Origin of the sequence: Colwellia sp. BRX8-9 (assembly GCF_014077245.1) — a bacterium.
In the GTDB taxonomy this organism is placed as follows: domain Bacteria; phylum Pseudomonadota; class Gammaproteobacteria; order Enterobacterales; family Alteromonadaceae; genus Colwellia_A.
This window is the reverse complement of sequence record NZ_JACGVN010000027.1, coordinates 1-51,819: the sequence shown is the minus strand read 5'-3', so window position 1 is coordinate 51,819 and position 51,819 is coordinate 1. Positions and strand designations below refer to the sequence as shown.

General features: G+C 36.9%; 45 protein-coding genes and 1 other RNA gene. 12 read left to right on the top strand and 34 right to left on the bottom strand.

The features are described 5' to 3' along the window. The 4 genes from H4J70_RS17810 to fabB all read right to left on the bottom strand — a co-directional run. The coding region (locus H4J70_RS17810; protein WP_182251591.1) for a FimV/HubP family polar landmark protein at window positions 1-1,101 on the bottom strand (1,101 nt) is incomplete at its 3' end. A 241-nt stretch (window positions 1,102-1,342) separates the two neighbouring features. Next, window positions 1,343-2,362: an aspartate-semialdehyde dehydrogenase gene (locus H4J70_RS17805; RefSeq protein ID WP_070374286.1), complete on the bottom strand. Its 1,020-nt coding sequence runs from the start codon at window positions 2,360-2,362 to the stop codon at window positions 1,343-1,345. A gap of 50 nt (window positions 2,363-2,412) precedes the next feature. Continuing rightward, window positions 2,413-3,546, bottom strand: coding sequence for a 4-phosphoerythronate dehydrogenase (locus H4J70_RS17800; RefSeq protein WP_182213998.1), 1,134 nt, complete (start codon window positions 3,544-3,546; stop codon window positions 2,413-2,415). Window positions 3,547-3,749: 203 nt separating this feature from the next. Beyond that, window positions 3,750-4,961 (bottom strand): beta-ketoacyl-ACP synthase I, encoded by a 1,212-nt coding sequence (gene fabB / locus H4J70_RS17795; RefSeq protein ID WP_070374288.1) that lies wholly within the window; start codon window positions 4,959-4,961, stop codon window positions 3,750-3,752. A 176-nt stretch (window positions 4,962-5,137) separates the two neighbouring features. On the opposite strand from fabB, the gene mnmC reads away from it, so the two are divergent. Next, window positions 5,138-6,430: an FAD-dependent 5-carboxymethylaminomethyl-2-thiouridine(34) oxidoreductase MnmC gene (mnmC, locus tag H4J70_RS17790; protein ID WP_310740374.1), complete on the top strand. Its 1,293-nt coding sequence runs from the start codon at window positions 5,138-5,140 to the stop codon at window positions 6,428-6,430. A 22-nt stretch (window positions 6,431-6,452) separates the two neighbouring features. Here the strand turns inward: mnmC and H4J70_RS17785 are convergent, their stop codons facing one another. The 3 genes from H4J70_RS17785 to H4J70_RS17775 all read right to left on the bottom strand — a co-directional run bounded on the left by H4J70_RS17785 (window position 6,453) and on the right by H4J70_RS17775 (window position 8,506). Then, the gene (locus tag H4J70_RS17785) at window positions 6,453-6,746 is read right to left on the bottom strand and encodes a YfcL family protein (protein ID WP_070374290.1); all 294 of its coding nucleotides are present in this window, start codon (window positions 6,744-6,746) and stop codon (window positions 6,453-6,455) included. Window positions 6,747-6,810: 64 nt separating this feature from the next. Beyond that, entirely contained in the window at window positions 6,811-7,947 is a 1,137-nt protein-coding gene (locus tag H4J70_RS17780; protein ID WP_182245028.1) for an ATP-NAD kinase family protein, read from the bottom strand. Continuing rightward, entirely contained in the window at window positions 7,940-8,506 is a 567-nt protein-coding gene (locus H4J70_RS17775) for an elongation factor P hydroxylase (RefSeq protein WP_182214005.1), read from the bottom strand. The genes H4J70_RS17780 and H4J70_RS17775 overlap by 8 nt, the downstream gene beginning before the upstream one ends. A gap of 315 nt (window positions 8,507-8,821) precedes the next feature. On the opposite strand from H4J70_RS17775, the gene H4J70_RS17770 reads away from it, so the two are divergent. Next, the gene (locus H4J70_RS17770) at window positions 8,822-9,526 is read left to right on the top strand and encodes a LuxR C-terminal-related transcriptional regulator (protein ID WP_182214007.1); all 705 of its coding nucleotides are present in this window, start codon (window positions 8,822-8,824) and stop codon (window positions 9,524-9,526) included. Between the two features lie 77 nt (window positions 9,527-9,603). Here the strand turns inward: H4J70_RS17770 and H4J70_RS17765 are convergent, their stop codons facing one another. The 4 genes from H4J70_RS17765 to H4J70_RS17750 are packed head-to-tail and all read right to left on the bottom strand — an operon-like array spanning window position 9,604 to window position 12,732. Next, a complete protein-coding gene (locus H4J70_RS17765; RefSeq protein WP_182214008.1) occupies window positions 9,604-10,389 on the bottom strand; it encodes a CsgG/HfaB family protein in 786 nt (261 codons plus the stop codon). Between the two features lie 3 nt (window positions 10,390-10,392). Further along, window positions 10,393-10,809 carry a curli assembly protein CsgF gene (locus H4J70_RS17760; RefSeq protein ID WP_182214011.1) on the bottom strand — a complete coding sequence of 139 codons (417 nt, stop codon included), beginning with the start codon at window positions 10,807-10,809 and terminating at the stop codon, window positions 10,393-10,395. Window positions 10,810-10,826: 17 nt separating this feature from the next. Then, window positions 10,827-11,231, bottom strand: coding sequence for a CsgE family curli-type amyloid fiber assembly protein (locus tag H4J70_RS17755; RefSeq protein WP_182251590.1), 405 nt, complete (start codon window positions 11,229-11,231; stop codon window positions 10,827-10,829). A 46-nt stretch (window positions 11,232-11,277) separates the two neighbouring features. Continuing rightward, complete coding sequence (locus tag H4J70_RS17750; protein ID WP_182251589.1) at window positions 11,278-12,732, bottom strand: curlin; 1,455 nt, start codon at window positions 12,730-12,732, stop codon at window positions 11,278-11,280. A 764-nt stretch (window positions 12,733-13,496) separates the two neighbouring features. On the opposite strand from H4J70_RS17750, the gene H4J70_RS17745 reads away from it, so the two are divergent. Beyond that, a complete protein-coding gene (locus H4J70_RS17745; protein WP_182251588.1) occupies window positions 13,497-15,992 on the top strand; it encodes a S8 family serine peptidase in 2,496 nt (831 codons plus the stop codon). A gap of 243 nt (window positions 15,993-16,235) precedes the next feature. On the opposite strand, the gene H4J70_RS17740 is transcribed toward H4J70_RS17745, so the two are convergent. Genes H4J70_RS17740 through H4J70_RS17715 form a run of 6 tightly spaced genes read right to left on the bottom strand, consistent with a single transcriptional unit; the run spans window position 16,236 to window position 22,025 of the window. Beyond that, on the bottom strand, window positions 16,236-16,568 hold the full coding sequence (locus H4J70_RS17740; RefSeq protein WP_070374293.1) for a Na+/H+ antiporter subunit G: 333 nt from the start codon (window positions 16,566-16,568) through the stop codon (window positions 16,236-16,238). 10 nt (window positions 16,569-16,578) lie between these two features. Continuing rightward, a complete protein-coding gene (locus H4J70_RS17735; RefSeq protein ID WP_182176009.1) occupies window positions 16,579-16,848 on the bottom strand; it encodes a K+/H+ antiporter subunit F in 270 nt (89 codons plus the stop codon). After that, window positions 16,842-17,378 (bottom strand): Na+/H+ antiporter subunit E, encoded by a 537-nt coding sequence (locus H4J70_RS17730; protein WP_070374295.1) that lies wholly within the window; start codon window positions 17,376-17,378, stop codon window positions 16,842-16,844. The genes H4J70_RS17735 and H4J70_RS17730 overlap by 7 nt, the downstream gene beginning before the upstream one ends. Next, window positions 17,378-18,895, bottom strand: a complete 1,518-nt coding sequence (locus H4J70_RS17725; protein ID WP_182214016.1) for a monovalent cation/H+ antiporter subunit D — start codon at window positions 18,893-18,895, stop codon at window positions 17,378-17,380. Before H4J70_RS17725 ends, H4J70_RS17730 begins: the two co-directional genes overlap by 1 nt. Next, window positions 18,892-19,236 carry a Na+/H+ antiporter subunit C gene (locus H4J70_RS17720; RefSeq protein ID WP_070374297.1) on the bottom strand — a complete coding sequence of 115 codons (345 nt, stop codon included), beginning with the start codon at window positions 19,234-19,236 and terminating at the stop codon, window positions 18,892-18,894. The genes H4J70_RS17725 and H4J70_RS17720 overlap by 4 nt, the downstream gene beginning before the upstream one ends. After that, window positions 19,236-22,025 carry a monovalent cation/H+ antiporter subunit A gene (locus H4J70_RS17715; RefSeq protein ID WP_182214018.1) on the bottom strand — a complete coding sequence of 930 codons (2,790 nt, stop codon included), beginning with the start codon at window positions 22,023-22,025 and terminating at the stop codon, window positions 19,236-19,238. The genes H4J70_RS17720 and H4J70_RS17715 overlap by 1 nt, the downstream gene beginning before the upstream one ends. A gap of 279 nt (window positions 22,026-22,304) precedes the next feature. On the opposite strand from H4J70_RS17715, the gene H4J70_RS17710 reads away from it, so the two are divergent. Next, on the top strand, window positions 22,305-22,778 hold the full coding sequence (locus tag H4J70_RS17710) for an Lrp/AsnC family transcriptional regulator (protein ID WP_070374299.1): 474 nt from the start codon (window positions 22,305-22,307) through the stop codon (window positions 22,776-22,778). Window positions 22,779-22,852: 74 nt separating this feature from the next. On the opposite strand, the gene H4J70_RS17705 is transcribed toward H4J70_RS17710, so the two are convergent. From H4J70_RS17705 to H4J70_RS17685, 5 genes are all read right to left on the bottom strand, one after another. Beyond that, window positions 22,853-23,521 (bottom strand): hypothetical protein, encoded by a 669-nt coding sequence (locus H4J70_RS17705; RefSeq protein ID WP_182230836.1) that lies wholly within the window; start codon window positions 23,519-23,521, stop codon window positions 22,853-22,855. Window positions 23,522-23,685: 164 nt separating this feature from the next. Continuing rightward, window positions 23,686-25,059, bottom strand: a complete 1,374-nt coding sequence (locus tag H4J70_RS17700; protein ID WP_182251587.1) for a DUF3300 domain-containing protein — start codon at window positions 25,057-25,059, stop codon at window positions 23,686-23,688. Between the two features lie 105 nt (window positions 25,060-25,164). Continuing rightward, a complete protein-coding gene (locus tag H4J70_RS17695; RefSeq protein ID WP_182251586.1) occupies window positions 25,165-26,502 on the bottom strand; it encodes an ATP-binding protein in 1,338 nt (445 codons plus the stop codon). 26 nt (window positions 26,503-26,528) lie between these two features. Continuing rightward, complete coding sequence (locus H4J70_RS17690) at window positions 26,529-27,203, bottom strand: response regulator transcription factor (protein ID WP_182251585.1); 675 nt, start codon at window positions 27,201-27,203, stop codon at window positions 26,529-26,531. Window positions 27,204-27,208: 5 nt separating this feature from the next. After that, window positions 27,209-27,496 (bottom strand): PepSY domain-containing protein, encoded by a 288-nt coding sequence (locus tag H4J70_RS17685; RefSeq protein ID WP_182214025.1) that lies wholly within the window; start codon window positions 27,494-27,496, stop codon window positions 27,209-27,211. A gap of 300 nt (window positions 27,497-27,796) precedes the next feature. Between H4J70_RS17685 and H4J70_RS17680 the strand changes: the two genes are divergently transcribed. Continuing rightward, window positions 27,797-28,645, top strand: a complete 849-nt coding sequence (locus H4J70_RS17680; RefSeq protein WP_182251584.1) for a choice-of-anchor H family protein — start codon at window positions 27,797-27,799, stop codon at window positions 28,643-28,645. 95 nt (window positions 28,646-28,740) lie between these two features. Here the strand turns inward: H4J70_RS17680 and dnaJ are convergent, their stop codons facing one another. From dnaJ to grpE, 3 genes are all read right to left on the bottom strand, one after another. Beyond that, window positions 28,741-29,877 carry a molecular chaperone DnaJ gene (dnaJ, locus tag H4J70_RS17675; protein WP_070374306.1) on the bottom strand — a complete coding sequence of 379 codons (1,137 nt, stop codon included), beginning with the start codon at window positions 29,875-29,877 and terminating at the stop codon, window positions 28,741-28,743. A 156-nt stretch (window positions 29,878-30,033) separates the two neighbouring features. Next, window positions 30,034-31,947, bottom strand: coding sequence for a molecular chaperone DnaK (gene dnaK, locus H4J70_RS17670; RefSeq protein ID WP_070374307.1), 1,914 nt, complete (start codon window positions 31,945-31,947; stop codon window positions 30,034-30,036). Window positions 31,948-32,228: 281 nt separating this feature from the next. Then, the gene (grpE, locus tag H4J70_RS17665; RefSeq protein WP_182175999.1) at window positions 32,229-32,882 is read right to left on the bottom strand and encodes a nucleotide exchange factor GrpE; all 654 of its coding nucleotides are present in this window, start codon (window positions 32,880-32,882) and stop codon (window positions 32,229-32,231) included. Between the two features lie 455 nt (window positions 32,883-33,337). Here grpE and nadK point away from each other — a divergent pair, with 455 nt between their 5' ends. From nadK to H4J70_RS17650, 3 genes are all read left to right on the top strand, one after another. Then, complete coding sequence (nadK, locus tag H4J70_RS17660) at window positions 33,338-34,219, top strand: NAD(+) kinase (protein WP_182251583.1); 882 nt, start codon at window positions 33,338-33,340, stop codon at window positions 34,217-34,219. A 109-nt stretch (window positions 34,220-34,328) separates the two neighbouring features. Further along, entirely contained in the window at window positions 34,329-36,017 is a 1,689-nt protein-coding gene (gene recN, locus H4J70_RS17655) for a DNA repair protein RecN (RefSeq protein WP_182251582.1), read from the top strand. A 134-nt stretch (window positions 36,018-36,151) separates the two neighbouring features. Then, the gene (locus tag H4J70_RS17650) at window positions 36,152-36,499 is read left to right on the top strand and encodes an outer membrane protein assembly factor BamE (protein ID WP_070374311.1); all 348 of its coding nucleotides are present in this window, start codon (window positions 36,152-36,154) and stop codon (window positions 36,497-36,499) included. A 68-nt stretch (window positions 36,500-36,567) separates the two neighbouring features. On the opposite strand, the gene H4J70_RS17645 is transcribed toward H4J70_RS17650, so the two are convergent. Together H4J70_RS17645 and H4J70_RS17640 are read right to left on the bottom strand one after the other, a co-directional pair. Further along, window positions 36,568-36,948, bottom strand: coding sequence for an RnfH family protein (locus H4J70_RS17645; RefSeq protein WP_182222292.1), 381 nt, complete (start codon window positions 36,946-36,948; stop codon window positions 36,568-36,570). Then, window positions 36,941-37,381: an SRPBCC family protein gene (locus H4J70_RS17640; protein WP_182251581.1), complete on the bottom strand. Its 441-nt coding sequence runs from the start codon at window positions 37,379-37,381 to the stop codon at window positions 36,941-36,943. Before H4J70_RS17640 ends, H4J70_RS17645 begins: the two co-directional genes overlap by 8 nt. A 150-nt stretch (window positions 37,382-37,531) precedes the next feature. On the opposite strand from H4J70_RS17640, the gene smpB reads away from it, so the two are divergent. From smpB to H4J70_RS17620, 4 genes are all read left to right on the top strand, one after another. Beyond that, window positions 37,532-38,014 (top strand): SsrA-binding protein SmpB, encoded by a 483-nt coding sequence (gene smpB / locus H4J70_RS17635; protein WP_070377008.1) that lies wholly within the window; start codon window positions 37,532-37,534, stop codon window positions 38,012-38,014. A gap of 94 nt (window positions 38,015-38,108) precedes the next feature. Next, window positions 38,109-38,458, top strand: a transfer-messenger RNA (tmRNA) gene (gene ssrA, locus H4J70_RS17630). Window positions 38,459-39,275: 817 nt separating this feature from the next. Continuing rightward, window positions 39,276-39,974 (top strand): hypothetical protein, encoded by a 699-nt coding sequence (locus H4J70_RS17625; protein ID WP_182251580.1) that lies wholly within the window; start codon window positions 39,276-39,278, stop codon window positions 39,972-39,974. Beyond that, window positions 39,971-41,986 carry a DNA phosphorothioation-associated putative methyltransferase gene (locus tag H4J70_RS17620; protein WP_182251579.1) on the top strand — a complete coding sequence of 672 codons (2,016 nt, stop codon included), beginning with the start codon at window positions 39,971-39,973 and terminating at the stop codon, window positions 41,984-41,986. Before H4J70_RS17625 ends, H4J70_RS17620 begins: the two co-directional genes overlap by 4 nt. An 88-nt stretch (window positions 41,987-42,074) precedes the next feature. Here the strand turns inward: H4J70_RS17620 and H4J70_RS17615 are convergent, their stop codons facing one another. The 7 genes from H4J70_RS17615 to H4J70_RS17585 all read right to left on the bottom strand — a co-directional run bounded on the left by H4J70_RS17615 (window position 42,075) and on the right by H4J70_RS17585 (window position 51,748). Beyond that, on the bottom strand, window positions 42,075-42,554 hold the full coding sequence (locus H4J70_RS17615; protein WP_182251578.1) for a hypothetical protein: 480 nt from the start codon (window positions 42,552-42,554) through the stop codon (window positions 42,075-42,077). Beyond that, window positions 42,554-44,671, bottom strand: coding sequence for an AAA family ATPase (locus H4J70_RS17610; protein WP_182251577.1), 2,118 nt, complete (start codon window positions 44,669-44,671; stop codon window positions 42,554-42,556). Before H4J70_RS17610 ends, H4J70_RS17615 begins: the two co-directional genes overlap by 1 nt. 3 nt (window positions 44,672-44,674) lie before the next feature. Continuing rightward, window positions 44,675-44,917, bottom strand: a complete 243-nt coding sequence (locus H4J70_RS17605) for a hypothetical protein (protein ID WP_182251576.1) — start codon at window positions 44,915-44,917, stop codon at window positions 44,675-44,677. Further along, window positions 44,914-47,151: a DEAD/DEAH box helicase family protein gene (locus tag H4J70_RS17600; RefSeq protein WP_182251575.1), complete on the bottom strand. Its 2,238-nt coding sequence runs from the start codon at window positions 47,149-47,151 to the stop codon at window positions 44,914-44,916. The genes H4J70_RS17605 and H4J70_RS17600 overlap by 4 nt, the downstream gene beginning before the upstream one ends. 163 nt (window positions 47,152-47,314) lie before the next feature. Beyond that, entirely contained in the window at window positions 47,315-48,226 is a 912-nt protein-coding gene (locus H4J70_RS17595; RefSeq protein WP_182251574.1) for a phospholipase D-like domain-containing protein, read from the bottom strand. A 95-nt stretch (window positions 48,227-48,321) separates the two neighbouring features. After that, on the bottom strand, window positions 48,322-50,133 hold the full coding sequence (locus H4J70_RS17590) for an ATP-binding protein (protein ID WP_182251573.1): 1,812 nt from the start codon (window positions 50,131-50,133) through the stop codon (window positions 48,322-48,324). Window positions 50,134-50,137: 4 nt separating this feature from the next. Next, window positions 50,138-51,748, bottom strand: coding sequence for a DEAD/DEAH box helicase (locus tag H4J70_RS17585; protein WP_182251572.1), 1,611 nt, complete (start codon window positions 51,746-51,748; stop codon window positions 50,138-50,140). Window positions 51,749-51,819 lie beyond the last annotated feature (71 nt).

The following is a 51,819-nucleotide window of genomic DNA, read 5'->3' as shown; positions in this document are numbered from 1 at the left end:
GTCAGCAAACAATGAATCATCTAAATTAAGTTCATCCTCACATAGGTCCATTGAAAGTTCATCATCAAGTGATAATTCATCATCAAGCGATAATTCATCATCAAGTGAAAGTTCGTTATCTAAAGCAGCAAGAGGTTCTTCAGCTGTGTCTGCTGGTTTGGCTTTTTCTTGAGCAACAGCTTTTGATTTTTTAGGCTTAGCTACAGCTTCAGTTTCTCCACCTTTTTGACGGCGCAAGAACCAAAATACAAGACTCAAGACAAAAAATGCTGGTAGCGTTGACATTAAGATCTGAAACCAAAGCTGCGAGGTTATGCCTTCATTTTCAAGTTCAGCTTTTTGCTTCTCTAATAATAACGCTTGCTCACTCGCTTCTGCCATTTTCAATAGTTCTTGCTGAAGTGACATGATCAGTGCTAATTGAGCGTTTTGTTTTTCATCTTCTATAGTTGAAGCTTCTTTAAAAACATTCAGCTGCTGATTCACCGTTGATATTTTTTCATCAACAACTGCATTTTCTTTAAGAATAGCCTGCAAGCCATCAATTGAATCTAAAACATCATTTTGGATAGTTTCTAAACGAACGGTTTGCTTAGAGTTTATTTCTTCAAGCTGTGCATTGATTTCTTTTTTAGTCGCGTCTAAATCTTCCTTTTTAATGGCAAGTTCAGCAGGAGGAACAATTTTTTTCTTAACAGTTTTAGCAACTTTCTTTTGCCATGTTTTATCATCAGAGGTTGACTTACTTTTTGCCGCAAGAGGATTTATGGCACGCATCTCACTAACAGACGGCAATTTTAAGTACTGGCCATTGTTAAGATGGTTTAAGTTATTTTCTTTAAATGCTTGCGGATTTTTTTGATATAACGCCTGCATTACTTGATAAACAGACAAAGTAGGGTCTGGACGAACTTTTAAAGCAATGTTCCACAGGGTATCTTTTGAGGTAATAGGCCCGTATTGATCGTACGGAAACATATCCGTCGCCTTGGGGCCCCGAATACGAATACCGCCTTCTTCAAAGGCGAACAAAGAAACACTATACGTGGTAATGCTTATAAATATTACCTGCCACAGGCACAGGCGTAATAATCGATGCATCAAGTTTTCCTAATTATTTTTATTTACTGCCAATTGTTTGGCACTTCAAGCCTAGAGAAAGTAAAGCAAATTTTATTCCAACCCTACACCTGCTGTTTATATCATAGCAAGTTAATACACATTTTTTTAGTAATAATGAAACAAAAAACTCGTCGTTAACTATAACGACGAGTTTTGATTTTTCTTTAATAAATCTTAAGGTTAACTCAACTTTAACGCTAACTCATTTATTAAAGGGATGTTATGAAAGGTAGTCTTTAACCAATAATTCAGCAATTTGTACACTGTTTGTTGCCGCACCTTTACGTACATTGTCAGCAACAACCCACATATTGATCCCACAACTATGACTAATATCTTCACGAATACGACCAACATAAGTGGCATCTTTTCCGCTTGCATCGCCTATCTGTGTTGGAAAGTCTTCGTCATTACGACAAACAACAATACCTTCAGCTTGCTCAAGCAAATCTTTAACTTCTTCTGCTGAAATCGGTGATCCCGTTTCAATATGTAAGGCTTCACCGTGACCAAAGAATACCGGCACACGAACCGCGGTTGGATTAACAAGAACGTTTTCATCGCCTAGAATTTTTTTCGTTTCCCAGACCATTTTCATTTCTTCTTTGGTATAACCATTATCCATAAAGACATCAATTTGCGGGATAACATTAAAAGCGATTTGACGAGGAAAATGTTTAGTCTCAACAGGTTTTCCGCTTAACAAGTCTGCAGTCTGCTTAGCTAATTCGTCCATTGCTGCTTTACCACCACCAGAAACTGATTGATAAGTAGAAACATTAATACGATTAATACCAACAGCATCATAGATAGGTTTTAGCGCGACCATCATTTGAATAGTTGAACAATTAGGGTTAGCAATAATATTACGGTTTCTATAATCAGCTAATGCACTTGGGTTAACTTCAGGAACGATTAGCGGAATATCTGCGTCGTATCTAAACTCAGAAGTATTGTCTATAACAATACACCCTGCTTCACCAGCAATAGGAGCAAACTTAGCTGAAATTGAGCCACCCGCAGAGAAAAAGCCAATTTGCGCTTGACTAAAATCAAAATGGTCAGCATCGAGTACTTCAATACTTTGACCATTAAAGTCAATAAATTCACCTGCTGAACGAGCACTCGCCAACGGGTATAATTTATTGATTGGAAAATCACGTTCTTCTAATATTTCAATGATGGTTTTACCCACCAAACCTGTAGCGCCTAATACGCAGACATCAAATTTCTGTGCCATGTCACTCTCTCTTTGCTTTGAAGATTAGTACTTTATATACGTTAAATAAGTTACTTTTTAAGAAAACCAAGATGATGTGGCACATCACTCTTGGCTTGATTTGTCATGCTTACTTTAACCGCAGAAAACTCCCTGCGAGCCGGATAAGTTTTCCGAATGTGGTCAAAGCCATGACTTAAAATTGTTTCTCTGAAAATTCCATCATCACGACGTACATCGTAAACCATTTTTACGAGCTGGTTTAGTAGTATTTGCTCGAACGGTTGATTAATTTCAACTTCGGTTATTGAGGCGCGTGGTAAAAAATCACTTAGGTGCTTTTCTATCGGTATATTCAGTTGTTGACATAATGCCTGATAGAGCATTTCTGTACCACGTGCTTTTCCTTCTAAGCTATAACCTGCAATGTGCGCAGAAGATATTTCAGTGTAGGCAATAAGTTCATGTAATATATTAGGTTCATTTTCCCAAACATCTAAAACAACTTTCAAACCATGCCCTTGTTTTTTAAGCGCCAGTAACGATTTATTATCGATAACTTCACCGCGACAGGCGTTAATAAGAATTTGCTTTTCGTGCAGTTGCTTTAAACGTTTTTCATTGAGTAAGTGAAAAGTTGGCTGTTCGCCATTTTCAATGATGGGAACATGCAGTGAAATGACATCACAAGCTAAAACATCATCAAGTGATGAGTAATGGCGTTGGTCTTTAGTATTATTTGTCTGTTTTGCGGCGAGTAGTGGATCGCAAATTAAATACTTAATACCCAGTGCCGATAATTTTTCACTTAAACGAGTACCGGTATTACCCCCACCAACAATACCTACGGTTAACGAGAACAAATCAATTAAGTAACGTTCGGCTAAGACAACCAAGGCACTGATCACATATTCTGCAACAGAAATAGCGTTACAGCCTGGCGCTGCGGTAAAAGTAATGCCCCGTTCAGTTAAATAGCTCTGATCAATATGGTCAACACCGATTGTTGCCGTACCAACAAACTGACAAGTTGAATTGCTTGCTAATAGCGCTTGGTTAACCTTAGTAATCGAGCGCACTAATAAAACATCCGCACTTTTGACCTGTTGAGCGGTTAACTCACGACCAACAAATGGGTGTAATTCACCTAGGTCGCCAAAGAACTCTTCAGCAAAAGGCATGTTTTCATCGTAAAAAATCTTCATGGTTTATAAACCTAAAGTCATTATTGATCTGATGAGGGTTATTGTATCTTAAATGCAAAAAAGCCACTATAAAGTGGCTTTTTAAATAACAAAATAATACTGAGTCTTTTAGATGTAACCAAACAGAAAAACGCGGTTAATTATATTCAAAGCGTATTTCTGATTTAGTTAAACACTAAATGACAAGGTATCGTTGTTTGTCATTATTTATATTTTTTCATCACTAAAGTAGCGTTAGTGCCACCAAAGCCAAAGCTGTTAGACATAATCAAATTAAGTTCAACATCACGTTTTTCAGTAACAATATCTAGGCCTTGCGCTTTTTCATCTAAGTTATCAACATTGATAGACGGAGCAACAAAACTGTTTTCCATCATCAGTAATGAATAAATAGCTTCATGAACACCCGCCGCGCCGAGTGCATGACCCGTCATTGCTTTGGTTGCACTAATTGCCGGTGAATCTTTACCAAACAATTCTTGAATTGCGCCAAGCTCTTTAACATCACCAACAGGTGTAGAAGTACCGTGAGTATTTAAATAATCAACTTTGCCTTCAACACCTTGCATGGCTTGTTGCATACAACGTACTGCGCCTTCACCACTTGGAGCGACCATATCGTAACCGTCAGAAGTTGCGCCATAGCCAACAATTTCAGCATAGATATGTGCACCACGAGCCAAAGCGTGTTCAAGTTCTTCAACAACAACCATACCGCCGCCGCCTGAAATAACGAAACCGTCACGGTCAGCGTCATAAGTACGTGAAGCAAGTTCTGGCGTATCATTACGACCCGCAGATAAAGCGCCCATACCGTCAAACATCATCGCTAGAGACCAATGAACTTCTTCACCACCGCCAGCAAAAACAATGTCTTGCTTGCCCAGTTGAATAAGTTCCATGGCGTTACCAATACAGTGTGCACTCGTTGCACACGCAGAGCTGATTGAATAGTTAACACCTTTAATTTTAAAAGGTGTTGCTAAACAAGCTGAAACGGTACTGCCCATAGTTTTAGGCACAGCATAAGGGCCAACACGGCGAATACCGCGATTACGGAGTGTATCCGTGGTAATAACAATATTTTCTGAAGACGCGCCGCCTGAGCCAGCAACAATACCGGTACGAACATTTGATACTTGGTCTTCAGTTAGTTTGGCATCATTAATGGCTTGTTCCATAGCGATGTAAGCATAACCTGCTGCATCACCCATAAAACGAAATGCTTTGCGATCAATATGATCTTTAGGCTCAATCGTGGGCTTACCCCAAACATGACTTTTTAAACCAGCTTCTGCAAAGCTTTCAGATTTACTAATACCTGAACGGCCTGCTTTAAGAGATGATAAAACTTCTTCCGCATTGTTACCGATACTCGATACAATGCCTAATCCGGTGATCACTACACGTTTCATTTGAATAACCATTTAAAAATTGAAAAATCAGGCATATCATACAGAAATTTGCCCACAAACTGGTCTGCTCAGTGTACACGTGTACACTGGTTTTTACAATTTTATGACAGACACATTTAATTCACGTTAAAATACTATCTTTAGCGCTTGAAAACCAATGGATTTAATAAATACTTGTGATTAAACAACAAAAAAATTTAAATACGCCGCTTGAAAGAAAAGGCTATCAAATTAGACCCATTATTAAGCAACCCGAAAGTGTTGCCATTATTGGTGGTGGCATTGCTGCTGCCTGTGTTGCTTATGCATTGACTCAAAAAAATATAAAAGTAACACTTTATTGTAAAGATAAAGAAATTGCCCAAGGCGCTTCGAGTAATCATGTCGGTGCGTTATTTCCACTTATTCATCAACAAGTTGATGACATTAGCTTGTTTTACCAACAGGCATTTTGGCATGCACTAAAATGCTATAAAGACTTACACAGCAAAGGGTTTGTTTTTAGTCATGATTGGTGTGGCTTACTTGAAATTTCCTACAAAACAGCTTTAGAAAAAAGACAAAAAATTTTCGAGCAAACCAACCCTTGGTCAAAAGAATTAATTACCAGTATAAATGCAGAGCAAGCATCACTATTAGCCGGTATTACACTTGAACACGGGGGGTTGTTTATGCCCAGCGCTGGCTGGATAGCGCCCGGTGAATTAGTTCAACAGCTATTTAATGCAGCACAGCAAACTCAGCAGTTGTTGATAAAAAATCAAGTAAACATTACCGCACTTAACCAGCAAGACGACAAAAGTTGGCAGCTAACAACAAGCAAAGGCACAATAAATGAAAAAGTTGTTATTTTTTGCGGCGGTGCTGAATCTATTAAACTCAATATTATTGATGAATTACCACTGAGTTCTGTGCGTGGTCAAATAACGAATATGGCAACGAACGAGCAGATCAAAAACTTATCTACCGTTATTTGCCACAAAGGTTATCTAACACCTGCACACCAGCAACAACATTGCATCGGCGCGACATTTGAAAAGGACAGTTTCGATATTGTGGCTACAGATGCTGGCGATCAATATAATTTAACCATGTTAGAAAAGTGCCTGCCTAAATTAATATCATGGCGCGAACAAGACGTTACCTCGAGTAAAGCTCGTTTACGCTGTATGACACCAGATCACTTACCCGTTGTGGGCGCTATGCCTGATATAGCCCAGCATAAAAGCAGCTATGCCCATTTAGCAAAAGATAAAAACTGGCGTTATCAAGAACCTGCACCTGTGATTAAAAATCTATACGTACTTACCGGCTTGGGTGCTAGGGGCTTATGTACAGCGCCGCTATTAGCCGATATTTTGACTGCTGATTTAACGGGTGGCGAATATCCTGTTGGCAGACAAGAACTTTTCAACTTATCACCCAACAGGTTTGTTATTCGCGATATTATTCGTCGTAAATATTTATAGTCTTTAATAAAGGCTGTTATGACTAAACCGATACAAATGATTGTTTAAGGTCTAGCCAATAGTCTTGTACTATTTTTCTATCTTGCGGGCTCAATTCGGTACGGGCTGCTTGCAATTTTTCATCGATACTTAGCGCAAGTTCTTGAGAGAGTGCTTGCGACTCATCACCAAATTCAATAACAGATAAACTGATAAAGCCGCGTAAATAGCTGCTGGCAAATAATTGGTCATCACTGTTATCTTGATCAAATAAATTATCTAAATATAGATAAAGGGCAGCAATATTTTCAAACGATTTTTTTTCTTCAATTGACATAATTCTACTTACTGTTAAGTTTTAAAAAATTTATGATTAGTTGTAAACATAGATTGAAAGCCCATTATTGTGGACTTGCTACCGGGTATAATACTTGATCATTGTATCCTGTTATTACCGGTAAATACCCTGAAAGCTCGATATCTAAATCACTATCACCGGTATCAGCAATTAAGGGTCTTGATGCTAATGCTGTTAATTTCGCTTTCGTCGCTATAATTAAAATATTATCTTTGCCGATGGCGCGAACCACTCGTGGACTGAGCTGTTGATTACCTCGACCAAATATATGACCTTGTCCACCAATTAACGTGATCACCAACTTAATTGTTTTATTATCGGCTTTCGCCGAGGTTATTGCTTGCCATAATTGCGGCTCGGTTACATCACTGGCAATTAAATGTTGCTGTTCAACCAGATCAACGCCCAGTAAAGTATTATCTAGCGCCAACTCTTCCATTAAAAAAGCGGTGGTTGAGCCTGAGCCAATCACAAAAAGCTCATCGTCCATTTCATTAATAACATGAGCAGCAATGTCTTGCAGCACTAGCTCATCAAGTTCTTTGCCACCAGATTTAACCGCTTGAACATAGCGTAACTCAGCCGGAATTTGCATTTCGCCATAGCGTTTTGCTTTAACAATACCTTCTCGAAATAACGATTCGTCGATATCCATAACATCAGCTTCGGTAAGGGTAACTAACTGATTAGTCAGCATCATCTCTACTACCCGCCCCGCAGCTTTTGGCGTAACGGCATAGACACCTGAGTGAATTTTACAGCCCGCAGGAATACCTAGCACAGGAAATTTGTCGCCAACAATTTTACAAACATTGCGGGCAGTGCCATCACCACCAGCAAATAATAATATATCTACGTGCTCTGCTAACAAGGCTTTTACAGTATTTTCAGTGTCTTCTGCCGTGGTATGTTCAGGCTTATCGGTTTGAAAAACAACTTGGGTTTTAAAACCAAGTGCCTGAGCGGCCATCTCTCCCATAAGATCATTAGCACAATAAACGATAATGTCATCTCGATAAGGTAGAAGTATTGACAGTGCTAAGCTTGCTCGCTGATTTGCTTTTGCGGTAGCTCCAAGCGCTAGGGCTTGTTCTGCAATGCCATCTCCATCGCTTCCTTTCAAAGCAACACTGCCGCCAATGCCAGCAATAGGATTGATAATAAAACCAAGTTTAAACATGAGTAACAGTCTCTGAGTGATTAAATGTTGCGTTGGCAGAAAATTGGGTGATATTCAAAGGCAACGATACGTTATAAAAATTAGCCAGTGCGTCAATAAATGCTTGAGCGCGAACAGGAAACCCATGATGCAAATATTGTTGCACTTGCTGAAAAACATTTTCTTTAAAAGTAATAGTATCGGCAGCTGCACCATTGAGGTTGTCAGCTGAAACATTAAATTTTTTCCCTGCTGCCACACTAAAAGCCCACTCAATTGCTTGTGGTTTAATTTCTACCCGTTCAAATGTTTTCTGTTGCTCCGCATCTCTACCGTCAGGCATATACCAATAACCAAAATCTTCTAATAACCGACGTGCTTTTCCAGCCACACACCAATGTGATACTTCATGTAAAGCACTGGCATAAAAACCATGAGCAAAAATAATTTGATGATAGTCACAGGAATTACTTGCCGGACTATACAAAGGCTCGTCGTCGCCTTTAATCAAACGAGTATTGGTGCTGGAACTAAATGTGTCATTAAAGATTTGAATTAAATCTTGGTAGGGTTCTGGCATTTTTATATTCTGGCATATAGGTAAAAAATAGACGAGGTATTCTAACCAAAAGTCATTCGGCTTGCACTGGCTATTTTAGCTAAATAAAGCATTTAGATAATGAAATTAGATGCCGGTAATTGGATACTTTTCAAGGGTGATTTTTTAATTATAAATGTTTATTCTTTTATAACGACATTGCGCTTTTTATTTGTTATGTTGATGTAACAAATGCAAAATTATTGTTAAGTAGACACAAGATATCTGTGTAATTTCTTATCGGTTAAATAAGCATAAAAAGGATTGAATATTACATGGATAGGGAATTAGTTAACTATGGATCCAATAAATGGACTTAAGCTCAAAGCCTTCTTTTTAACAAATAGTGTAGTAAGTAATATTGCAAAAAATGAAGTTCACCACTCTACCCTCCAGTTTACCGACCTAGTTAAAACCTGTGGTATTGATATCACGTTAGCAGAAACCTTACCTAATAATGAGCTAATAACAGTTTTTGATTTGATTTTTATTGATTTACAATTCTATATTTTGACAGATAATATTCCAATGGAAATACAGCAACTTACCTCTAGAGTACGGGTTGTTTTTTTTAATGCTACCGATAATTTATGTGATGAAAAACAACTGTTGATATCGAGCATTGCTGGGATATTTTATCAAGGTGAACGCATTGACATTATTTTGCGTGGTATTACAAGATTACAAAAAAATGAGCGATGGTTTAAACGAAAAACCATGAATAGTGCGCTCAGTGAGTTACTTGTTAAAGTGAGTAAATTAAATCAACTCCCTGCAAATCAACAGCAACAATCAATAAGCTTACCCAGCCTGACACGACGTGAGAATACCATCATTGGTTTAGTTTCTCGTGGTGCAAAAAATCAAGAAATTGCTGATCAGCTTCACATTAGTCCCAATACAGTAAAAACGCACCTTTATAGTATTTTTAGAAAAACCCAATCAAGAAATCGTATTGAACTGATCAGTCGGACACAGGATTATCTCTTTACTGCGAATTAATATCATCAGCTCTAAATATAATACAAACTAAAAGGCCAGTGATTAATCACTGCCCTTTTAGTTGTTGCGAATAACGCTTAAACGTCAGCACGCCATACATTTCGTGCGATGCCTTTAATGACTAATTCAGTGATCGCTTTTTCAATCGCTTGTTGCACACAAACATGCATAGGTTCGTTATCACTATAACCGCCTTCCATTTCAGCTAAACGTTTAAAACTGATATAACGGAAAAATCCAGCGCGTACTTCTTGGCTCAGCACTTTTTTACTGGTAGATACCGACACAAGCACTTGCCCAGTGCGCACATCAACCGCACGCATATAAACGGTGATCTGATCTTCACGATATAGCTCTGAAGCACCAATGCCAAAATATTCAGCACCAAAGCCTCCGGTTTTAGTATTGGAGTCATAACTGATAATACCGCCTTCAAGCAGTATTTTAGCGGTGGTCAATGGGGGTAATTCTATATTTTCTGTCGCTTTGTTTGCTTGATTAGCTGCGCGGGTAATTTTTCGTTCAGTTAATACATTTTGTAAACCTTCACGCTCTACCGGTAAAAACCAATCAGAGTCACTTAACGCCTGCATCAAAATAGAGGTAGCGCCTTGAGTTACCGCAGTAGAGAATGAACTGACATTAGCTTGCGGTTTGTATTGTCCTGTTTGGTCTCGATAAGCATACACTGAAACGGCTATTGGTCCTTTAGGTTTAGGTAAAGCCTTTAGTTCTTTAAAACTTTCTAACGGCATCATTTTTGTTGCTAATGACTGCTTAGGAGGAAATAAATTACTCGCTGAATCCAATACACTACAGGCCGATAACAGGCCAACTAGGGTCACGATTATAATTTTTTTCATTGCTTATCCAAACTTCGGTATTTCAATTATGGTTACTTTACCTGTTAATAAATCAGTAATTTCGATAGTTATGCTGTCACTGTTAGCAGATAAAATATCAATTTGATAATCGCCACTAAAAAAAGTGGTGTCGCCTTCATTGTTAAATACCGCACTTTCACCTAAAACAGTGTCTTTATATTGACTGACAATATCGCTAATTGTTGCCCGTTCAATAGCATCTGATACTTTTTCTTCAAAGCTTTTTTTACTCTGCTCGGCTTTATGTTTATTTTGTGCTTGTGCTTTACTTAACAAAAAGCTGCCGTTTAATGCACTACCACCAAAGCTTGGATTAATGGGTGTATAAACTAATTCTGAGCTCATTGCGTAAGCGCTTAAGCTAAGGTGAATCGCTAAAGCTAATATTAATTTTTTCATGGCTACTTTCCTTATGACTAAAAACCATTCCCAGCCATATCAATATTATTTCGACTATATTGAGGCTGCGACATTGCATCGATTAATATAAATATCGCTTGCTCTACTTTTTCTTTGACCGGTGATTGGCGTCGCCCAAAGTAAGTGACATAAATAATACGACGGTTAAGCACTAAACTAAGCTTAGTGCCTGCTCTGGGTACAATTTGTTCTATTATTTGAACATTTATGCCTTGCGTGTTTGGTACGTCATGCCATAACTGACTAAATTTAAAGTAAAAATCATGTCCTAAACGACTCTTGGTATTATCAAGGAGTAACCCCCCTATTTCAACTTCACTAGACGAATGGCTAGAAGGCGAAAATAACGATAAAAGGATGATCAAGATTAAAGATATATATTTAAGCATATTAAGAGACATAAAAAGGGGCCTGTGGCCCCTTATCCAAATTTAGATTAACAAGTCATTACTGCTGTACAATGACCGCAGAATTCCAATCACCCATTTGCGTGATAGAAACTACGCCAGAATCACTAATAAAAGATCCCTCAACAACGTTGCCATTACCCACTTGGCTTATGTTAAATGCAATATTGTCGCCGCCAATAAGCATAGCGCCGCCATCAGTTCCATAGATTAAGTTTTCATCACCTATTTGTTCGATACCAATTTCGTGGTTACTGCCTTCAACTAGAATATCTAATGAGTTTAATTCGCCGTTTTGAGCAATATCTATGGTATTCGCATTACTACTAAGAATAGTACTTAACACCACTACCGCGTCATTAGCAAAACCCGTTTGAGCGATTGAAATTTCATTTTCGCTTGTGGTCAAGACATTGTCATCAGCTGAAGCTTCTAAAACAGCAACATTTTCGTCGCCAGATTGCATCACGTCAATGTTATTGTTATTACCATTAAAGTTAACAACGTGGCTTTCATTTAAGTTACCCATTTGAACAGAAGTGTATTCATTATTAGTACCAATAGCGCCAATATAACTGCTGTTACTATCGCCTACTTGTATATAGTTAAAGTCGTTTTCATCACCAATAACATCAAAGCTAGCCGTATTTCCATCACCGTTTTGCATGATGTCAGTGGTGTTAGCATTACCGATATAAAGTCCTGACTCAGCGATATTGTTATCACCTTCTTGATCGATAGCAATTTCGTTTTCATCACCAGCAACTGATGCGATAGTAACCTGATTTCGAGCGCCGTCTTGCTCTATTTCAAGTTCGTTTGCATCACCTTCAATCGCTGATACCCTTGTCACATTCCAATAACCATCTTGAGTGCTTTCAACAGTATTGCTGTCACCGGTAATAGTGGTGAGGTAAGTTTCATTCCATTCGCCATCTTGAACAATATCGATAGTGTTATCGGCTCCGGTTAGTTCACTATTAATAGCCCAATGACCGCCGTCACCTTGATCTACAGTGATTTCGTTGCCGTCACCCACAACCTCATTAACAACACGATTACCAATACCCAAATAACCAGCGCCCAGCTGACTTACTTCAACAAGGTTATTATCACCGGTAACGTTATTTTCTGTTTCGTTGATATCACCATCTTGATCAACGTACAGTTCATTATTGTTACCAATAAAGGTACCAACAGCTAAGTTCTCGGCGCCTATTTGCATGATCTCTGCGATGTTGCCTTCACCGATCACAGTAAAGCCAGTACCATTGACATCACCCTCTTGAAAAATAGTCGTTTCATTACCTAAATCAGTACCTACCGTAGAGCTTTGTGACAACATAATCACATTCCCTAGTGCATTGACCATCAGATCGGATTGAATAACAACCGTACTTGTAACTTCCTTGGTATCTTCACCGGCAAAAGCCGTTTGATTTAAACCTAGTGCCATAACAATGGCGCAAGTGATTAATGATTTATTAAGTTTCAAAATATATCCCTATTTTTATTTTTTATTTGAGTACACAATTTACTCACAATGTTTTTAATGGATAAGAAGCTTGTTGTCTTACCTGTATTGGCGTTTTGTATTCCCATAACTGTTTAACAATAATAATGAACAGTACCAAAATAATAATTTTAAACTTAATTTCAATAAGTTAACCATAAAAAAAGTTATATACCTTACAGTATTTAACCAGCCTGGCTTATTGACATAATCGCTAATTTGATAAATATCACCTTAGCGTTCAAAACGATAAAAAATGGTAAATAAGCACTTTGAATACGTTTCTAATTAAAACCATAAGAAACCCAAACAAAAACTCTATTCGTTTTACTTCGTTGCATTAAAAACTGTACGTTGTTTAGTAACAAATATATATCACCCTATTTTACCATTCCAATAAAAACATTAAAAAACAATAAGATAAACAACAACCCCAAGTTAAATATACGTTAAAACTTTGTTAAAACATAAGTACTAACAAAAAAGGACTAGTTAATAACTTCTCAGATTAAATACAGAAAAAGTAGTAAAAAAGTCGTAAAAAATCTCAAAAAAATCTAGCTAAAGTAATGAAAAAGTCGTGTTTGTTACATTTTAATAGTCACACCTCTATTTTTATGATTAAAGTAATAAGGTTGCGTAAACCCATAGCTAGAAATATTTAGAAAGAAAGGAATTCAGCCTAATAATTATCTGTAGGCTACACATAATTTAATTAACGATTAAAAATAAACATGGAGCAAAACATGAAAGCAAAATTATCAGCTTTAACATTGGCGTTACTGCCTTTGTTCGCTAATGCATCACTAGACCTTAGCTCGAAAGAAGGTCTTACTTATAAATCAGACTCAGTGATTGTTGTCTATAAAGATAGCGCATCTAAATTTGACCGTCGTGCTGCCCGCAGCATAGTGCGAGCTAAAATTTCTGATTTAAACAATGACGAAATTGATGATAAATATCGCAACTTGAAAAAAGGCCGTATCGCGAAATTTACCCTTGATAATATTTCAGTCAAAAGTGCACTTGAAAAACTCCGTAAAAACCCAGCTGTCTTATATGCTGAACCTGATTATATTGTTCATGCAAGCGTAACACCTGACGATAGTAGCTTCGCTGACCTTTGGGGCATGAATAATACGGGTCAAGGTGGTGGTGTTGCCGATGCAGATATCGATGCTCCTGAAGCATGGGATATATCTACGGGTAGTCATGATGTGATCATTGGTGTTATTGATACCGGTGTTGATCATACACACCCTGATTTAATGGCGAATGTCTGGACTAACCCTGCAGAAATATCGGGTGACGGTATTGATAACGATGGCAATGGTTTTATCGATGATATGCATGGTATCAATGCGATTACCGGTGTGGGTGATCCTATGGATGACGCAGGTCATGGTAGTCATGTTTCAGGTACGATTGGAGCAACAGGCAACAATGGGCTAGGTGTAGTTGGTGTTAACCACAATGTATCTATTATAGGTTGTAAATTCCTTAGTGCATCGGGTTCTGGTAGCCTTTCTGACGCATTAACCTGTATTGATTACTTCGTTGATTTAAAAAATAATGGCATAAACGTACGTGCTACTAATAACAGTTGGGGCGGAGGCGGATTTAGCCAAGCACTTTCTGATGCAATTACTTCGTCTGAAGAAGCTAACATCTTGTTTGTTGCCGCCGCAGGTAACGATGCATACGACAACGATGCGCAAAGCAGCTATCCTTCTGGCTACCCGCATGATTCAGTCTTAGCCGTAGCAAGTACAACGCGTACTGATAGTATGTCTAGTTTTTCACAGTGGGGCTTAACCACTGTTGATTTAGGTGCTCCAGGCTCTGATATTTTATCAACAGTACCCGGTGGTGGCTACGCATCATATTCAGGCACTTCGATGGCGACGCCACATGTTACTGGTGCGGCAGCATTAGCCTGGTCAGTAAACCCTGAACTGAGTGCGATTGAAATGAAAGCACTCTTAATGAGCTCTGGTGATGATAACGCTGCACTTGCAGGTAAAACAGTATCAGGAAAACGCTTGAACGTTAATAATGCACTAAACGATGCGGATCCAACACCTGGTTTTACGCTTGCAGCAACACCAGGTTCAAACACTATTGAAGCTGGCGAAACAGCAACTTACAGCTTTAATGTTGGTTCTGTTGCCGATTGGAACGGTGAAGTTAGCTTAACTTTAGATGGCTCACTTGCTGGTGCAACATTATCAACAGATACTGCAACGCCAGGTGCAACATTTGAACTGAGTGTACCAACAACAGCGGAAACACAGTGGGGTGAATATACTTTTGTGGTAACGGGAACAAGTGATGATTTAGTTAAAGCATCTACTGTTCGCTTAATGGTTAATCCACAAGGGTTGAACGAGTTTACTTACACGAATGATGAGGTTATTAGTATTCCTGATAACAATGCAGAAGGTATTTCTTCAACCATTAATGTTGCAGATGAACTTACCGTTTTTGCTTCTGATATTTATGTAAATATTACTCATACGTGGATTGGCGACTTAACCGTCATGTTAACATCTCCTTCAGGGACTACTGCACCACTGCACAGTGCATCAGGTGGCGGCGACGATAACATTGATAGTACCTTTAGCTCTTCAGCTTTCAACGGCGAAGTAGCCACGGGTGACTGGATATTAAGTGTTGCTGATAATGCAGCGGCAGATACCGGTACATTAAACAACTGGGCACTGACTATTACTGGTATTGGTGAAACACTTCCTAGCGCACCACAAGCGAGCTTTACTTATCAAGCAGACGGTCTAACCGCTACGTTTACGGATAGCAGCACTGATAGAAATGACGATATGGTTAGCTGGGATTGGAGCTTCGGTGACGGTGCTATATCGAGCGCACAAAACCCTGTACATACTTTCGCTGCAACGGGTAACTATGAAGTTACACTTACCGTTACAGATAGCGAAGGTTTAAACACTACAGAAAATATGCTGGTCACTGTTTCATCAGTAAGTATTGAAGCCGCGGTTAAACGTGCATACAAGTCTCGTTTAGGTCGCTTACGTGTTGATATTACTTGGGAAGGTACTTCAGCAGATAGTGTAGATATTTTCCGTAATGGTGTAAAAATTGATACGGTAGAAAATGCGGGTATTTACCGTGACCGTGAACGTCGCACAACAGGTAGCCAATTCGTGTATCAAATTTGTGATGCGTCAACAGCATGTTCAAATGAAGTAACCGTTAACTTCTAAGCTTCATTTAACAGAAGATGACTAGGCAATAAAACGCCAGATAATAGTTATAACACCGATATATTAAGTAGTAGATACTGATGTTCTAGCTAGCTAAAAATCCCTAACAATTAAAACAGTTAGGGATTTTTTATTTTAATAAGGTGTTGATATTCAGTTAAATAATGTAAAAAAACACTGAGCATCAAGACGGTCAGTGTTTTATATTTAACAGATACTTTATTGAGTTAACGCTAGAAAAGATTAAACATCATCTTCAATGTTATCTATGCCTTTTGTGCGTTCTATACTCTCAAGCTTGTGATGAATCGCCGCTTTAATCATCATATAGGCACTGATGGGTGCAGTAAGTAATAAAAATAGCGAGATCAGTATTTCTTTTACACTAAACCCTGTATGAGTGGTACTAAAAAAGATCATCGCAGCAGTTAACAACGATGCCATGCCAAGTGTTGTAGCTTTAGTGGGTCCATGAAGTCGCATAAAAAAATCTGGCATTTTTACTAAGCCAATAGAGCCAACGAGTACAAAAGAGCCGCCAATTAATAATAATATTGAAATAATCCATTCTGCCATAACTTACCCCTTACTCTATAATATCGCCACGCAGCAAATACTTACATACCGCAACAGTACTCACAAATCCTAACATAGCGATTAACAGCGCTGCTTCAAAATATAATGCAGTGCCCATACTCATACCGTATAAAATGATCAATGCGATTGTATTGATATACATCGTATCGAGTGCAAGTATTCTATCGGGTATAGAAGGTCCCATTAATAAGCGCCATACATTTAATAATAACGACAAACCTATCATAGCAAAAACAATTGAAATCACAGTTTCTAACATTGAAACATCTCCTTAAGAGGCGCTTCATAGCGTTGTTTAATCATTTTTATTAAGGCCTGTTCATCTTTTAGATCTAAAACGTGTATTAGCAAAAACTGTTGTTCAAGCTTTTCACCTTCACTCAAGCTTTCTCTCCAAGGGTACACTTCCGCACTGACAGTGCCTGGCGTTAATGACACAGTACTTGCCAAAATAGTAATGGGCAAACTGTGTGTTAAGTCTAATGGTACTTTAACAAACCCAGGTGTTAGTTTTTTAGTGGGCCCTAATATTAAAATAGCAACCTGAACATTGGCCGTAATAATGTCATATAAAACCAACGCTAAATGGCGCAACGCTAAACCAGGCTTAATAATGATGGGTTGCTTTGTTCTAAACGGGCTAGTCACCAAAGGAATGACTATCGCTAAAGTAGTGGCTAAGAAAATATGCCCTGCTGACAAGCTGTTATTTAACACCAACCAGACAGTAAACAGTACCAGGCTCATTAAAGGAGCGGGTAGCCATTTAAATCGTGTTTCTAATCGCATTACTGTCCTCCTGAAAGGATAAGTTTAATGTTGTTATTAAAATCATGTAACTGGGTAGCTGCACCAATGGCATACTCACTTAATGGTCCAGCAAAAATAGTCATTAATGGTGCACCAGAGATGAGAATAAGCAAGGCGACTAATTGCGCTGGATGAACACGTTCTTGCTTTGTATCAGTGGTTATTTTAGCATGATGATGCCAAAACAAAGTGCTACCTGCTTTAGACACAGCAAATAATATAGCTAAACTTGCAAAAAGATATATTGGCCAAAACACCAAGGTATATTCAGCATTTAAAGTTGCTTTAAGCAGCCATACTTTTCCAATGAAACCAGACAAAGGTGGCATGCCTATCACCGCAATCGCAGCAATCAAAAAACAAGCGCCAAGCAACTTTGGCTGAGAAACAGCAGAGCCTGCAGAAATACGGTCGGCAACATCACCACGTTGGCGACCAATTAAGTCAGCTAAAATAAAGAGTGCTGCTGTAACCAACGTTGAGTGCACTAAGTAATAGATAGCTGCGGAAGTTGCTTCAATAGTTTGTACCGCAACTAATGCAACCAAGGTACCCACCGACACAATCACCAAATTAGCGATTAACTTTCTTAAATCTTTACTGGCTAAAACACCTACCGCGCCCATAGCAATTGTAGCAAGCCCTAACCACCACAACCAACTTTGCGCCATATGAGTTAATTCGCCCGCTTCATCACCAAATATAAGTGTATAAACACGCATCATTGAATAGACACCCACTTTGGTCATAATGGCAAATAATGCCGCGACAACAGGTATTGCTGTTGCATAAGTATTAGGTAACCATAAATGGAGTGGTAGCAAAGCGCCTTTTAAAGCAAATACCACCAATAATAACATCCCACCAATTTTGGCTAAGTAAACATCATCACCTTGTAAAAGTGCTACTTTCTGAGCCATATCAGCCATATTTAGTGTACCTAATACACCATATAAAATCCCTAAAGCAATCAAGAAAATCGCTGAGCCAACCAGATTAAGGATCACGTACTGCAAAGCAACTCGGGTATTTTTTTTATCTCCACCATGCATTAGCAACGAATACGAGGCGATAAGTAATACTTCAAAAAAAACGAATAGATTAAAAGCATCACCGGTTAAGAATGCGCCGTTGACCCCTAAAATTAAAAAATGTACAAGTGGATGAAAAAAACTCCCTTTATCATCATCTCCTGCACTCGCATATAACACACAGACAACACCGAGCAATGTCGTTAAACACACTAATAATGTCGAGAGGGGATCAGCAACGAGTACAATACCAAAGGGTGCACTCCAATCGCCGATAGCATAAACCTGAGTACCATCAGCTTGGACTTTGAGTAGTAAAGCCAATGAGACGGCAAATGTAAAAACGCTGAGTACGACAGAAGCCACTCTTCGGGTACTTTTATTAGAGCCAAAGGGAGGCATCAATAAAATAACACCCGCGAGTATCGGCAATAAAATCGGTAAAAAGGTCAAATTCTGGATCATACGTTTACCTTTTTATCTTTTTCTGGCTGGCCATCTACATGGTCACTGCCTAGATCTGCTCGCCCTCTGATAGCTAAAATAACCACGAAGGCAGTCATTGCAAAACCAATAACTATCGCGGTTAACACTAAAGCTTGTGGCAATGGATCCGTATATTCTGAAGAGGTTCCAAGCACCGCAGCATTATTGATGCTAAGCCGCCCAGATGAAAACAGAAATAAATTAACCGCGTAAGAAAACATCGTTAGCCCTAATACGATAGGGAACGTTCTAGAACGTAAGATTAGAAACACGCCACAAGACACTAAAAGCCCAACGCAGGATGCGTAAAGTAATTCCATTAAATTTTCACCTCTTCTTTAGGCCCGCTCGCTAATTGACCAAGACTTGCCAAAATCATTAATGTCGCGCCTACAACTGTAATATAAACACCCAGATCAAAGATCAGTGCACTGGCAAGTTCAATTTTACCAATAATGGGAATATCGAAATAGTCAAACCACGTAGTCATGAACGGCCTACCAAAGAACCAACTACCCACACCAGTAAATGTCGCAATAGCAATTCCTGAGGCAATAATTTTCCGATAATTAATCGTTAAACGAGTAGATATCCAGGCTGAGCCGTGTGCAATATACTGTAAAATAAAGGCAACTGAGGTCACTAAACCTGCAATAAATCCACCACCGGGAAGATTATGACCACGTAAGAAAATATAAAACGAGATCATTAATGCCAAGGGGAGTAATGACTGAGAAATACTGGCTAATAAAATAGGGTAACGCTCTTTCGCCCATAGTCGCCCTTCACTATCCCTAACAGGAAGAAGTAACGGTAGGTTGATTAAAAGCTTATAAATACCCAGCGCAGCAATACCTAATACGCAAATTTCACCTAAGGTGTCAAAGCCGCGAAAATCAACCAAAATAACATTAACAACGTTGGTACCGCCGCCACCTGTTTTAGCATTGGCTAAGAAGAATTCTGATATTGACTCAAGTGGGCGGGTAATTAATGCATAGCAAATACTCGCGACGACAACCCCTAAAGCAGCAGAGATCCCTAAATCGCGTACCACACGTAAAGAGCTAGACTCTTTGGGTGAATGCTGTGGCAAGAAAAACAAGGCCAGCATCAGTAAAACAATAGTGACGACTTCAACCGTTAATTGCGTTAAGGCTAAATCAGGTGCTGAGAAGCGAGTAAACACGACAGACACCATTAAACCAACAACTGATATCATCAATAATGACACCACTCTTGCGCGGTACCAAATCACCGTACTTATTGCGCCAATCATTAATAATGCTGCGCCAATCGCGTTATGAAGATCAATTGGCGTCAATTCTTTTTGCCCGCTTAGTTGGTGCATTTCAAATAATGGCCAACCAGCAAAGATTAAAACAAAAACAAACATTAGCATTAGATAACGTTGTAAAGAACCATTTTCTATGTCGTTTATTTTTCGCTGACTCCACTTTGTGATGAGATATATACTGTCATCAAAAGCCTTCTTGGCGTTCAAGTTAGGCATAGATGCCTGAAATTGAAACAGATAACGTCGCTGGGTATACAGAAATAAACCACCGATTACCGCTATAGCACTCATCAAGAGTGGCAAATTAAAACCGTGCCATAACGCAACTTTAAATTCAGGAACATATCCACCGAGTACAGCAAAAGACGCTGCTTTTAAAATGTCATCAATAATAAAGTTAGGGAATACCCCGACGATTAAACATAAAGCGACCAGTATTTCGATAGGCACTCGCATATAACGCGGTGGCTCACTGGGTTGTTTAGGTAAATCTATAGGGTCACCATTAAAGAAAACATCGTGAATAAAACGAGCTGAGTAAGCCACAGCTAATGCTCCTGCAACGGTAGCAAGTACAGGTATAAGCCAAGACATAGACCCAAGTAATTGTTGATGCAGTGTTTCAGCAAAAAACATTTCTTTAGACAAGAAACCATTTAGCAGCGGTACACCGGCCATCGCGGCCGCAGCAACCATTGCTAACGTCGCGGTATAAGGCATAAATCGCCACATACCGTTGAGTTTCCGCATGTCACGCGTACCCGTTTCATGATCAATAATACCCGTTGCCATAAATAATGAAGCTTTAAATATAGCATGATTGATTATATGAAAAATGGCAGCAACAGCGGCAAGCTTAGTGTCCAAACCAAATAATAAAGTGATTAACCCTAAATGACTGATCGTTGAATAGGCTAACAGCCCTTTTAAATCATGTTTAAATAACGCAATATAAGCGCCGAGTAACATGGTAGTTAATCCGGTTAAACTCACCAGAATAAACCATATATCGGTACCCGCTAATGCAGGATAAAAACGCGCTAATAAGAAAATCCCAGCCTTTACCATAGTAGCAGAATGTAGATAAGCACTTACCGGCGTTGGCGCAGCCATAGCATGAGGTAGCCAAAAGTGAAAAGGAAACTGTGCCGATTTTGTGAAAGCGCCCAGTAAGACTAAAATTAGAGTGATTTCATACCAAGCATGCGCTTGAATAATTTCTCTGCTCGCTAAGATCGCATCTAAATTGTAACTACCAACGATATTACCTAGTAAAAGTAAACCCGCCAGCAATGCTAAACCACCACCACCGGTTACGATTAAGGCCATGATTGCGCCCTTTCGTGCCTCGGGTTTATGCCACCAATAGCTAATTAACAAAAACGAACTAATACTGGTTAGCTCCCAAAAGAACCAGAGCTGAATGATATTATTCGACATGACAATACCAAGCATCGCTGTCATAAATAACATCAAATAAGCATAAAGCTTGGGCATAGAGTCTTTACTACTGAGGTAATAACGGGCATAAAAGATAACTAATATGCCTATTCCTAAGATCATAAATACAAACAACAGCGCTAAGCCATCTAAACGAAAGGCGATATCTATACCCAGTAAAGGGATCCAAGAGATTGTTTCCCTAATAACCTTGCCAGCAAAAATAGCTGGCGCTAAGCTAATCGTCATCAATAATGCAATGATAGGCATTAACAACGTCAACGCAGTTGATTGATTACGTGTTAATTTTCCCGTTCTTGAGGAAATAATACTGCCGAGTAACGATAGCAAGGGTATCCAAAGCAAAGTCATAGAGTAAGCCTTTTTATTTTTATAATTATAAGTAATGACATCGGAACATAGACATAATATGTCGCTAAACTAAATTTAACAACATTATCTCCTTATAAAAGTGTAATTGAAATTAATTTAAAAGCACTTAAGTATAAACTGAATAAAAGTTAAGCGGCGAATATTCGGAAAAGCATTGTTTTTTTCGACGATTGTTTGATTATCAACCACAGTGCATTGGTTAATAAGAGAATAGTCGGTATAGTGTTAATTTACTATATAAATAGAAGACTTACCATAATGAAAAAATTAGATGATATAGATTTACGCATTTTAACCATTTTATATCGCGATGCTGATATCACTAATAAAGAGTTAGCTTCTCAAATAGGGGTGGCACCTTCTACGTGTTTAGAGCGTGTAAAGCGTATGAAACATAAAAATATAATTACCGGCGCTTGTATCGAGATTGATTTCAAAAGTTTAGGTGGAAATATAGAAGCCATTGCCGCTATTCGCTTGCAGCCCTATTCTGAAGATATTGTTAACAACCTTCGCGACGATTTACTTAAACTTCCTGAAATTGTTAGCTTATATCACATGGGCGGCAGCTATGATTACTTCATTCATATGTCAGTTAAAGACAGTGAACATTTACGACAGTTTGTCTTCAATGCAATTACCTCAAGAGATGAAGTAACCACCGTAGAAACCTCTCTTATTTTTGAACACAGTCGCAGCGGGGTATTGCCCAACTTTGATGATGAGGACTAATCAGTCTGAGTAATTATGCGATAGTGCTTTAACGCTAGAAGCCTCGTTTTAAAGAAGGCTTCTATTTATAATAATTATTTTTCAAAGTCTTTGCTTTCAAAATAAAGTGGACTTATTGTGCCGCAATTGAGGAACTTATACAGCAGCTCAGTTTCTTTTGGCACAGCTGCTGAAGTACGAAAACGTGGCAAACACCCTGCTTCTACGTCAATATTTAGTAAGTGTGAAAAGCTAGGTGCTTTTTGAATTTTATGAATATAAATTTTATAATTCTTTTTCAAATCGACAACGTCATACTCTTGCTGATTACTTGAATCCTTTATATCGTCAAGTTCACGAACGTATAATTTTTTAGCAAAGGTTAAGGGGATATTTTCATAAACCAACATTCCCCCTCGAGAAAAATGCCCTGCGTATACATCAGCCATAATGACCATTTCCTCGCCTCGCATCAAACGTTGCAAATTAAAAGGCTTGGCTTTTATCGTCGTTAATTGCCCATCACGTACGGTTTGCAAAAGTGCTAAATCTTTATTCTCAATTTTATATAATAACTGCACATTACTTGGCCTATCATAGGTTGTCATCACCGAAGCATATATAGCAGAGCGCTGAACAAAGAGCACCATATTATGTTCACCCATAAATGAAGGGTCTATTGGTGGTAACTCTTTAACTTCTTCATTAGCAAAGCTGGTTGAATTTAATATAATTAAGAGTAAAACAAGTAAAAGTCTTTTCATTAAAGTTCGCTCGATAAAATGTGTTTGACGTTAGGCCAACACGAGTGATTGGTCTAATTATAAAAGGTGATTATAAACCATCTATAAAAAAAGGCTAAATGAATTAACATTCAACCAATTTGTTTTAAAAATACAGCGCTATAAATATAAAGTGACTAATATCGTTACTTGTCAGTCTTTGAACGCTTTGTTTTAACAATCCTACTTTGTTTATTATGCTTTTCGTTTGAACGCTTTGTTTTAATGACCCTACTTTGGTTATCATGCTTTTTGTTTGAACCTTGTCTTTTAGAACTAATTGAAGTATTAGCAGAACGATAAGTCTGCTGCTTGGCACTTTTCTTATCAATTTTAGTGGCAAGCTGTTTGGGCCTTTCTTTATTTACAGTTCGACTCGCTCGGTAAACCTTTTCGGCTTTAGTTTTTTTAGACTGATCATAAGATCTGTGCTGTCTTGTTGTCGGCTTTGATACATGTTTTGCTACAGGTTTTGAAAAAGTATTTGTCGCCTTGTCAGTGATACGGTTTACTCGTCGAGCGCTTTCATTGGGCTTGTGCCTTATGGTAGATACAGCTCGCTTGGTATTACCTTGTAGCTTATTGTGCACGACAGCATGATTTCTATTGCTAGATTCGCTGCTCCTTACTCGCTTGTCCTTATACTTAACGCGAGTATGCTTGTTTCGATAAGCCACACCTTTACGGTGAACGGGCTGGTGTCTCCAACGTTTAGCATAGCCACCATTAGCAATTAAGTGACGAGGACGCTGTTCATAGTAGCGATATGAAGAACGTCGAGTATTCGCTACAACCACCTGGCGATTATGCCAATGAAAAGCACTAAAAAAATAATCAAACGAAATATGAACGCCAGCATGCCAATAAAAAGGATTGGAGCGACTTACATAAACACTTCTCTGCGGTTGCCAGTAAACAGGAGGATAAGATGACCAATGCCAAGCACCATAAACCATGCGTGTATCATAATACGGCACATAAACAATCTCCTTCTCTCTTGCTTCAATAACAATATTACTGTCTTGATAGCTAACCTCCATATTATCCATTTCACCCAGGTTTCCGGCAAGTTGAGCTTGCTTTCTTAACCGTTGAATACTTTCTAATAATATCGACTCATCTTGTAAAAAAGCATCACCAAGCTGTTGAGTCCAGGTTAAATCTTCACTAAGTCGGCTAAGAATACGCTCAAAAGGCACTAATGCTTTAACACTGGCATCCCAATTAAAATCTTTTACCGCTTGAGCCACTTGCTCAGTATTTAGTCTTGTGTTTTTCTTTAGCCAGCGATGGGCTTCGATTATTTCAATAGGATAGGTAGCAGCAATTAAAATATGAGTTAATAAGCTGTCGGGATAAAGTGCAATGGGTGCTAGCATTTGTGCTAATTCAGCTTCACTAAATAGCTGCTGCTCTTGTTGCTCTTGTTGCTGAAGCGCTGACTGTGAAGGCTGGTACTCAGCGTACAAGTTAAAGCTAACTAAGGCAGCAAAGCTGAATAAAAACGTGACTTTTTTCATCGTTATAATCCTTATGACTAATTCTAGAACACAAAGATAACAACACTAAACTGAACGTAACCTGAACAGTTTTCTCGGCTATTTGTTAACAAAGCCTACAAGGGTTTAAAAGATAAGTGTAAAAACAGCACCATTAAGTGTTGTTGAGTTACTGATGGTTAATTGGCCTTGATAACTACTGACTAAATCATTAACAATAGCTAAACCAATACCATGACCCGCTTGATAGGTGTCTGCTCTGCCACCACGCGATAAAATAATATCGCGTTGAGACGCTTCAATACCCGCGCCATCATCGGCAATTTCAATCGTTAATATTTTTGCAGAACTAATCACGCTAATGGCAATTTTATGCTTAGCCGCTTTACAGGCGTTATCGAGAAGGTTTCCTAAAATTTCCATTAAATCGGCTTCATCACCCTTAAATATAGCACTTGCATCAACATTGACGGCAAATGATAAATTCTTATCATGATATATTTTCGCTAACGTGCTGATTAGCTTGTCAACAACGGGCTTAATTTTTACACCTAAGTGCCATGAAGACTGCCCGGCACTTTGAGCTCTTTTAAGTTGATGTTCAATAATGTTATTAATTAATGTTAATTGTTCACTGGCGCTTGCTGAAATATTCTGTTGGCTTTGAATTACTGCCAGTGGATTTTTAAGGCTATGCGCTAAATCTGACAAGGCGTTACGATAGCGTTTTCGTTGGTTCTCTTCCAGTGCCAATAAGGCGTTTAATTGCTGAGTCACCGGTTGTAACTCAAGAGGATAGTTGGCGTCTAGGGCTTTCTTTTGGCCTTTTTCTATATGCTCAAGCTCTTGAGATAATACGGTTAGTGGTTTTAAGGTCCATAATAACCAGGCAATTTGTACAAAAACAAAGACAACCATTAATGCCAGCAGCCATGCCCATAATGTTTTTTCAAAGTCATTGAGAGCGCTTAATAAGGCTTGTTGGTCTTTTATCAGATGCAGTGTTATTTCAAAGTCTTGGCCGTTATCAGAAAAACTCGCACTAAAGCTATAAAGTAGATGAGGACTGTCCGCTAGGCTTATTTTTGAAATCAGTGTTTGCCCAACATCAGGCGATGGCAATACCGCAGTTAGAGACAAGGTCAGCAGAGATTGTGATTGCCAAAGTATTTTGTTTTTTATCGCGCCTATTTGCGTTTCTTTTGACCGTTTGGTAATTAAGGCATACAAGCCTGATTGGTTAATATTGAATTGGTTTTCTAGCAAGAGCTCCGGCATTAACAAGAGATTATTTTCAACTTCTGCCACAGTAAAAATAGAATAACTATAGGCTTTTAACTCGTTTTTCAACGCTACATTTAATTGCCGTTCAAAGGCATTCGATAAGGTTAAGCCAATAATAGGCAGCATCACTACCGTCATCGCTAACGTACTTAATAATAATCGAACTTTTAAGGAGTTCATTTACTTGGTATATCCACGTGACCTCATTAATCTAACCGCTTTAATTTATAGCCATGGCCGCGCAAGGTTTCGATAAAACCATAGCTATTATCTGGGTCGAGTTTTTTTCTTAAGCGCCTGATAAATACTTCAATAACATTTGAATCGAGATCGAAGTCTTGGTCATAAATATGTTCAGTCAGTGTTGCTTTTGAAGTCACTTCGTCAAGGTGAAGCATCATATACTCAAGTAACTTATATTCTGAACTACTTAACTTTATTGCTTTATTATCAACTTCAACCTGCAAGCTTTTGGTATTAAGACTTAACGGGCCATTCTTTATTAACGGACTTGCTTGCCCTGCAGAACGTCTGATCAGTGCATTTAAGCGGGCGAGTAATTCTTCAGCTTGAAAAGGTTTGGTTAAATAATCATCGGCTCCAGCATCTAAGCCAGCCACTTTATCCTGCCAACTATCTCTTGCAGTTAACACCAAAATGGGAAAGCCGATATTTTTTTCACGCAGACATCTAATCACACTGATACCGTCTATTATAGGTAAACCAACATCTATAATAGCAGCGTCGTATGGATATTCTTGCCCTTGAAATAAGCCTGTTTCGCCATCACTGGCCACATCGACTAGATAATGAGCGGCAGTTAAATGGGCATATAGGTTTTGCTGTAAAGCAATATCGTCTTCAATAAATAACAACCGCATAGTGATCACCCTCCATTAATTTTCCCTGTCTTAGCATCAACATAAATAGAAATGATATGACCATCAGTTTTAATTAATTTTACCCGATAACCCGACTTTTTATTCTCAACTTTTAACACTTTTCCACCAAAACGACTTTTAGCTAATTTTGCGGCATCTTTACTACTTTTCACTTTCAACTGTTGCTGATTATTTTTTTGCATATTACTTGCTGATACACCCGTTCCTTGAGCCATTGCATCAATAGAAAGTGTAGCGATAAAAAGAAAAACTAACGGTAAAGCAAATTTCATGGTTATTCCAAAGACAAAGTTAAAAGTGAGTCTAACTATACATAGCCATAGCTTATTTAAAATTATAAACCTTAGCAACTGAATATCAGCTGAACATTCCTTTAAAGCCGCTATATCGATTTTATAACGAGGGATAACTAGAGTTCCCGCTGATAAATCAACAGATATATCATAGCTTACCAGTGAACTACTCGGCACTAAAGTACCGAGTTTTTTCGACAGTACTGATAAAGTGTTCAGCTTACATTCATCTTTACTGCGCTTTAATAGCACCACTAAACAAAGCAGGTAGGATATATTATGTTAATAAATAATAAAGCAGCGAAGTCAGTTCGTGCGAATTCACTTAAAAAAATAATGTTATTGATAACCTTTAGCATATTACCTTTAACTTATGTCACTGCCAGCGAATTAAAGGTTTTACCCGCTAGTGTTTCTCAAGGAGCACTTAAACACAGTATCACTGAGTCACAGCGAAAAAAAATAATTGCAACGAATAAGCTAGCCGAGCTATCCGATCAAGTCAGCGGCAAAGCGAATACTCACATAAGAGGCTCTACACTTAATAATCAAGCAAAGAGCACTGCACAAGCAAAAAGTGGTGAAGCCACACAAAAAGTGAGTAACCACTATGATCAGCAGTTCACTATTTATAGTGCGGCGAGTTTTCTGCAAGAAGATTATGACAGAGATGGCTATTATCAAACTTTCAGTGTGACTTTTGATGCAGACGTATATAGCTATAGCGAAAATCACCTCGCCGAAGTGTATGCTTTACTCTATCTCAGTAAAAATGGTGGCCCTTGGCAGCACTATTTCACCACAGATAATTTTCTTATAGAAGGTGATACTGATGCCGATGAATACGAAGTAATTTCTACATTTATGTCGGGCTATGAAAGTGATCACTACGATGTGTTAATCGACTTATATCAAGTTGGTTATCAGGGGATCGCTGCGAGTTACAGTGCGGATGACAGTAACGCGTTATACGCACTGCCGTTAGAGAGTGCTGAGTATGACCAGGTTTATACTGAAGTCATAGAAGTAATAGAAGTCGTCGAGATCAGACAAACTCATGGCGGCAGTCTGTTTGGCTTATTATTGGTATTACTCAGTGGTCTACTTATGCGAGTAAAGCGCCATTAATCATTAGCCAGAAAAACAAAAAAGCCACAAACAAGTTTGTGGCTTTTTTAATGTCTATATTTCAACAAACTTTTAGCTCATCGAATGGCAGTACTTTAGCTTTTCAGGTCATCAAAAAACTTTTTAACGCCATCAAAGAAACCGGTCTCTTTAGGGCTATGCTTTATGGTGCTTTTACCCATTTTTTCGTCTAACTGACGCAGTAAATCTGCTTGATCGCCAGACAAGTTAACCGGTGTTTCTAGAACAACTTTACACATCAAGTCGCCTATTGAGTGGCTGCGTACTGATTTAACACCTTTACCACGTAAACGGAACATTTTACCCGTTTGCGTTTCTTTAGGTATTTTCAGCTTCACTTTACCTTCAAGTGTTGGTACTTCTATTTCGCCACCCAATGCTGCTGTGGTAAAGCTAATAGGCACTTCACAATAAAGGTTGTTTTCATCACGGACAAATATTTTATGATCACGTACATTTGCTTGTACATATAAATCACCTGCAGGTGCACCATGTTCACCAGCTTCACCTTCGCCTGACAAGCGAATTCTGTCACCTGTATCTACACCTGGCGGTATTTTCACTGAAAGTGTTTTGGTTTTTTCAACTCGGCCTTGACCGCGACATGAGGTACAAGGGCTAGCAATAACTTTACCTTTACCACTACATGTTGGACAAGTCTGTTGAACAGCAAACAAACCTTGACGCATTTGTACCTGGCCATGACCATGACAAGTTGTACAAGATTTTGCACTGGTACCTTTTTTAGCGCCAGAACCATCACAAGGCTCACAACTAACAAAAGTTGGTACTTTAATTTCTAAGGTTTTACCCCGAACAGCATCTTCAAGACTTAACTCTAGGTTGTAGCGAAGATCTGAACCTCGTTGTTGACGTTGCTGACGTCCGCCACCGCGGCCACCACCAAAAATATCACCAAAAATATCACCAAAATCTTGACCGAAGCCTCCGCCACCATGACCACCGCCACCGCCATGACCACCTTGTTCAAATGCAGCATGACCATATTGGTCAAACGCAGCACGCTTTTGGTCGTCATTTAGAATTTCATAAGCTTCTTTAACTTCTTTAAATAGCTCTTCTTTGTCTTTATCACCGGCATTACGATCAGGATGAAGCTTCATCGCTAAACGTTTGTAGGCTTTTTTGATATCACGCTCAGACGCATCTTTTGATACTTCTAGCACTTCATAATAATCGCGTTTTGACATAGTGACTTCTTTTAACTGGTGTTGAAATTTTAGATATTAATTAAGTAAAATGACATTATAAATAGTTAGCTATTTTCAATGGCATTTTATAACGATTTTTAACGTAAGAAGCGCTGGTGTTTAAACCAGCGCTTATATATTTTCCGTTATTGAAGACTATTTGTCTTCTTTAACTTCTTCAAATTCAGCGTCAACAACATCGTCATCAGCTGGCGCAGCGCCGTCTGATTCAGGAGCGCCTTCTTGAGCACCGGCTTTCGCTTGAGCAATTTCCATTAACTTAGCTGATGCTTCGATAACGGCTTGAGATTTAGCTTCAATCGCTTCTTTATCATCGCCTTTGATCTCAGTTTCAAGTTCAGTTAATGCTGTTTCAATTTTTTCTTTGTCTTCGCTTGGTAAGTCATCGCCCGCTTCTACAATTTGCTTGCGAGTGGTATGAACTAGACCGTCAGCTTGGTTACGTGCTTTAACTAATTCTTCAAACTTAGCATCTTCATCAGCGTTAGCTTCTGCGTCACGTACCATTTGTTCTACTTCTTCATCAGATAAACCAGAAGAAGCTTTAATGGTAATCTTCTGTTCTTTACCTGTGTTCTTATCTTTAGCTGTTACGTGTAAAATACCATCAGCATCAATATCGAAAGTTACTTCAATCTGTGGTGTTCCACGTGGTGCTGCATCGATACCTTCAAGGTTAAATTGACCTAAAGATTTGTTTGCAGACGCTTGCTTACGCTCACCTTGAACAACATGAACCGTTACCGCAGCTTGATTATCGTCAGCTGTAGAAAAGGTTTGTGACTGTTTAGTTGGGATAGTGGTGTTTTTATCGATAACTTTCGTCATCACGCCGCCCATTGTTTCGATACCTAATGATAATGGCGTAACGTCTAATAAAAGTACGTCAGTTACATCACCAGAAAGAACACCTGCTTGTATTGCTGCACCAGCGGCAACGGCTTCATCAGGGTTAACATCTTTACGAGGTTCTTTACCGAAAAATTCTGTTACTGCTTTTTGTACCATTGGCATACGTGACTGACCACCAACTAAGATAACATCATTGATATCACTTACTGATAAGTCTGCGTCTTTAAGCGCTTGTGCTAATGGTATTAACGTTGCTTTAACCATGTCTTCAACTAAAGACTCTAATTTAGCACGCGTTACTTTAATGTTCATGTGCTTAGGGCCGCTGCCGTCAGCTGTGATGTAAGGTAAGTTAACATCTGTTTGTTGTGCTGAAGAAAGTTCACATTTAGCTTTTTCTGCTGCTTCTTTCAAACGCTGCATTGCAAGAGGATCAGTCGTTAAATCCATACCTTGGTCTTTCTTAAATTCAGCAACAAGATAGTTGATTAAACGGTTATCAAAATCTTCACCACCTAAGTGAGTATCACCGTTAGTCGCTAATACTTCAAACGTGTGCTCGCCTTCAACTTCATCAATTTCAATAATTGAAATATCGAAAGTACCACCACCTAAGTCGTAAACAGCAATAACTTTATCGCCTTCTTGCTTGTCCATGCCGTAAGCAAGAGCAGCAGCAGTTGGCTCATTGATAATACGTTTAACTTCAAGACCAGCAATACGACCCGCATCTTTAGTTGCTTGGCGTTGTGAATCATTGAAGTAAGCAGGAACTGTGATTACAGCTTCTGTTACTGCTTCGCCTAAAAAGTCTTCAGCAGTTTTTTTCATTTTCTTTAAAACTTCAGCTGAAACTTGTGGTGGTGCAACGTTCTTATCACGTGTTGTAACCCAAGCATCACCGTTGTCAGCTTTAACAATACCAAAAGGCATAATTTTAATATCACGCTGAACTTCTTCGTCTTCAAAGCGACGACCAATTAAACGCTTAATCGCGTATAATGTATTTTTTGGGTTTGTAACAGATTGGCGTTTAGCAGGTTGACCTACTAACGTTTCGCCATCTTCTGTGTATGCAATAATTGAAGGAGTTGTACGATCGCCTTCTGCATTTTCAATTACACGTGCTTTGCCGCCATCTAGTACAGCAACACAAGAGTTTGTTGTCCCTAGGTCAATACCGATTATTTTGCCCATCTTGAGGATCTCCGAATACTAATTAAAATAAAGCTTATTAAAATAAGATTTTTTAATAAACCTGTTGATGAAACAAATAGTGGGGGCAGTAAAATCCTTTTCAACTAATTTCCAAGAAAAAAAGTAAATTTATTTCATTATTTAGCTATTTGTGAAGATTTTTTTGTTGTTTCTCACCGATAGCGATAAAACACCCTAATAAAACTTATTTGCCTGCTAAAAACAAAAAAGCGGTAAGAAGTTTTATAGAAACTTCTTACCGCTTTTTTTAATGATATTTTTTATGCTGTGGTATCAACTACCGGAGCAGATTTAGAAACCATTACCATCGCTGGACGAATTAAACGGCCATTGAGTTCATAACCTTTTTGCATCACAGCAATAACGGTATTTGGCGCAACGCCCGGAACTTCTTGCATAGACATCGCTTGATGCAATTCAGGATTAAAAGGTTGGTCTTGTGGATCAACACCTTTAACGCCAAATTTTTCTAACGAAGCAATTAAACCTTGTAGGGTTAATTCAAGACCTTCAATAATGCCGGTATTGTTTTCATCTTCTTTATCTATATTCTGCAAAGCACGTTCTAAATTGTCTACTGAAACTAACATTTCAGCAGCAAATTTTTCTAAAGCAAATTTACGTGCTTTATCGACGTCTTGTGCGCTACGGCGGCGAATATTATCAACTTCTGCTTTAGCACGAACCACAGAATCTTTTTGATCTGCGATAGTGGTTTGCGCTGAAGAAAGGCTTAACTCAAGTTCGTTAATCTTTTCTTGCTCGGCACTAATCACTTCATGGGCATGAATATGTTGAACTTCGACTTGCTCTTCAGCTTGGTCGATAATTTCTTGCGCCATAATTTCTTCGGGCGTTAAAGCTTCTGTTGATGCTTCAGCTGTATTTTTGTTTTCTGTTGACTCATTAGTCATGAAAGCTCCAAAATAAACTAATAATATATTTAACAATATAAAGGTTATATAAATCTGATAACGGTAATTATGGGGACTTCTTGCTACGATTCAAGCTTAAATACAATTTAATTAAGTTTGTTGTTACTGAGCGCTGGTCAGCGTTTTGAGAACAAATATCATTTTTTTATATATAGTCATTCTATTTAAAAGCAATTATCTGCAGTTATCCAATCGTTTAAAAACGCTTAAACCTCCACTTTAAAAGGCTTACAGCCTACATTGTTTGTTTCGAATAAATAAGCATTCTCTTCAATTAATGCCTTAACCCTAAATCTTTTAAATCTCGATGAAAGCGAAAAATTTAATCAAAATGGTAGTCAGTAAATGATTTATAAAAAAGTCAACTTTACAAGCCATGAAAATACAGCGAAACTATTATTAATCCTAAGATACAAACAACTTACTGCGTAGACATGAGCAAAATTTATAACACCATAGGTTTAATAGGCAAACCAAATCACGAAGGAGCCAGCGCAACAATAACAGCGCTCTATCAATTCCTTACCGGACAAGGTTATCAGGTATTAATTGAAAGTTCAGTTGCCCCATCAATCGATATCGATAATCTAACGATTAGTACCCTAGTAGAAATTGGTGAACAAGCTGACCTGGCTATAGTCGTGGGCGGTGATGGTTATATGTTAGGTGCCGCGAGGGTTTTATCATGTTTTGATATCGGTGTTATTGGTGTAAACAGAGGGAACTTAGGCTTTCTTACCGATTTATCGCCCGATGAATTAATTGAACCACTTGAGAAAATTTTACGTGGCGAGTCGCGCGCTGAGCAACGTTTTATTATTGAAGCAGAAGTTTATCGCCACGGAAAATTGAAAAGCTCTAACAGTGCAGTCAATGAAGCAGTGCTACACGCAGGAAAAGTAGCCAGCATGATTGAATTTGAAGTTTACATTGATGGTAGCTTTATGTTCAGCCAACGCTCTGATGGCTTAATCGTGTCAACACCTACTGGCTCAACCGCCTATTCAATGTCGGCAGGTGGTCCAATTTTAACACCCAATTTAAATGCCTTATCTTTAGTGCCAATGTTTCCGCACACCCTAACCAGTAGACCCATAGTCGTCGACGGCAATAGTGAAATAAAATTATTACTCGCCAATGAGAACTATGAAAGCTTACAAGTAAGTTGTGATGGCCATGTTATTTTAGCGGTATTACCAGGTGATGAAGTTATTATCAGAAAAAGTGAATATACGCTGCGATTAGTTCATCCACTAGACCATGACTACTTTAATGTACTGCGAAGTAAATTAAGTTGGGGCAATAAGCTTTATTAATTTTTAACAAATTCAATCTGTTGAATTTTTATTCGATTAACACTTGCACAAAACCACTTTACTGTATAAATTAACAGTTACACATATTTATACAGTGAATTGGTTTCTCATGCTTTTACATCTTAATATTCAAAACTTCGCCATTGTGCGCACCCTAGATATAGATTGGCGCAAAGGTATGACAACCATCACCGGAGAAACAGGTGCGGGTAAATCGATAGCTATTGATGCCTTAGGTTTATGTTTAGGCGATAGAGCGCTCACTAATGTTGTAAGACCCAATACTAAAAAAGCAGAGTTAGCCGCAACCTTTGATATCAACAAAAACATTTCCGCACAAAAATGGCTTAAAAAAAATGGCCTATCCCTAACAGACGAACACGATGCTGAGTTAGATTGTGAATGTATTTTACGCCGAGTAATATCAGCTGAAGGACGCTCAAAGGCTTACATTAACGGTAGCCAAGTTCCGCTTGCCCAACTTAAAGATATTGCACAATTTTTAATAAGTATTCATGGCCAACACGATCACCAACTCATTGTTAAGCCGGCACAACAGCGAAAAATACTTGATGAGTATGCCGATCATCAGCACTTATTAGACGACGTTCAATATTACTATCAGCAATGGCGAAATCTCAATACAGAACTAAAACAGTTACAAGAAAGTAAAGAACAACGCGAAGCAAAACTGCAGTTATTACAATACCAAGTGACCGAGCTAGACGAATTTTCACTACAAACGGGTGAATTTCAAATTCTAGAAAGTGATTACAAGCGTCATAGTAACGGTCAGTCATTATTGACCGGAACTTTGAAAGCATTGCAAACTTTGTCTGAAAACGAAAATCACAATATTTCAGACAGCCTAAGAAACAACTGCGAACAATTGAATGATTTAGTTCATATGGATCCTAAGTTAGCAAATATTGCTAACACCTTGAGCGAAGCACTTATTCTTGTAGAAGATGCTAATGATGAACTAAAGCACTACTACGATAAGCTTGAACTCGATCCAGAAGCTTATCAAATGATTGAAGACCGCTACTCGCTCGCTATTCAACTTGCTAAAAAACATCAAGTGGCACCCGAGCATTTGCCAACGTTACACTTAGAGATAAAACAAGCCTTACATATCATAAATTCAGACGGTTCAAGACTAGATAAAGCATACGTAGACATTGAAAAAGCTAAAGTACATTACCTACAATCTGCTCAGGCATTATCAACATCAAGAGTAAAATCGGCTAAAAAACTCAGTAAAAAAATCACGCTGAGCATGAAAGAGCTCAATATGAACAACGGCATATTTGACGTATCAGTACAGCAAGTTAATGTTGAAGCTTTATCGCCGTTTGGCCTTGATGAAATAAACTTTCTTATTAGCCTTAACCCAGGGCAAAAATTAGAAGCGATGAACAAAGTTGCTTCTGGTGGCGAATTATCACGTATTAGTTTAGCCATGCAGGTTATTTTGGCTGACAAGGTGATCACACCGACTTTAATATTTGATGAAGTTGATGTAGGTATTAGTGGCCCAACAGCGGCAATGGTCGGTAGCAAGCTACAAGAATTAGCACAAAACACCCAAGTTATCTGTGTAACACATTTACCACAGGTTGCTTGCAAAGGGCATCAACAGTTATTTGTCAGTAAATTAACCGATGGCGAGTTTACAGAAACAAAAGTAACGGAACTAAGTGCTAATGGCAGAGTCCAAGAAATTGCTCGCTTATTAGCGGGAAATAAAATAACAGATAACAGCTTGGCTAATGCTCAAGAGTTACTTGCCGGTTAATAAATTAATTTTAGCGTTAAGTAAATAACCTGAGTTGAGGCACAAAGGTGCAAAATAAATTGAAAATAGTTTTGTATCTCTTCGCGGGCTTAGTTATCATCCCCATTCGAACTTATTAGGATAAATGAAAAAACATGTTATTTCGCATTTTAGCCATTACTATTGCCCTATCTCTTTCTGCCTGCTCAAGCTGGGTCTATCGTTTTGACATTCCTCAGGGAAACTTTTTAGAACAAAAAGATATCGACAAGCTTCAAATTGGCATGACTAAAGAACAAGTAAAATTTGTACTTGGTAGCCCTGTTGTTAACGATGCATTTGGCAATGATACATTGCACTATGTTTACTTATTAAAATCAGGTCGAAGTGAAGAGTTTAACGTTAAGAAGAAATTTATCCTCTATTTTGATAATGAATTATTAGCCAGCGCAGAAGGTGACTTTGTCTTAGGTGACAACTTTTACGTTCCTATGGTTAACTAATAAATATTTTAGTCCCATAAAAAAACGGCCTTAATAGCCGTTTTTTTTACTTTAAATTTTGCGAATTTTTAGCTTGCTTTATTTCGACGCGGGTCAACACGACCACCGGTAACTTTATCGGCACGCCCTTCATCTTTTGCTTTTTCAGCTCGGCGTTTTCTAACCTCTTTTGGGTCAGCAATTAAAGGTCGATATATTTCAATACGATCTAAATCTCGCAAAGTATCCGTTAACTTAGCGGCTCGATTCCAAATACCGACATTATTTACGGTTAAGTCTATTTCTTCAAAAACAGATAAAATGCCTGAAGCAATAATACCTTGCTCTAACAAGGTGCCTTCATCGACTAAAAGCGTTAATAGCTCTTGTCTATCGGGTAGTCCATAAACAACTTCTATTTGTATTTTACGTTGAGCAAGTTCTTGCTCTATCTCTATGTTATCAACCATTAGAATGATAAACCTCTTTAGCTCTTTGTGTAAAAGCTTGTACCATATTATTGGTCAAACTTGTAAAAACACGGCCAAATGCCAAATCGAATACTTTACTCGAAAACTCATACTCTAAATGCAAACTAATCTTACAAGCTTCTTTAGATAATTCAGTTAGTTGCCAGTAACCCGTCAACTTTTTAAAAGGACCGTCAACTAAATCGAGTTGCACTTTATTATTACCAATCAAGGTATTCTTGGTGGTAAACCATTTTTTTAGAACCCCCTTCGAAACCATCAAAGCAGCAGTAACTTCATTACCTTGCTGAGAAATTATCTTACTGTCACCACAATTTGGGATAAATTGAGGATAAGCAACAATATCATTAATTAATTGATACATTTGGTCAACGCTATACATCACTAAAGCGCTGCGACTAATTACTGGCATTTATTTTCCTCAACTTTAAAGGGTAATGATAACAAAGCCGTGAGCAAAAGGCATTAAACAGAAAAATTGAAATTAATCATTCAAATATCAATAATTCTCCGTATAATGTTTGCGATTGCTATTTTTGATGGCAAACAAAATGGAAATATAATGGCACAGAAAAAAAAATCAAACAGCAATACTATTGCGTTAAACAAAAAAGCTCGTCATAACTATTCTTTAACTGATAAGTTTGAAGGTGGGATGAGCCTGCAGGGTTGGGAAATTAAAAGTATCCGTAGCGGAAAAGTTAATATTTCTGATTGTTATGTACACGTAAAAAACGGTGAAGCTTATTTACTGGGTGCTGAAATAATGCCGCTCAATGCTGCTTCTAGTCACGTAGTATGCGAACCTAATCGTGACCGCAAGTTACTGTTGAATCGACGTGAATTAGAGAAAATAACCGCAGCTGTAGAGCGTGATGGTTATTCATTAATTGCCACGGCGATGTATTGGAAAGCAAATTGGGTCAAACTCGAATTTTATTTGGGTAAAGGTAAGAAAGACCATGATAAGCGTTCTGATATCAAAGACAGAGAATGGGCTGTTGATAAAGGCCGATTAATGAAAAATAAGAATTTAGATCGATAACAAGTTAACAATTAACACGTTGTTTATTTAAAAGAAGCGCTGTACAATGCGCTTTATAGACTGAATAAGTTTATAATTAAGATGTAAAAACTTTGGGGCGGATCTAGGATTCGACAAGATTCATGAAACCCGAGGTGCATGCCCAGGGGCGGTTTGCCTGGTAAAAAGCCGCAAAACTATAATTGCAAACGACGATACGTTCGCACTAGCCGCTTAGGCTAGCCATCGCCTCAAAAATTCTCCTATTGTTTAGAGGATCGATGGTCACCCCAAATAGGATAGCGAGGGAAGCACGCTTAAGGCTGAACCGCGAAATAGTATTAAGCTCACCATGACGAAGCCTGTCGATTGGCGTCTAATTGGTTAAACAAATAATCGACTAAGCATGTAGTACCAAGGATGTAGGCTTTTTGGACGGGGGTTCGATTCCCCCCCGCTCCACCACATATAGAACGACAGAAGACTAACTAAATCATAGTGTTACGACTACTTACAGACCGTAAAACGACTGCAAATAGATTAAAAAGAACACTTTTAGGACACTCGCCAATAAATACGTGGCTTGTAGAAAGATTTTAGTTAGTTTTCTGTAGTTATTTCTATACTGTTTTTTATCATTAGAACACTCCTAGAACACTTAAAACTCTCTTAATTCATCTTAAAATCATTTTATTATGAGTGTAGTATTCGACTCTATTCTTTAGTTTTAAATATCAAGCTTAATAATATTATCAAACAAGTAAATCAGTATCATTGAACATATTTACTTCAATAAAATATTTTGCTCTCGTTTTAAAATGTTCATTAATTCAGTTCCTACTTTCATCCAATACATAGAGCATAGTTTTATAACTCTAGACACATCATATATAAAAACATTCCACGATCGGCTAAAACATTCATCAACAATATCGTCGTAGCCGTTAAAACATCTATTCGCTAATTCATTTTGTCTCAGCCATTGCCAAACTTGTTCTGTTGGATTGAATTTTAGAGAGTATAGTGGCAATGCAATGATCAAAAAACAATCAAACTTATCCGTTACATTTAATTTATGCTAGGCCGCACCGTCATAAAAAATCAATACATGGTAACCAGTTAGCACTTTTTTGATATCAATTCTAAGTATTTCCCATAACTTCCATGTTCATACATTCTTTTGGATTATATAAAACAGAATAATTTATACTTCTAACAATTACCGATACAATTTATTTTTGATGTAATATAGTTATTACTCAACTCTCGATAACAGTTATTTATGTCAAAAAATTTATTATTTTCTTCTAAAGAATTCAAACAGCTTTTAGATGTTTCAGATTGCGAACTGATGCACATGCGAGTTTCAGGAGAGTTGAAATTTGAAAAAAAAGGAAATGCATTTATATACCAACTCCATGATAAACGATTATTACTAAAGCACCCTATAGCGAATAACTTATTAAATTGGTATCAAGAAAAACACCATATATCCATTGATAACTCCCCCAAAGAAGTAGAGTCAATCAATTCCACTTTAGATCTTGTCGAAACAGTTTTACTACCAGTAAGTAAAAAGTTTGGTGATGTTAGAATCACATACGGTTTTGTTTCACCAGAATTAAACAGATATATTCAAAAAAACAGTCCATCTGGTACATATCCTTCCATTGATCAGCATGCGGCTTCAGAGCTAAATAATTTTAGTAATCATATATGTAAAAGACATGGCTTAGCCTGTGATTTCATTATTAATGGTTATGAAAAGCAAATGGATCAAGTTATGTTATTTATAGTGAATAATTTAGATTTTGATAAAATTTACTATTACGGAAATGATAGACCACTTCATGTAAGCGTTGGGAATGAATCAGAAAGGCACTTACAAATAATGAATGTGAGCGACAAGGGTAGACGTATTCCTGGAAGAAAAGCTTACGGAAATAAAGCTAAAATATTAGCGGAAGAATTAATACAATGAATGAAGAGCAATTTAAAGAATTAGTCAACTCACTTGATGTGGGTAAGAAACTACCTGACTCAATTTATTTTCATAAAGATACATTTTCAGATGTTCCTGATGCATTATCTAAATTCATTAAAATTGTCGCTAAAGCATTGAAAATTGATGATGCTAATTGGAATTTAATAAAAGTCTTTAGAAACGATTTTCGATTATCTCTATTAAATTACCCTTCATTTTTTGAAGATTCATACCCGGCCTTAGAGCAGAGTGTGAATGTTGATTTAAAGAAACTATCTCATCGCGTTACAAGTTATTCAAAACAAGAGAACCCACCCATACTTCACCGAAAAGAAACAATGATTACTAAAGACCATGAATTTCATGATCATTTTTGTATGCTCACCCAAGAAGGTGAAGCAGCTGGACTCTATGAAAATAGCCGTATGATTGGTTTTAAAAGTTCATGGGAGAGATTAATAGAAAAGCATGGATATGAATTAGTCGATGGTCGTTTATTTAGAAGTTCAGCGGTAAATAGCAATGTTGATAACGATAAAGAAATAGATAGGCATAAAACAGCCATAGTTAGGTATGAATTATCAGCCCCCATGAAAACCTTGGCAAAAAATGGCTTCTTGTCAGGTGAATATTCAATATTTGACTATGGATGCGGCAGGGGGGATGACCTTAGAGAGTTAGAAACTCATGGTCTAGATGCGCTTGGTTGGGATCCTAACTTTCGCCCTGACTCAGAAATAGTTAACTCAGATGTAGTTAATATTGGCTTTGTGATTAACGTTATTGAAGATCAAGACGAAAGAATTAGTGCCGTATTAGGTGCATGGGAAGCAACTGGTAAATTGTTAGTAATTTCTGCAATGCTAGCTAATGAGAGCTACTTAGCTCAATTTAAACCATACAAAGACGGTGTTATTACTTCAAGAAACACTTTCCAAAAGTATTTCTCACAAGCTGAATTAAAGTCCTATATTGAAAGAACGCTTGATGATGAGCCTATAGCCATATCTCCCGGTATATTTTATGTATTTAAAGACAAGGCACTAGAGCAACACTTTCTTCAAAATAGACATAAACGCAGTTACCAGTGGCAACAACTAACAGAGCCTAAGCCTGTTAGTGAAGATCAAGCCAGAATACTCTTCACAAAGCACCAAGAACTCCTAGAATCTTTTTGGCTCAGTTGTCTAGCTTATGGGCGTGTTCCAGCTAATGAAGAGTTCGGCAAAAGCGAAGAAATTAAAGAAGTCATTGGTTCCAATAAAAAGGCACTTAAATTAGTAACAGATTGGTTTGGTCAAGATGAGTTAAAGCTTGCAGCAACCATGCGCAAAGAAGATTTACTAATCTACTTTGCTTTAGGTATGTTTGAAGGAAGAAAGCCTTACACACATCTGCCTGATGACCTTAAAAGGGACATTAAGGCTTTCTTCGATACACATAAAATAGCTTTGCACCAAGCGAAGGAGCTATTGTTTGATATTGCCAATATTGAACAAATCACAACAGAGTGCTTAAAAGCTAAAGAGATACTACCTGCATCTAAGTTATCGCTAGAAAACGAACAGCCACACTCCCTTACGATCCATAAAAACTTTATTGATGATTTATCACCTCTACTTAGAGTTTACGTTTATTCAGCATTACAGCTGTATGGTGAGCTAGATGACATTCAACTAATTAAGATACATATCACATCAGGTAAAGTAACCTTATTAGGCTATGAGGGCTTTGAGGACTCCCCACTACCTCAACTAAAAGAACGTGTAAAAATAAAAATGGCAGAACAAGATGTTGATTTTTTTGATTATATTCGCGAAGATAAGCGCCCAGTATTACTAGATAAAATTGAATATATTGATGAAAGTTTTAATGATTTCAAAAAACAAAAGGCGTTTAATAAAAAGCTTAATAAAGAGTTAAAAAACATCTCAACAAATAACATTAACAAACTTCAAATTACTCTTTTATTACCAAATAAAAAAATATTAGGTTATAAAATAATATGACCCTTATCATTTAAATTTTCTAAAACACTTTATTCCAATAGTAGCGCTTATCAACTGCCTTAAATTACAAAAAACACTATTTAACCTGCTATTCAGCTAATAATTTAATAAAAAACAAGTCGTCCACAGCTGTTTCTTCATCATCGTCCATTTCTTTTTTGATCAAGAGAAGTCCACCGTTTGCGTAATCCTCTATTAGTCTTAACACTTTACTAATTTCAGACTTTAATTGAGATTCATCCATATGCTCTATAGCTACCATGTCAAAATCAGATTCAGCAATAGCACATACAAATAGCTGTTCCACTAAGTCTACAGGCTTCCAATTTTCGACTTCCCAAAAACCTTTTGCTAAATCTGAATCCGTAATCTCTAATTTTTTATCTTTATTTAGACCCAGAAAAAAAGCGAACATATAAAACTCATAAACACTAGAAAAAGCTTTTGCTTTAGAGAATTTATTTTCAACACTTCCCCCCCCAAATTGAGCATATGTTTTAATTAATTCATCAAAAGTAGATAAATACCTAGGTTTAAATTTACCAAACTTTTCTTTTAGATAATTCATCAACTTACCTCCTTAATCAACACTTGCAAGTCTGAACGATCTTCTGGATTTCCCTTAGGAAAGTGAGACTTAATTGTATGTATTGACCCAATTTTGAATGCACTATTTTGTTTAAATGATTCTCGTTCGTTTAGATCAATAAAATCATATGTCATAACAATTGATTGCTTAAAATTTTGACTTAATGCTTCATAAAACCCTTCGGAATAGCCTTTAGCCATTTTTGCAGTTGGTGCATCTGAAATCAGAGAGAAGTTCTCACTCCATTTCGCTTTTGAAGTTAAAATAGCGATGATAAGGGATAGTTTAATAAGGATAATATTGCCATCATTATTTCCTGACATAATGTAACCATCGTTATCCACTATTTCAGGTATACAAGTATCATTTGGAAGCATTTTTAATTGAATCTTCCCTGTAATAGCATTGTTTCTACTAGCCATATTTTTAAAAATGCTATTGGCATTTTTTTCCAAATCTTTCACTAACAATAAGTAGACATCTTGCCTAGTAGATTTTGCTACTTTTACTAATGTGGAGAATACTTTGTCTGCATTAATAACAGCTAGTTCAACTTCACCGGTCACTAAATTTTCTAGTTCTTGATTAATAGAAAGTAAGTCTTGTTTCAGATTACTAAGTTTAGAATTTGCTTCAGCAAGCCTCGAAGTGAAAATCCCTTTATTTTTTTCATGTTGTCTGAACTCACTTACAATAGTTTCTGAGTGATCATCTGCCATTAAATTTTCAAAATTATTTGTTATCGATTCAATTTCTGACTTTGATTCATTTATTTCATTTCTAATATAATCTAACTTTGAAAATTCTCCTGCTATTTTTTCTTTTGTTTGTTTGATCGGAATATCTAACCTAAGACTAGATTCATACAACCTTTGGAAATATTGCGAAAAATCTTGTTTAAATAATTTTTTTTCTGGTTCGTTATTTCTTTCTACTAGCCCCTTTATATACTCCCAAGCCTCACTACCTTGTGGGGCTTCCCTATCACACACATGACACCTGCAATCATCTAACATTTTGTTTATGTGAATAGGCCCAGGTACATTTATAGGTAACTTAATAGTTGTGACTGCATTTTCATTGATCAAAGCTTGGTGTTTACCGTTATAACAACTATATTTTTCAGCATATTTCGAAATATGTTTTCTCGAGTTTTTCAATAACCAATAATCTGTGAATATTTTAGAATTGAGAGAAGAATACCTTTGAGTGTATTTTGTTTCTAAATTTTCACATTTATCTTCAAGCGTTTTCTTTCGTGCTTTTAACTCGGCTTTCTTAGTAGCATCACCAATTTGACTTATCAACTCATCAACTTTTATATTGGCTATTTCCAAGTTTTCATCTAAAACGGAAATGTCACTTTCAGTTTTTTTAATAACCATAAGTTTATTTTCATATTTAGTAGTTAATTCTTCCGATTTACCCACATTTTTGCTCAATTTATTCTGGTTTTTCCTCAACTCGGTCGAAGCTTTAGTACTTCCCTTTTCGGTAAGGTTTACAATCTCATCGTATTTACTAATATCTGAAAGTACATTAATTATATGAGTTAAAGCTGACTTATCCGTCAAATCCATAAGACTATCGACCTGCTCACCTTGAAACCACATATACTTTTTAAGGTGGGGGGGAATTACTCTTTTCAATACAGATTCCTCAGACTCACTACATGGAGCCCACCTTGTAGTTTTCTTATCTTCAATAAACAACGAACTGCTTTCACAGGCCCACTCACTCCCATCATCTTTTAACTTTGTAGCATGAAAAAGTCTTGTTAATCTGTACTCTTTTTGGTTAGCCCCAATAGCTGTTAACATAACTTCAGTAGTAGCTGTTTCACCTATTTCACAAGATCTTCTAGTTTTGTCTGATATTAATTGCTCTCCATATAGCTTTGTACTGCTAAATCTACGAGTCGAAGAATCAAAAATTTGGTCATAAAGAACCCAATAGAATGCATCAAATAGTTTGGATTTACCTCCACCATTATTACCTATTATAAGGTTAAGACCCTCGGAAAACTTTAAGCAGTTAACGTCATGTTCTCCGACGTAACATTGAAAATTTTTCATTGATATTTGCTTGATTATCATTGATTACGATCCTTTTCTATAATTTGAAAGTGAATCAATACGCAAATTAATTTGACGTAATGTCATTGGTTGAGTCTCTTTTTTACAAAATGACATAATGAGCGACTTTAAAGATTCTACTACTAGATCATCTGTGCTATCTCTAAAATTCACTTTTAGAAGTGTTTCTTCGTCTAAAGATGAAGCTTGTTTTAATTTATTATTAGCTAAAAACATACTTAACATTTCATTACGATCATAACTCATTGCTTTTCCTCTATCTCTTCTTGAATACCATACAAATCAATATCATACATAGTAGCCACTTCTTCAAACCTTGTCATTGTTGAATAATAATTCCTAGCTAAAGATGCAAAATATACAACTCTTGTCAGTTCATCTTTCATTAATTTTCTTTCAATCTTTATAGTATCTTCATTAGGTGTAATACTTGGAATCACAATCATGTCGTGAATTACAGCTCTAGTTTTATCAGGATGTGTTCTAAGTACCCGTCCACGCCTTTGTATGAACTGTCTTGGATTTCCTGTACTAGAGCAAAAGATAGCAAGTTCGGCTCTTGGTACATCAACCCCTTCATCTAAGCATTTCATGGAAAATAACGTTTTTACAAAACCACTTTCAAACCATGTTAAAACTTGTTCCCTGTTATCAGTTTCGCTTGTATAGGCATAAGCTCTATCATTAGGAAAAATAGTTTCGAATTTATGCAAAAATTTATCTAAAAGGTTGGTTTCATTTTTATACTTATTTTCATATTCATCTCCATCCTCATCATCACCTTCAGGAACGTATACAAAGGAGTTAGAAACAGAAGAATATTTATTATTTTGTTGATTTAAAATTTTTTCAAAGACTTGAAGCTTAGACGCTGCTTTATGAATAATTCTCTTTCTCTCTATAAGCAACATTTGAACAACATTAGATGATTTAAAAACTCCATTATCAAAATCAAAAAACTTTAGCAGTTTTCTACTAATTTCAACATATTTGTCTAGTTCCCACTCATTTAAATATACAAAATGGGGATAGTAGTCATATTGGCAAAGTACACCTTCATCAATAGCTCTTTTCATCGAAAAATTATAGGTGTATGGAGGAAGGGAGTTAAAAACTTCCTCTATAAGACTGTTCCCTTCATCATCAAATTGACGAGTTATAGTTGCAGATAGTGCTATTCTTTTTTCTAGGTGTAACTTTTTTATGATTGCTTTGACTTGAGGACGTCCTAAGTTGTGGGCTTCATCTGCAATGAGTAAAGTAGCGTTTGGTAATTTTTTAAAGTATTTTTGAAAGCTATCATTTGGGAAAGATGAATAGGTTGTTATGAGAATAAACGACTTAGATTTATTAAAAAGTAAGTCTGTAGTCAGTTCATTTAATTGTTTTTTCCAATGACGAAACTCGGAAGATACCGGAATTATTTTTTTGAAATTGAAACCAGAAGCCTCTTCAATCCATTGTTTTAAAAGAGTCTTTCCTGGAACCAAAATAACTGCTTGGTAAACCCCTGTTTGTTTATATTCATTAAGTAGACAATTTAATGATGTGATTGTTTTTCCTGTGCCTGTTGCCATAGCAAATATGCCTTGGCAATTATTTGCTTTCCAATTTTCATAAGCAATTTGTTGATACTCTCTAGGCTTTGAGTTGAATGGAAATCTAGGAGCATTCTTTACTATAATTATTAACTCCTCTAACTCTAACTTATATTTTTCGATAATTTCAGCGTTAGTCGTGACATTAACTCGTTTTATAATATCTAATTCATTCGATAGTAATTCTTGAATTGATTTCTCTTTTCCTATGTTCGAAACAGCATTGAGAATTTTATCACTATCCAAGTATTTATATTTTTCATTCGTCCGATCACATAACCCTATAATATCAGGTCGTTTGTAAGAAACTTTATTTTGTTGGAATGTGCAGCCCCATGAAAGAAATACAGAGATATTTTCTCCATTTTCAAGAATACCATTTGCGGTAAAATTACAACTGCCATCCATAAATATGGTGTTATCATCTTTATCTATAAATATTCCCTGTTTGTAATGTGCCATTTTATCTGGCAATAACATTACAGGAATAATTTCTACTCTCTGTTTTCGTATTAAGTACTTAAGACAATTAATAAATTGAAATGATTCACTAGTAAGAGACTCTTTCAACCAACTTAAATTTGAAAGAAATAACTCATCTATATTTTCTTCAAGAGTGTCACTAAAATCCAGAAGTTGCTTATCGGAACCATATAGAAAATGATTAGTGACTATTTTTATGGTTCCGCCATTATAAATAAATTGGGCGAAGCCATATGCAAGTACCCTTATAGCAGATGAACTGAAGTAACCGAGCTTTAAATATACTGTTTTTGATCTAGGGAAAGCTTGAAGGTAAAACTCTAACGGTAAGTCATCCGAGTCTGAGCTATATTCAAAATTATCAGGAAATTTTATATCTTCAAAAGTCATATCGGCCATTGCATTCCTTTGTCATAATCCTTTTAAAGTGACAAATTAAAATTTGTCACTAATATAAGCAATTGTACTTTAATAAAACACTAACTTTATTGTTCATGATTAAAGAACAAAATATAAGGCATAAGATTACAAACTAAAACCAGCTTTTTTTCAACCAATAGTTTTATAAAAGTTTTAGCACTTGGCTTCTTCTACCTGGAACGTAAACTTCAATTTCATTAGATGCATATAGTGTCAGATATTCATATAAATTAGCTTGAATATCTTTTATGTTTCTTCGGTAAGGAGCAGGGTCATCGCACAACGCATCGTGCAACCAACTTGATATTTGACCAAAACTAGGGTCTCTCCTCTCATTGTGATCAATTAGTATGTTTTTTAGCCAGCAATATACTTTGGAGCTTTTAAATAATAATTGAGCGCTATCAAAATCAGTTTTATTAGCCTCAATTACAGCAAATTCTAGAGCTGAATTTATTAAATATTCTTCGCATATTGCACCTGGCTTAACTAGCGGAAAATCCGATACAAAAAGCTCTTTAATTTTAGGCATAATACTTTCCGGCCAAATGTTAGGTATATTTTGTAAATCTACATTTTCGTAATTATCTATCATTTGTTCCATTTTATTGAGAATTTCTAAAGTTACGTCAATGGAAGCATTTATAATTTTGCGAATAAACTCTTTAGAACTTTCTGATGAGGCTACTTTCGTACACGCTTCAAGGTTTCCTTCATTAACAAGCGCAAGACCTTTACCTGTCATATTAGCTGAACCTGTAAATATCAGGTCTTTGTCTATTTGATAAATTTTCGCATGTAAATTAGGTAAGCACTTAACTGTATAGCCGGATAGTATGCATTGCCTAACGGCTTCAATATTACTAGCTCCTACAATGAAGTCTTTAGGCGAAAATCTACCTACAACACACACAGTTGCATTATTTAAAATGCTTTTTAACCACGAGACTGCTGGCATAGAAACAAAAGCTGAAATAACATTTAGATCTCGGCAATGAGGTATACAATCTTCTAAAGAGGTTACTAGCTCCTCACTTGTCATCAATGAATTCATATATAAAGTACTTTTCAATTAAAATTACTAAAGTTATCCCTAAGTGTTCATATAAAAAATTATGAAAGATTTTATATGAACTATATTAAAATAAACTAGTTATTCAGTTCATATAGATAATTTTTCATCATTTTTCCCCATTGACTTCTGATATCTTCCATTTCAGAACGTGTACTGGCGTTACTATCATCTTCGCATTGAGCCCAAGCTATCAGAACTAACTTTATTAACTCTTTTTTATCATCATCTAGTTGTTCAAACACTTTATAAAATTCATGATTATTATTTAATTGAACAATAATAGATCCAGCTTCGCGTGCAATATCAAAAAAGGCATTCCCTTTGAGGGACTGTTCTATAAATTTCACATTACAGTCATTTTTTATCAGGATTTTAGCAATGCTTTCTGCTTCTTCCTTATCTATACCGTCTCCTTCTAAAGCTATCGCTAATTTACCTTCCTTTTCTTCAGGGGGAATATTCGGGTTGTTAAACTCTCGCTCGGAATCCGTTTGTTTTTGATTGTTTTTTCGCTCATCAGCAACTTTTTTTGCTATTTTTTCAGCGTGAGACAAACCTTTTTCTTTATTTTCTTCACCAGATTTTTGGGGACTATCATCCTTAGCTAATGTAGAAGTATGCTTTTTTAGCTCTGTAATGTTTTTATCTATTTGTACAATTATGTGATGAATCCAATATCTGTTTGATTTTTCTTTCTCAAACTTATCTTTAAACTCTTGGATCTGAGTTTTATCATTAGTATCGTAGCCTTCATTTTCAGCTTCAAGATCTAAATTTATTCGCTCAAAATTAACAACATCTTGCTTATCAAAGGTAACTCCAAATAACTCATCTAGCTCTGGAGTAAATGATATCTCAATTCCAAACCAACGATCCCTAGTATCTAGAGATGTGTATATTTCTTTAGTAATTTTAAGCTCTCTACCTGACCTTACTATAGATATTCCGTTATTTTCTTCTGCTAATTTTCCATATGGAGTTGCCCCCATTGAGCTTGATGAGTTTCGAGCAATTGCCTGATGGATAGTTTTAACAACTCTTGAATACTTAAGTATTACTTCACCTGTAGTCCCATCCTTTAAATTAATTGTTATTGTATGAGGTTCACCAACCTGCTCAAAAAAAGATTCATTTTTATAATCACCTGGAAGTTCGGGCAATATTGTCTTTTTGTAAAGAAAAAGAGGATCATTAACTTGAAATAATTTATTTGTATCTTGCTTCAGAACAACGTCATTAACAAAAGATTTAAACCTAACAACTACCTGTTTTCGATTAATAAAGTGTCGATACATCCTTCCGATTAATTTTTCGGAATGAATATAAAGGGACTTGCTAGTCTTCCAACTAACCCTATCAAGATCACTCCAAATAATGATAGTGCCTTTATCTGAATCATAGTCTTCGCCTATAGCTTCTGACCACATCGCCGGTATATTTTTTGCTACAGCCCCAGGGACCGTTTTTAACTTCCCTGTTTCTATTTCGTCTAAATCTAAATAGGTATAAAAACATTTACCAGATTGCCAACTGTAAACCTCTAAACGCCTACATTGAGAAATGGTTGCACTAGGTAATCCCATTCCGAATTTACCAATACCGCTCGGGTCATCTCGGTTGCTACCACCTCCAAATTGTAAAGCTTGCTGCAAAGTTTCAGGAGACATACCTTTGCCATTATCAAAAATTGCAATTTGGTCTACATATTTTATACGACGTTGCCCTGATGTACTTGATTTATCGATACAAATTAACTGAACAGTGTCTGCCGTTGCTTGAATACTATTATCAATCAACTCTGCAATTGCGTGAGCCGCTGTTTTATAACCACTATCTCTCATTGAAGTAATCGCGAGAGATGCAGGAATGATACTATGTTGAGTCATGATTTTACCTTATTTCGTTCCAATTGGAGTTCCAATGACCAAAAGCTTTATCTAAACTAGTAAACTCTGGGATATTGTCTAGCACTGTATAGATTTTACACTTTTCATTTCCGCCGCTTTTTATTCCACGCATAGCTCTACCGGCCATTTGAGAATAAAGGACTAAAGAAAGAGTAGGCCTAGCTATGATTGCAACATTTGTGCAAGGTGCATCAAACCCGGTGGTTAGAATACCGAAGTTAATCATGATATTAATTTCTCTCTTTTTAAATGCTTCTATTTTATAACGCCGAGATTCATTCGTGTCGTGTTCAGAAGTTAGAACTGCTGCGCGGTAACCTAAACAATTTAATGTTTCAGAAATTGCTATTGCGTGTTTAACATTACAGGCAAAAATGATTATAGAACTTCCATTTTCATGCTCAGTTATAGCTTGTTTAATGATCGCTGAATTTCTTGATGTATGTGTTGATAGATTATCAAGGAGTACTGATAATTCATTTTTTATTTCGTAATCAGAAAACTCTAGGTCTTCGCTGCCATCATAGTCAATCGGTAAATATGTTGGTTCCGCAAGATATTTTTCATCTATCAAATATTGTACAGGTGAGTTGTAACCAGGTATTTGCATTGTAACTTTTTGTTCATTAAAAAAGTCTGATAATTTTTTATCTTCATCTTCATCATTAAATGAACGTCCAGGTGTAGCAGTCAGGCCAATTAAAAACGTCTTATTACCGTTACTCATAATTCTGTTGACGGTATCTTTATATGTATTCGCTATAGCTTTATGAGCTTCATCGAAAATAACTAAAGATGCGTGTTCTAACAACTGTTTGAATTCTTTTTCTTCTTTGCCGTCTTTGCGAGAATTCAATCGCTGTAATCCAGCAACAATAATGCCTTCTTTTACACCTGTAAGTGTTTTTTCGGAATCTGAATAATACAAATATATGCTAGTATCTCTATTTCCTAATGAAGACCAAGCCTTATTAAACTCTTTATACGCTTGCCCACAAAGCTCTGCGGAGTCTGCTAACCACACAACCAAACCGTTCTCATTGTTACTCAAATGATTACATGCAACACTCATCGCTGTTCTAGTTTTTCCTGCCCCCGTAGGTAAGTGAATTAGTAGCCTATCTTGTTCTGTTTTTTCAATAGACTCAATCACGCTTCGAACAATTTTTCGTTGGTATGGATAGAGGGGGTATTTCGGAGAAGATAAGACAACATCTTTTGTTTTATTAAAAGCGTCAATCGAACTTTTATAATCCTTTTCTAAGCCAAGGTAAGCCGAAAATTTTATTAATGCACTTTGTTCTGTTAATAAATACGTCTTTAAAAACGTCCACAAATCCGAGCTATCAATAGTTATATCAACGATACTACTGACTAATTTTTTTGCTTCTTCTTCTTTCATTTGGTTTATGAGCTGATTACGTAACTTATTATTGGATACAAATTCAATAGAGTATTTATTTGAAACAGTTTGAATGAGTTCTATTTTTTTTAGTTTTCGTTTTAAATAGGATTCAGAAATATCAATAGAGGAGCTAGTAAGTTGCGTCTGTATCCATGAGTTAGAGCAGCGAGAGAGTAATTCTAAAAGCACAATACCTAATTCCTTTAAGTAAGTAAGTTAGTCACAAATTAAATTAATAATCTATCTAAACATATAATTTA

What these genes read in the sequence shown, in the direction of transcription:
- H4J70_RS17730 (WP_070374295.1), bottom strand. Translation starts at nt 17,378, where the DNA reads ATGCGATTAGAAACACGATTTAAATGGCTACCCGCTCCTTTAATGAGC.
- H4J70_RS17765 (WP_182214008.1), bottom strand. Translation starts at nt 10,389, where the DNA reads ATGAAAAAAATTATAATCGTGACCCTAGTTGGCCTGTTATCGGCCTGT.
- H4J70_RS17710 (WP_070374299.1), top strand. Translation starts at nt 22,305, where the DNA reads ATGAAAAAATTAGATGATATAGATTTACGCATTTTAACCATTTTATAT.
- H4J70_RS17735 (WP_182176009.1), bottom strand. Translation starts at nt 16,848, where the DNA reads ATGTTAGAAACTGTGATTTCAATTGTTTTTGCTATGATAGGTTTGTCG.
- H4J70_RS17740 (WP_070374293.1), bottom strand. Translation starts at nt 16,568, where the DNA reads ATGGCAGAATGGATTATTTCAATATTATTATTAATTGGCGGCTCTTTT.
- H4J70_RS17720 (WP_070374297.1), bottom strand. Translation starts at nt 19,236, where the DNA reads ATGGAATTACTTTACGCATCCTGCGTTGGGCTTTTAGTGTCTTGTGGC.
- H4J70_RS17595 (WP_182251574.1), bottom strand. Translation starts at nt 48,226, where the DNA reads ATGAATTCATTGATGACAAGTGAGGAGCTAGTAACCTCTTTAGAAGAT.
- H4J70_RS17725 (WP_182214016.1), bottom strand. Translation starts at nt 18,895, where the DNA reads ATGATCCAGAATTTGACCTTTTTACCGATTTTATTGCCGATACTCGCG.
- H4J70_RS17805 (WP_070374286.1), bottom strand. Translation starts at nt 2,362, where the DNA reads ATGGCACAGAAATTTGATGTCTGCGTATTAGGCGCTACAGGTTTGGTG.
- H4J70_RS17705 (WP_182230836.1), bottom strand. Translation starts at nt 23,521, where the DNA reads ATGAAAAGACTTTTACTTGTTTTACTCTTAATTATATTAAATTCAACC.
- dnaK (WP_070374307.1), bottom strand. Translation starts at nt 31,947, where the DNA reads ATGGGCAAAATAATCGGTATTGACCTAGGGACAACAAACTCTTGTGTT.
- H4J70_RS17690 (WP_182251585.1), bottom strand. Translation starts at nt 27,203, where the DNA reads ATGCGGTTGTTATTTATTGAAGACGATATTGCTTTACAGCAAAACCTA.
- H4J70_RS17775 (WP_182214005.1), bottom strand. Translation starts at nt 8,506, where the DNA reads ATGCCAGAACCCTACCAAGATTTAATTCAAATCTTTAATGACACATTT.
- H4J70_RS17600 (WP_182251575.1), bottom strand. Translation starts at nt 47,151, where the DNA reads ATGGCCGATATGACTTTTGAAGATATAAAATTTCCTGATAATTTTGAA.
- grpE (WP_182175999.1), bottom strand. Translation starts at nt 32,882, where the DNA reads ATGACTAATGAGTCAACAGAAAACAAAAATACAGCTGAAGCATCAACA.
- H4J70_RS17760 (WP_182214011.1), bottom strand. Translation starts at nt 10,809, where the DNA reads ATGAAAAAATTAATATTAGCTTTAGCGATTCACCTTAGCTTAAGCGCT.
- H4J70_RS17755 (WP_182251590.1), bottom strand. Translation starts at nt 11,231, where the DNA reads ATGTCTCTTAATATGCTTAAATATATATCTTTAATCTTGATCATCCTT.
- H4J70_RS17680 (WP_182251584.1), top strand. Translation starts at nt 27,797, where the DNA reads ATGTTAATAAATAATAAAGCAGCGAAGTCAGTTCGTGCGAATTCACTT.
- H4J70_RS17605 (WP_182251576.1), bottom strand. Translation starts at nt 44,917, where the DNA reads ATGAGTTATGATCGTAATGAAATGTTAAGTATGTTTTTAGCTAATAAT.
- H4J70_RS17590 (WP_182251573.1), bottom strand. Translation starts at nt 50,133, where the DNA reads ATGACTCAACATAGTATCATTCCTGCATCTCTCGCGATTACTTCAATG.
- H4J70_RS17780 (WP_182245028.1), bottom strand. Translation starts at nt 7,947, where the DNA reads ATGTTTAAACTTGGTTTTATTATCAATCCTATTGCTGGCATTGGCGGC.
- H4J70_RS17745 (WP_182251588.1), top strand. Translation starts at nt 13,497, where the DNA reads ATGAAAGCAAAATTATCAGCTTTAACATTGGCGTTACTGCCTTTGTTC.
- recN (WP_182251582.1), top strand. Translation starts at nt 34,329, where the DNA reads ATGCTTTTACATCTTAATATTCAAAACTTCGCCATTGTGCGCACCCTA.
- H4J70_RS17770 (WP_182214007.1), top strand. Translation starts at nt 8,822, where the DNA reads ATGGATCCAATAAATGGACTTAAGCTCAAAGCCTTCTTTTTAACAAAT.
- H4J70_RS17700 (WP_182251587.1), bottom strand. Translation starts at nt 25,059, where the DNA reads ATGAAAAAAGTCACGTTTTTATTCAGCTTTGCTGCCTTAGTTAGCTTT.
- H4J70_RS17785 (WP_070374290.1), bottom strand. Translation starts at nt 6,746, where the DNA reads ATGTCAATTGAAGAAAAAAAATCGTTTGAAAATATTGCTGCCCTTTAT.
- nadK (WP_182251583.1), top strand. Translation starts at nt 33,338, where the DNA reads ATGAGCAAAATTTATAACACCATAGGTTTAATAGGCAAACCAAATCAC.
- dnaJ (WP_070374306.1), bottom strand. Translation starts at nt 29,877, where the DNA reads ATGTCAAAACGCGATTATTATGAAGTGCTAGAAGTATCAAAAGATGCG.
- H4J70_RS17620 (WP_182251579.1), top strand. Translation starts at nt 39,971, where the DNA reads ATGAATGAAGAGCAATTTAAAGAATTAGTCAACTCACTTGATGTGGGT.
- H4J70_RS17800 (WP_182213998.1), bottom strand. Translation starts at nt 3,546, where the DNA reads ATGAAGATTTTTTACGATGAAAACATGCCTTTTGCTGAAGAGTTCTTT.
- H4J70_RS17645 (WP_182222292.1), bottom strand. Translation starts at nt 36,948, where the DNA reads ATGGTTGATAACATAGAGATAGAGCAAGAACTTGCTCAACGTAAAATA.
- H4J70_RS17610 (WP_182251577.1), bottom strand. Translation starts at nt 44,671, where the DNA reads ATGATAATCAAGCAAATATCAATGAAAAATTTTCAATGTTACGTCGGA.
- H4J70_RS17685 (WP_182214025.1), bottom strand. Translation starts at nt 27,496, where the DNA reads ATGAAATTTGCTTTACCGTTAGTTTTTCTTTTTATCGCTACACTTTCT.
- H4J70_RS17695 (WP_182251586.1), bottom strand. Translation starts at nt 26,502, where the DNA reads ATGAACTCCTTAAAAGTTCGATTATTATTAAGTACGTTAGCGATGACG.
- smpB (WP_070377008.1), top strand. Translation starts at nt 37,532, where the DNA reads ATGGCACAGAAAAAAAAATCAAACAGCAATACTATTGCGTTAAACAAA.
- H4J70_RS17615 (WP_182251578.1), bottom strand. Translation starts at nt 42,554, where the DNA reads ATGAATTATCTAAAAGAAAAGTTTGGTAAATTTAAACCTAGGTATTTA.
- fabB (WP_070374288.1), bottom strand. Translation starts at nt 4,961, where the DNA reads ATGAAACGTGTAGTGATCACCGGATTAGGCATTGTATCGAGTATCGGT.
- H4J70_RS17650 (WP_070374311.1), top strand. Translation starts at nt 36,152, where the DNA reads ATGTTATTTCGCATTTTAGCCATTACTATTGCCCTATCTCTTTCTGCC.
- H4J70_RS17640 (WP_182251581.1), bottom strand. Translation starts at nt 37,381, where the DNA reads ATGCCAGTAATTAGTCGCAGCGCTTTAGTGATGTATAGCGTTGACCAA.
- H4J70_RS17715 (WP_182214018.1), bottom strand. Translation starts at nt 22,025, where the DNA reads ATGACTTTGCTTTGGATACCCTTGCTATCGTTACTCGGCAGTATTATT.
- H4J70_RS17625 (WP_182251580.1), top strand. Translation starts at nt 39,276, where the DNA reads ATGTCAAAAAATTTATTATTTTCTTCTAAAGAATTCAAACAGCTTTTA.